This is a genomic window from Lysinibacillus sp. 10T31 (assembly GCF_056394365.1).
The window spans coordinates 1-57671 of record NZ_JBFTHS010000004.1 but is presented as its reverse complement, the minus strand read 5'-3'; the positions used below and the strand labels follow the sequence as shown (position 1 = coordinate 57671).

48 protein-coding genes and 1 pseudogene (1 of these 49 running past the window's edge) are annotated in these 57671 nt (G+C 36.8%); 8 read left to right on the top strand and 41 right to left on the bottom strand.

All coding sequences use genetic code 11. From position 1 onward, the window contains the following. The 4 genes from rpoD to ccpN all read right to left on the bottom strand — a co-directional run. Positions 1-1097, bottom strand: partial view of an RNA polymerase sigma factor RpoD gene (rpoD, locus tag AC1DCY_RS03600; RefSeq protein WP_049663796.1) — the 5' portion only. The gene continues 31 nt to the left of window position 1, outside the view; the window shows 1097 of its 1128 coding nt (coding positions 1-1097); its start codon is at positions 1095-1097; the stop codon falls past the left edge of the window. Positions 1098-1129: 32 nt separating this feature from the next. After that, positions 1130-2962, bottom strand: a complete 1833-nt coding sequence (gene dnaG / locus AC1DCY_RS03595; RefSeq protein WP_477347688.1) for a DNA primase — start codon at positions 2960-2962, stop codon at positions 1130-1132. 208 nt (positions 2963-3170) lie between these two features. After that, positions 3171-3983: a pyruvate, water dikinase regulatory protein gene (locus AC1DCY_RS03590; protein ID WP_477347517.1), complete on the bottom strand. Its 813-nt coding sequence runs from the start codon at positions 3981-3983 to the stop codon at positions 3171-3173. Positions 3984-4002: 19 nt separating this feature from the next. Beyond that, positions 4003-4635 carry a transcriptional regulator CcpN gene (gene ccpN, locus AC1DCY_RS03585; protein ID WP_477347515.1) on the bottom strand — a complete coding sequence of 211 codons (633 nt, stop codon included), beginning with the start codon at positions 4633-4635 and terminating at the stop codon, positions 4003-4005. Between the two features lie 464 nt (positions 4636-5099). Between ccpN and AC1DCY_RS03580 the strand changes: the two genes are divergently transcribed. Beyond that, positions 5100-6485 carry a glycine--tRNA ligase gene (locus tag AC1DCY_RS03580; protein WP_460012383.1) on the top strand — a complete coding sequence of 462 codons (1386 nt, stop codon included), beginning with the start codon at positions 5100-5102 and terminating at the stop codon, positions 6483-6485. Between the two features lie 50 nt (positions 6486-6535). Here AC1DCY_RS03580 and AC1DCY_RS03575 read toward each other — a convergent pair whose 3' ends face one another. From AC1DCY_RS03575 to rpsU, 14 genes are all read right to left on the bottom strand, one after another. Next, a complete protein-coding gene (locus AC1DCY_RS03575; RefSeq protein WP_477347513.1) occupies positions 6536-8281 on the bottom strand; it encodes an HD-GYP domain-containing protein in 1746 nt (581 codons plus the stop codon). 985 nt (positions 8282-9266) lie between these two features. Further along, a complete protein-coding gene (recO, locus tag AC1DCY_RS03570) occupies positions 9267-10061 on the bottom strand; it encodes a DNA repair protein RecO (RefSeq protein ID WP_477347511.1) in 795 nt (264 codons plus the stop codon). A gap of 499 nt (positions 10062-10560) precedes the next feature. Further along, positions 10561-11478 (bottom strand): GTPase Era, encoded by a 918-nt coding sequence (gene era / locus AC1DCY_RS03565; protein ID WP_477347509.1) that lies wholly within the window; start codon positions 11476-11478, stop codon positions 10561-10563. After that, a complete protein-coding gene (locus AC1DCY_RS03560; protein WP_142509859.1) occupies positions 11465-11878 on the bottom strand; it encodes a cytidine deaminase in 414 nt (137 codons plus the stop codon). The genes era and AC1DCY_RS03560 overlap by 14 nt, the downstream gene beginning before the upstream one ends. Before the next feature lie 107 nt (positions 11879-11985). Beyond that, positions 11986-12336, bottom strand: coding sequence for a diacylglycerol kinase family protein (locus AC1DCY_RS03555; protein ID WP_477347507.1), 351 nt, complete (start codon positions 12334-12336; stop codon positions 11986-11988). Further along, on the bottom strand, positions 12337-12810 hold the full coding sequence (ybeY, locus tag AC1DCY_RS03550; RefSeq protein WP_477347505.1) for an rRNA maturation RNase YbeY: 474 nt from the start codon (positions 12808-12810) through the stop codon (positions 12337-12339). It abuts the gene before it with no gap. A gap of 8 nt (positions 12811-12818) precedes the next feature. Continuing rightward, a complete protein-coding gene (locus AC1DCY_RS03545; RefSeq protein WP_477347503.1) occupies positions 12819-14939 on the bottom strand; it encodes an HD family phosphohydrolase in 2121 nt (706 codons plus the stop codon). A gap of 259 nt (positions 14940-15198) precedes the next feature. Further along, complete coding sequence (locus tag AC1DCY_RS03540; RefSeq protein WP_142509863.1) at positions 15199-16155, bottom strand: PhoH family protein; 957 nt, start codon at positions 16153-16155, stop codon at positions 15199-15201. A gap of 2 nt (positions 16156-16157) precedes the next feature. Continuing rightward, positions 16158-17276 carry a sporulation protein YqfD gene (locus AC1DCY_RS03535; RefSeq protein ID WP_477347500.1) on the bottom strand — a complete coding sequence of 373 codons (1119 nt, stop codon included), beginning with the start codon at positions 17274-17276 and terminating at the stop codon, positions 16158-16160. After that, a complete protein-coding gene (locus tag AC1DCY_RS03530) occupies positions 17266-17526 on the bottom strand; it encodes a hypothetical protein (protein ID WP_477347498.1) in 261 nt (86 codons plus the stop codon). The genes AC1DCY_RS03535 and AC1DCY_RS03530 overlap by 11 nt, the downstream gene beginning before the upstream one ends. A 54-nt stretch (positions 17527-17580) precedes the next feature. Next, on the bottom strand, positions 17581-18069 hold the full coding sequence (locus AC1DCY_RS03525) for a hypothetical protein (protein WP_477347496.1): 489 nt from the start codon (positions 18067-18069) through the stop codon (positions 17581-17583). Positions 18070-18095: 26 nt separating this feature from the next. After that, complete coding sequence (gene floA, locus AC1DCY_RS03520; protein ID WP_477347494.1) at positions 18096-19100, bottom strand: flotillin-like protein FloA; 1005 nt, start codon at positions 19098-19100, stop codon at positions 18096-18098. 3 nt (positions 19101-19103) lie between these two features. Beyond that, entirely contained in the window at positions 19104-20432 is a 1329-nt protein-coding gene (locus tag AC1DCY_RS03515; RefSeq protein WP_477347492.1) for an NfeD family protein, read from the bottom strand. Positions 20433-20753: 321 nt separating this feature from the next. Continuing rightward, the gene (gene rpsU, locus AC1DCY_RS03510) at positions 20754-20927 is read right to left on the bottom strand and encodes a 30S ribosomal protein S21 (RefSeq protein WP_004227078.1); all 174 of its coding nucleotides are present in this window, start codon (positions 20925-20927) and stop codon (positions 20754-20756) included. A gap of 347 nt (positions 20928-21274) precedes the next feature. Here rpsU and AC1DCY_RS03505 point away from each other — a divergent pair, with 347 nt between their 5' ends. Both AC1DCY_RS03505 and AC1DCY_RS03500 read left to right on the top strand, forming a co-directional pair. After that, entirely contained in the window at positions 21275-22612 is a 1338-nt protein-coding gene (locus AC1DCY_RS03505; protein ID WP_477347487.1) for a TrkH family potassium uptake protein, read from the top strand. 403 nt (positions 22613-23015) lie between these two features. Next, positions 23016-23672, top strand: a complete 657-nt coding sequence (locus AC1DCY_RS03500; RefSeq protein ID WP_477347485.1) for a potassium channel family protein — start codon at positions 23016-23018, stop codon at positions 23670-23672. A 287-nt stretch (positions 23673-23959) separates the two neighbouring features. On the opposite strand, the gene AC1DCY_RS03495 is transcribed toward AC1DCY_RS03500, so the two are convergent. The 16 genes from AC1DCY_RS03495 to hemW form a co-directional block, all read right to left on the bottom strand. Continuing rightward, positions 23960-24529 carry a manganese catalase family protein gene (locus AC1DCY_RS03495; protein ID WP_053595235.1) on the bottom strand — a complete coding sequence of 190 codons (570 nt, stop codon included), beginning with the start codon at positions 24527-24529 and terminating at the stop codon, positions 23960-23962. A gap of 115 nt (positions 24530-24644) precedes the next feature. After that, on the bottom strand, positions 24645-24908 hold the full coding sequence (locus AC1DCY_RS03490; protein WP_477347484.1) for a spore coat protein CotJB: 264 nt from the start codon (positions 24906-24908) through the stop codon (positions 24645-24647). Beyond that, entirely contained in the window at positions 24901-25128 is a 228-nt protein-coding gene (locus AC1DCY_RS03485) for a spore coat associated protein CotJA (protein ID WP_477347483.1), read from the bottom strand. The genes AC1DCY_RS03490 and AC1DCY_RS03485 overlap by 8 nt, the downstream gene beginning before the upstream one ends. A 183-nt stretch (positions 25129-25311) precedes the next feature. Next, positions 25312-25797 (bottom strand): DedA family protein, encoded by a 486-nt coding sequence (locus AC1DCY_RS03480; RefSeq protein ID WP_477347481.1) that lies wholly within the window; start codon positions 25795-25797, stop codon positions 25312-25314. 625 nt (positions 25798-26422) lie between these two features. Then, the gene (deoC, locus tag AC1DCY_RS03475) at positions 26423-27094 is read right to left on the bottom strand and encodes a deoxyribose-phosphate aldolase (RefSeq protein WP_477347479.1); all 672 of its coding nucleotides are present in this window, start codon (positions 27092-27094) and stop codon (positions 26423-26425) included. A 191-nt stretch (positions 27095-27285) separates the two neighbouring features. Then, positions 27286-28632 (bottom strand): tRNA (N(6)-L-threonylcarbamoyladenosine(37)-C(2))-methylthiotransferase MtaB, encoded by a 1347-nt coding sequence (mtaB, locus tag AC1DCY_RS03470; protein WP_477347477.1) that lies wholly within the window; start codon positions 28630-28632, stop codon positions 27286-27288. A gap of 466 nt (positions 28633-29098) precedes the next feature. Further along, complete coding sequence (locus AC1DCY_RS03465; protein WP_477347475.1) at positions 29099-29878, bottom strand: CsxC family protein; 780 nt, start codon at positions 29876-29878, stop codon at positions 29099-29101. Between the two features lie 137 nt (positions 29879-30015). Beyond that, positions 30016-31821: a BC_2427 family protein gene (locus tag AC1DCY_RS03460; RefSeq protein WP_477347473.1), complete on the bottom strand. Its 1806-nt coding sequence runs from the start codon at positions 31819-31821 to the stop codon at positions 30016-30018. 627 nt (positions 31822-32448) lie between these two features. Next, entirely contained in the window at positions 32449-33258 is an 810-nt protein-coding gene (locus tag AC1DCY_RS03455) for a CsxC family protein (protein ID WP_477347471.1), read from the bottom strand. 383 nt (positions 33259-33641) lie between these two features. Further along, positions 33642-34379 carry a 16S rRNA (uracil(1498)-N(3))-methyltransferase gene (locus tag AC1DCY_RS03450; protein ID WP_477347469.1) on the bottom strand — a complete coding sequence of 246 codons (738 nt, stop codon included), beginning with the start codon at positions 34377-34379 and terminating at the stop codon, positions 33642-33644. An 82-nt stretch (positions 34380-34461) separates the two neighbouring features. Beyond that, positions 34462-35403, bottom strand: a complete 942-nt coding sequence (prmA, locus tag AC1DCY_RS03445; RefSeq protein WP_477347467.1) for a 50S ribosomal protein L11 methyltransferase — start codon at positions 35401-35403, stop codon at positions 34462-34464. Between the two features lie 21 nt (positions 35404-35424). Next, complete coding sequence (dnaJ, locus tag AC1DCY_RS03440) at positions 35425-36543, bottom strand: molecular chaperone DnaJ (RefSeq protein WP_477347466.1); 1119 nt, start codon at positions 36541-36543, stop codon at positions 35425-35427. 314 nt (positions 36544-36857) lie between these two features. Beyond that, positions 36858-38696 carry a molecular chaperone DnaK gene (dnaK, locus tag AC1DCY_RS03435; protein ID WP_477347464.1) on the bottom strand — a complete coding sequence of 613 codons (1839 nt, stop codon included), beginning with the start codon at positions 38694-38696 and terminating at the stop codon, positions 36858-36860. A 75-nt stretch (positions 38697-38771) separates the two neighbouring features. Then, positions 38772-39347 carry a nucleotide exchange factor GrpE gene (gene grpE, locus AC1DCY_RS03430; RefSeq protein WP_477347462.1) on the bottom strand — a complete coding sequence of 192 codons (576 nt, stop codon included), beginning with the start codon at positions 39345-39347 and terminating at the stop codon, positions 38772-38774. A 17-nt stretch (positions 39348-39364) separates the two neighbouring features. After that, positions 39365-40393, bottom strand: coding sequence for a heat-inducible transcriptional repressor HrcA (hrcA, locus tag AC1DCY_RS03425; RefSeq protein ID WP_477347460.1), 1029 nt, complete (start codon positions 40391-40393; stop codon positions 39365-39367). An 89-nt stretch (positions 40394-40482) separates the two neighbouring features. After that, on the bottom strand, positions 40483-41628 hold the full coding sequence (gene hemW, locus AC1DCY_RS03420) for a radical SAM family heme chaperone HemW (RefSeq protein ID WP_477347458.1): 1146 nt from the start codon (positions 41626-41628) through the stop codon (positions 40483-40485). Between the two features lie 445 nt (positions 41629-42073). Between hemW and rpoN the strand changes: the two genes are divergently transcribed. Then, positions 42074-43339 carry an RNA polymerase factor sigma-54 gene (gene rpoN, locus AC1DCY_RS03415; protein WP_477347457.1) on the top strand — a complete coding sequence of 422 codons (1266 nt, stop codon included), beginning with the start codon at positions 42074-42076 and terminating at the stop codon, positions 43337-43339. A gap of 203 nt (positions 43340-43542) precedes the next feature. Here rpoN and AC1DCY_RS03410 read toward each other — a convergent pair whose 3' ends face one another. Continuing rightward, on the bottom strand, positions 43543-44709 hold the full coding sequence (locus tag AC1DCY_RS03410; protein ID WP_477347455.1) for a hypothetical protein: 1167 nt from the start codon (positions 44707-44709) through the stop codon (positions 43543-43545). Positions 44710-44721: 12 nt separating this feature from the next. Further along, entirely contained in the window at positions 44722-45900 is a 1179-nt protein-coding gene (locus tag AC1DCY_RS03405) for an amidohydrolase (RefSeq protein WP_477347453.1), read from the bottom strand. Between the two features lie 288 nt (positions 45901-46188). Here AC1DCY_RS03405 and AC1DCY_RS03400 point away from each other — a divergent pair, with 288 nt between their 5' ends. Beyond that, the gene (locus AC1DCY_RS03400; protein ID WP_477347451.1) at positions 46189-47871 is read left to right on the top strand and encodes a sigma-54 interaction domain-containing protein; all 1683 of its coding nucleotides are present in this window, start codon (positions 46189-46191) and stop codon (positions 47869-47871) included. Positions 47872-47937: 66 nt separating this feature from the next. Here AC1DCY_RS03400 and chrA read toward each other — a convergent pair whose 3' ends face one another. Together chrA and AC1DCY_RS03390 are read right to left on the bottom strand one after the other, a co-directional pair. Further along, entirely contained in the window at positions 47938-49098 is a 1161-nt protein-coding gene (gene chrA / locus AC1DCY_RS03395; protein WP_477347450.1) for a chromate efflux transporter, read from the bottom strand. A 104-nt stretch (positions 49099-49202) separates the two neighbouring features. Continuing rightward, positions 49203-50048: a DUF4179 domain-containing protein gene (locus AC1DCY_RS03390; protein ID WP_477347448.1), complete on the bottom strand. Its 846-nt coding sequence runs from the start codon at positions 50046-50048 to the stop codon at positions 49203-49205. Positions 50049-50470: 422 nt separating this feature from the next. On the opposite strand from AC1DCY_RS03390, the gene AC1DCY_RS03385 reads away from it, so the two are divergent. Continuing rightward, complete coding sequence (locus tag AC1DCY_RS03385; protein WP_477347446.1) at positions 50471-50656, top strand: hypothetical protein; 186 nt, start codon at positions 50471-50473, stop codon at positions 50654-50656. Positions 50657-50895: 239 nt separating this feature from the next. Here AC1DCY_RS03385 and AC1DCY_RS03380 read toward each other — a convergent pair whose 3' ends face one another. Continuing rightward, positions 50896-52086, bottom strand: a complete 1191-nt coding sequence (locus tag AC1DCY_RS03380; protein WP_477347444.1) for a DHH family phosphoesterase — start codon at positions 52084-52086, stop codon at positions 50896-50898. 547 nt (positions 52087-52633) lie between these two features. Here AC1DCY_RS03380 and AC1DCY_RS03375 point away from each other — a divergent pair. After that, a complete protein-coding gene (locus tag AC1DCY_RS03375; protein WP_477347442.1) occupies positions 52634-54283 on the top strand; it encodes a pyridoxal phosphate-dependent decarboxylase family protein in 1650 nt (549 codons plus the stop codon). Beyond that, positions 54261-55958, top strand: coding sequence for a methyl-accepting chemotaxis protein (locus AC1DCY_RS03370; protein WP_477347440.1), 1698 nt, complete (start codon positions 54261-54263; stop codon positions 55956-55958). The genes AC1DCY_RS03375 and AC1DCY_RS03370 overlap by 23 nt, the downstream gene beginning before the upstream one ends. A gap of 311 nt (positions 55959-56269) precedes the next feature. On the opposite strand, the gene AC1DCY_RS03365 is transcribed toward AC1DCY_RS03370, so the two are convergent. Together AC1DCY_RS03365 and AC1DCY_RS03360 are read right to left on the bottom strand one after the other, a co-directional pair. Next, on the bottom strand, positions 56270-57346 hold the full coding sequence (locus AC1DCY_RS03365) for an RNA-guided endonuclease TnpB family protein (RefSeq protein ID WP_477347686.1): 1077 nt from the start codon (positions 57344-57346) through the stop codon (positions 56270-56272). A 140-nt stretch (positions 57347-57486) separates the two neighbouring features. Continuing rightward, a pseudogene (locus tag AC1DCY_RS03360) lies at positions 57487-57671 on the bottom strand (transposase); the annotation flags it as partial.

Sequence of the window (57671 nt, the reverse complement as noted above, 5' to 3'; positions counted from 1 at the left end):
CGAGAAGGGTGACGTAGCTTTCTAAGAGCTTTCGCTTCAATTTGGCGAATACGTTCACGTGTTACACCAAATACCTTCCCTACCTCTTCTAATGTACGTGTGCGACCATCATCTAAACCGAAACGTAAACGAAGGACATTTTCTTCACGGTCAGTTAATGTATCTAACACATCTTCTAATTGCTCTTTTAACAATTCATAAGCTGCATGGTCAGATGGAGATTGAGCTTCAGAATCTTCAATAAAGTCTCCTAAATGTGAATCATCTTCTTCTCCAATTGGTGTTTCAAGAGATACTGGTTCTTGTGCAATTTTTAAAATTTCACGTACTTTTTCAGGTGTTAAATCCATTTCTTCGCCAATTTCTTCTGGAGATGGCTCGCGACCTAAGTCTTGTAATAATTGGCGTTGTACACGAATTAATTTATTAATTGTTTCTACCATATGCACTGGAATACGAATTGTACGTGCTTGGTCCGCAATTGCACGTGTAATCGCTTGGCGAATCCACCATGTTGCATAAGTAGAGAATTTAAAACCTTTACGGTAGTCAAATTTCTCAACAGCCTTGATAAGCCCCATATTCCCCTCTTGAATTAAATCAAGGAATAGCATTCCACGGCCAACATATCGCTTTGCAATCGATACAACAAGACGTAAGTTCGCTTCAGCTAGGCGTTTACGTGCTTCTTCGTCACCTTGTTCAATACGCTCAGCTAATGCGATTTCTTGCTCGGCAGAAAGTAAATCAACTCGACCAATTTCTTTTAAATACATACGTACAGGGTCATTTATTTTAACACCTGGTGGTACACTCAAATCATTTAAATCAAAAGTCTCTTCGTTAGCTTCTTCTTTCATTAAGCTTTCTTCTTCAAACTCTTCTTTTCCAATGATTTGAATGTCTTTAGCCTTTTCAAGATCCTCAGCAAAGTGGAAAATCTCTTCGTTCTCCAATTCATAAGGCGCTAGTTTCTCTGAAATTTCTTTCATTGAAATTTCACCTTCAGTTTTTGCTTTTTCTTGTAGTATTTTTTTTGCTTCATCTAATGTAATTTCTACTTCTACCTCTTTTGAACGTTCTGACTTGTCCGCCATAAACCTTCCTCCTTCTAAACAACCGAATCGGGTTAAATCGCCGATAACGATTTTCTTAAATGAATAATCTGTTGGGCGATTTCAAGTGCACGCGCATACTCATGCATCTTCTCCGCTTCCTTTGACTCATGCATCTTTTGTTGAATTTCTTGCTCAATTCTATATTTTTGCAGCTGACGTATTGAGTCTGTGACCTCTGATTCTGCTTGGTCGGGATCCCGTTCCGCTAAAGCCGCTTCCATTACAATCTTGCGTAATTCAGAGTCATCTAATATCTCAACAAAACGCTGATAATCAGGATGACCATATTCCTCATAAAATCCTACTAAGCGAACAAAAACTGCCATATAGGCATCTCGAACAAATGGATCTTTTTGCTCACTACGTAATACCCTGTCCACTACATCTATATTATGAAGCATATGAGCCAGTAATAAACGTTCGGCACGTTCTGCTGCGTCCATAGGCTTATGTTGCTGAGTGACCGGCATCGAAGGCGTTTGAACAGGCATTTCTACTTTTGCAGAACGAACCTGATTTGCCTCTAGCTTTCGGAATTGAGCATAAATCGCTTCTTCCGAGATGTTTGTTTCATTCGATAGCTGTCTTATATACAAATCTCGTTCAACTGGTGATGATCTGCCTACCAGTTGTTCAAGAACTTCTTGAATATATTGAAGCGTATCATTTTCAAACTGAAAGTTCTTATTTCGTCTAGCATGCATCATCATAAAAGCAATATACGCATGAGGGTTTTCCAAAATTTGTTCTTTAAATGCTTGTCCACCTAAACTACGAATGTATTCATCGGGATCTAGCTTATCTGGTAACACCGCAATATTGACTTTCATACGTTCCGTTTGAAGTAACTGTGCTGCTCTTTTCGCCGCATCAAACCCAGCATTATCACCGTCATAGCAAATCGTAATCTGCTCTACTAAGCGCTTTAGCTTTGTAATATGCTGATTCGTAAGCGAAGTGCCCATTGTTGCTACAGCATTCGTTATACCCACAGAGGTTGCTGCTAAAACATCCATAAATCCTTCCATCAATACTACTTGACGATTTTTTCTAATCGAGGTTCGTGCTTTATCTAGGTTATATAGCACTTCACTCTTTTGAAAAATTGGTGATTCTGGACTATTTAAATATTTTGCCTCTTCACCAGTAGATGCAAGGATTCGTCCTGAGAATGCTATAATCTTACCGTTCTCATCACGAATGGGAAACATAATACGCCCTCTAAAACGATCAAAATAGCGTTCTTCCCCTTCACGCTTGATTACCAAACCACTTTCCGCGATTTCTTGTAAGTTATAACCTTTTCTTTCAAGCAATATCGTTAATGCATCAAAGCTTGGAAGAGACCATCCAATGCTATTAGATTCTATAAGTTCCCTTGTAAATCCTCTTTCTAGCAAATAATTTAAAGGTTCTTCACCATCTTCAGTATTTAACAGTAAATGCTGAAAAAAATCTGCTGCAAAAGCGTGAGCTTCTTTCATCCTTTCTTCCGCTTTAGATACCTTTTTCGTTACTTCAGGTAAACTTGGCCCAATATCTAACTGTATGCCAACACGTTCACCAAGTTTCACGACAGCGTCAGGAAAAGAAATACCTTCTATATCCATGACAAAAGTAATAGCATTACCGCCTGCACCACAACCAAAGCAATGAAAAATTTGTTTGTCTGTTGACACAGAAAAAGATGGCGTTTGTTCTCCATGAAATGGACAGAGCCCAAACCAATTGCGCCCACGCTTTGTAAGCTGCATGTATTCGCTTATGACATCAACAATCTCCGATTGCGAGCGAATCTGTTCAATCACTTCTTCAGGAATCTTCCCTGCCAAATCTATCACCATCTTTAAATTACGTTCTAAAAACACAATTCGCTATCCGATTTAAAAATCCTTTATTTCTCGACAAAAAAATAGGATTTTTCTCTTAATAAATATTTTTACCACAATTTTATTATTATAAAACAAAAATTAGTTTTTATCTATACTATTTTCAAAACCGACTCAAAAAAACCGCCTCTTACAACCGAGGTGGTTTATCATCATTCGTTTCTTATTTACAGTTCGAGATATGCTCAATAATGACATTCGCTGTTTCTTCAACAGCTTTGTTTGTCACATCAATAACCTTACAACCGATTTTAGCGACAATTTTTTCAAAATGTTGGATTTCTTCTAATATTCGATTATGCTGCGCATAGATAGCATCATCATTCAATCCTAGAGTCATTAATCTCTCTTTTCTGATTGAGTTTAATTTATCAGGAGAAATAATTAAACCAAAACATTTCTTCGGATCAATTTTTAATAGTTCTTCAGGTGGCTCCACTTCAGGTACTAAAGGTACGTTAGCCACCTTATAGCGTTTATGTGCTAAATATTGTGATAACGGTGTTTTAGAGGTACGTGAAACACCGACTAACACAATATCAGCCTGTAATAGACCACGTGGATCTCTACCATCATCATATTTTACTGCAAATTCAATAGCCTCTATTTTTTTAAAATAATCATCATCTAGCTGATGAACAATTCCTGGTGCTTCTAATGGAAATTCTTCCACAAATGTTGCCATTGTTTTTAAAGCAGGCCCTAAGATGTCGACAGCATAGACTTTTTCTTTCTCACACAGTTCATGTAATAACGAACGCATCTCCTGACGAACAAGCGTGTACACAATTAATGCATTCTGTTTCGCTGCAAGGCATACAATTTTCCGAATGAGCTCCTCTGATTGTATATGAGGAAAACGACGAATTAGCGTGTTTTCCAAACTAGGTCGAAACTGGCTAATAACCGCTTTCGCTACTTGATCACCAGTTTCACCGACTGAATCAGATACAACAAAAACTCGTAGTCTTTTCATGCTGCTCTCCTTCAAATATTTAGACATTCTGTGCAAGTGATAAGAAAGCTCGTGTAATTGTCGTTTTTGTAAGACGACCAACGATTTTCAATCCACCTTCTTGTGGCTCTACTACTGGTAGTGAATCAACTTCTCGTTCAATTAGTTTATTCGCCGCAACAACTAAAGAATCTGATCTCTCACAGTACGAAATATTTGGCATACGTGTCATAATTATATGTACAGGAATTTTGTTTAAATCCTGCGTGCCAATACTTGTACGTAGTAAATCCTTACGAGAAAGTACCCCTGTCAAAAATTCATTCTTATCTACGACAAAGAGTGTTCCAACATCCTCTGAAAACATGAAGCAAATCGCATCATAAACAGTCATTGTTTCCGGTACAACAACTGGTCCTGAATGAAATTCTTTCACCTTTAAATTGTTAATACTATCCGTCAATGTAACGGATGTTTTTTTACCTGAATAGAAATAGCCAACACGAGGTCTAGCATCTAAAAAGCCCGCCATTGTGAGGATTGCTAAATCTGGTCTTAAAGTTGCTCTTGTCAGATTGAGACGTTCTGCAATATGTTCGCCTGTGATTGGGCCGTTTTCTTTCACAATTTGTAAAATGTCTTCCTGACGTTTATTGAGTTCGATTGGACTCACCGCCTCAAATCTAATAGTGTTATACTTATGCTCAATTATTATATACTATTTTAATAATTATTGCGAAGAAAAGAACTACATGCTACAATATTGACACATACGCTTGCTCTAAATGTATTTTCGAGCGATTTGCGTTATACAGGCGATGATGGGAAAAAAAAGTATCTGTTCCACTTTAAAGCGAGTAGAAGATGGTGAAAGTCTACATAGCAACAGAGAAAAGGCACTCCTTGAGCTAACTTTTTGAAAAGAGGTTTTAAACAACGCGTTTAAAACAATCAGGGTGGAACCGCGGGTTATAGCACTCGTCCCTGGGCATTCATTGTGCCCGGAGACGGGTGCTATTTTTAATTTAGTCCTTACTAAATTAAAAAAAATTCGCTAGCGAAATTTTATCATTTGTATAAATTCGCTTAAGCAAAAATAACGTTCACTCTGTGAAAACTATGAAGGAGGCTATTTTTATGGCTAACAAATCAATGGAAACAATCGTATCTTTAGCGAAGCATCGCGGCTTTGTCTTCCCTGGTTCTGAAATCTACGGAGGCTTAGCAAACACTTGGGATTACGGTCCACTAGGTGTTGAATTAAAAAACAATGTAAAAAAAGCATGGTGGCAAAAATTTGTCCAAGAATCAGAGCACAATGTTGGGATAGATGCAGCAATTTTAATGAACCCAAAAGCTTGGGTAGCTTCTGGTCACGTTGGCAACTTTAATGACCCAATGATCGATTGTAAGGCATGTAAAGCGCGCCATCGTGCTGACAAAATCATCGAGGACGCTGCACTAGCAAAAGGCGATGAAATCATTGTCGATGGTATGACATTTGATCAAATGAAAGAAACGATGATTAAGTATGACGTAGTGTGCCCGGATTGTGGTAAAGCTGATTTTACAGATATTCGTCAATTTAATTTAATGTTTAAAACATTCCAAGGTGTAACAGAATCTTCTACTAATGAAATTTATTTACGCCCAGAAACAGCACAAGGTATTTTCGTGAACTTTAAAAACGTACAACGTTCAATGCGTAAACGTACACCATTCGGTATTGCACAAATCGGTAAATCATTCCGTAACGAAATTACACCAGGTAACTTCACTTTCCGTACACGTGAATTTGAACAAATGGAACTTGAATTTTTCTGTAAGCCTGGCGAGGACCTTGAATGGCACGCATACTGGAAAGAATTTTGTAAAAATTGGTTATTAAATTTAGGCATGAAAGAAGATTCTATGCGTCTTCGTGATCATGAAGACGACGAATTGTCTCACTACTCAAATGCTACAACTGATATTGAATTTAAATTCCCATTCGGTTGGGGCGAGCTATGGGGCGTTGCAGATCGCACAGATTTCGATTTAAAACAACATATGGAGCATTCTGGTGAAGATTTCACTTACATCGACCCAGTATCAAACGAACGTTATGTTCCATATTGTATCGAGCCATCTTTAGGTGCAGACCGTGTAACATTAGCATTCCTTTGCGATGCTTATGACGAGGAAGAACTTGAAGGCGATGATAAGCGTACAGTTTTACGCTTCCACCCTGCTCTAGCGCCATTTAAAGCCGCAGTCCTACCACTTTCTAAAAAGCTTTCGGATGAAGCTACTGATGTTTGGGCAGATCTTCGCAAATCATTCCCAGTTGACTTTGACGAATCACAATCAATTGGTAAACGTTACCGTCGTCAAGATGAAATTGGTACACCATTCTGTATCACATACGACTTTGACTCAAAAGAGGATGGTCAAGTTACAGTGCGTCATCGCGATTCAATGTCGCAAGTTCGTATGCCAATTACAGATGTTAAAGCATACATCGAAAAACATCTTCAATTCTAAAATTTATCAGTATATAAAGAGGGAGTCGCATTTTAAGCGACTCCCTCTTGTTATGTCTTTAATAATGAAAACAAGCGCTCTTGCATCTTCTCCTCAAACGAAAACCTTTTCATACTCATGCCTACTAAGCTAATGAGTAATTCCTCAATATCTACAAGCGAATAAAAAAGGAATGTTCCTTCTCGCATTGGGCGAACTCTCTTATCGACTGTGAGTTCATCCCCAATAAAGTAGGCTACATTTACGTTACAATGTCCCATTAGTTGCGTAATGCGCTGATCATCATCTGGATTTATAAAAAACGGCACAATTTTATCAATATACAAAATACTTTGCACAAGTTTTATGAAGAAATTTTCACGAAGTGAAGTTTCCACAACTAAAATAGTTGTTTTCTCATGCTGATAATCCATATACAAAACATTTAATTGCTCTTCTAAGAGTTTTTTTAATATATTAATAGAATTCCTGTATTTTGTCATATCCGTTTGAATTTCTCTTGTTAATAAACGTAGAATTCGAAAGGCAGGTAAAAATATTTTTAAAATAATTTCTTTAGGATGTAAATGATCTATTAATTTATTAAAGTAGATTCTTAAGCTATTTTCATCGCAGCGAATTAATTGTTCTATAAATAAGTTAAAAATTTCTTCAAAGCTGTTAGCACGGTAATCAATCATTTTCGCAATTCTCACACTATAATTTAAAGGTAAAATCATAGACTTTTGTTCATCCAATAACTTAACTTTAGGTAACGTTGGAAATAAATCATAGACGAGTTCTACTTGTGCACTTCGGTTATCAGATAATTGAACGACCGAGTTGACAGGATAAATCCCTAGGCACTCTACAAATTTGTGCATGAATTTCTCGTTATATAAATGTCGATCACGATATAAAACAGCTAATGCATCTGTTGCAGCATATCCTGAATGATATACACGCTTTGATGTCATAGCTGAATAAACATCAATAATTTGCAGCAATTGAACTCCCTCACACATATCATCCTCACAAAGCTGATTCGGATAACCTTTGCCAGCAAAGCGTTCATGATGATCACGTGCTAAATAGGCAATATCCTCTTCCCCATTTTCTATGAGCAACTCATAACCTTTAGTCGTATGTGTTTTAACAATGTCAAACTCATCTTCTGATAATTTTCGTTTTAAATTTAATATTTCTTGTGGGATAAATACCTTCCCAATATCGTGGAACAAATAGCCCCTTGCTAGCGTTTCAATATCCGTTAAACCTAAATAACGTGCAAATATTGTACCTAAAACGAAAACATCAAATGAATGAACAAAAGAATACTCATCCCATTCTTTTAATCGCATGAGTAATTCATAGCGCTGTTTTTTTTCTAAAATTTTTTCAAAAACACCTCGTACATAAGCAGTTTCTTGGATGCTTTTTAAAATTTGACCGTAGCGCAATTCATGCACAACATTCTCTAATGTAGTCATAAAAAGGTTACTTACTGTATCTTTATACTCATCTACCTCATCCTTCTCATCCATTAGTGGTGCAAATACATCCTCATAATCCCTTGTACGCTGAACGCTTAAATCATGAACAATTCGTACTGAATCAGTTGGTAAATAAATAGATAATTCATCTACATTTCTAAGTTTAAGTAAGGCAATAATTCGTTCCGTTAAAACTAGATCTTTTTTAGCTAGTAAACGATAATCAGAAAAAATATCTTCAGCTAAAACATCATTTGCTTCAACTTCATTAATACTTAACGTCACTTTTCTTAGCATATTTTCTGCCACATACGAAATATTCAAGCATTATGTGACTCCCTCCTTCTTCCATAAGACTACGTTATTCTTTCAATTATGTCTCGGTATAATTAGCGTCCGGAATCAGCTTTGTGCTTGCACAAAGCACTCCTTTCACATTTTATATGCATGTCAAATTTATATAAATCGGCCCAGTTTCAATGGGTACGAAACGTATAAGTAATACAAGAATAGTTTAAATATCAACATCTATAACATTTACAATATCATAGATTAAAATGCCTTTTCAACTAGTTTATGGCACAAGAATGAATAGTTACTACTATGTTTATGTTAAAAACTCTTCTTTTTTTAGTATTTTATACTCATCAATTTAATTAAACAATAGCTATTAATTTGAAGCAAAAAAGCTATAAAGACCTATATCCTAGAACTCAAAAGTGTATATTTATAAGGTAAAGTTAAATTCCTCTCATAAATAATATTTCTGTAAATTATTGAGTTTTAATCAATTTGTCCTAGTGATATTGGCGAAAAATTAAAACTAATGTGGAAATATTAACATTTTATTAAAATAACTGCTCAGTATACCGCCAGAAACACTGGAAATTAATCTTTTTTCTGTATTTCTTCTACCTTTCGTCTCATCCTCAAAGTTGGATAGTGATCTTTGTTAATACGTATTTTGTCGATTGCTATAGAAGATCAGAGATAAAGCTATCTGTCCCTAATCAGCTCATCGTTTGCCCCTGAAAGCACCCCAGTTGGAACAGAAATACTTTCTAAGCCATGTTAATGAACAAGCCTTTTATCCAAACTGCTTACCTAATATTGAATTTCTAAAATTTGTTAATAAATGAGCTGTATATTACGAATTCATGGATGAGCAAGAAGAATATTAACTTCCTTTTTTGTAGCGAGAGCGAAGCGTCAGCTACAAATGTTTTCGGTAGCGAAAGCAAAGCGTCAGCTACAATTATACCGAGGCATAATTGTTTATTGAAAAAAGAAAAATGCCAGAAGATCAATATTAATGATCTTCTGGCATTTTTTCTTGATCAGCACTCGTTCTTAGCTGAAATTCAGGCGTTCTTTCAAGCTGTTCTATAAATTTTTTAGTCTTAAAACGAATTCCTGTTTGTTCTTCATAAATTGTAGTAATTATTTTTTTAATAAAATATTTTGTTTCCTTTTTTAATTCTAATTTCCCAATCTGATCAATCGGTACAGTATAGAACATCCGGATAAGCTTAAGCTGGGTCGGTGTTAATCGAATGATATAAGGATCATGCTGATAACAACGATGACACAAAAAACCTCCTTGCACAAAAGAAAATGCAAATTCACCGTCTACTGCACCACAAGCTGCACAAGCATGTAATATAGGCTGTACGCCAGTATAGGGTAGCATTTTCCATTCAACGAACAATGTAATGGCCTCGGGGTCGTAACCTTCCTCAATTGCTTGTAATGCTTGAAGGAGCACATCAAATGCAAGTGGCTCAGGTTTTCCCTCCTCTACTACACGCTCGACAAGTTCCATTATGTAACTTGCATAGGCCGTTGCCATTATATCCTCGCGAATATGACGCATGGAATTGAGATGCTCACCTTGTTGCAATGTCCCCATACCGGTATGATGCTGTACCATAAACATGCCATAAGTAAATGGCTGTGTCACAGAAGCTAATCTACTGGAAGGCTTCTTCGCTCCTCGAGCCATCGTTGCAACCTTTCCCGCTTCTCTTGTTAGTAACGTTACAATTTTATTTGATTCACCATAGGCACGCACCTTTAGTACAATTCCTTCCCATTTATGAAGCATCTATTCTCCCCCTTTCTACAAGCTTTGCAATCAATTATGCCTCGGCATAATTGTAGCTGTCGCTTTGCTTTCGCTACGGAAAACATTTGCCGCTGTCGCTACGCTTTCGCGCAGATAAACAATGCGTCCGGAATCGGCTTTGTGCTTAGGCCTGCGTGATGCAGGTCAGTTAGCCGTTATCGCATGGATGCGATGATTTTAGGCTAACATCCTTTAAGAACTCCATTCCGATTCCGTGACATCCGCCGGAGGCTTAGGCCAACACGATGTTGGTCACTCAGTCGTTGCCACAGGACGTGGCGTTCTTAGACTGAGTTCCTCTATTTCAGTGGGTGTCCTAACACCTGTAGCTGACGCTTTGCTTTCGCTACAAAAAACACCTGCTGAAAGAAGTGAAAATAGAGCTCTCCAATAATTATTGGACAGCTCCATTTAAAACTACAGCGACAAATAGGAATGTTGGTAGTTGCTTTGTAACTTAACTTATCAGCATTTCCTATTAATATTCATCATCACGGAAACCGAAGTCACGTAAATGTGTTGATTTATTGCGCCAATCCTTTTGTACCTTTACCCAAAGCTCTAAATACACTTTTGAACCAAGAAGCATTTCAATATCTTTTCTTGCACGTATTCCTACTTCTTTTAATAGCGCTCCACGTTTACCAATGACAATTCCTTTTTGAGAATCTCTTTCCACGATAATCGTTGCTGCTACACGAATTTTATCTTCATTTTCTTCATCACGACGAATTTTATCAATCACAACAGCAATGGAATGAGGTATTTCTTCACGCGTTAAATGTAACACTTTTTCACGAATTAACTCTGAAATAATAAAACGCTCAGGATGATCTGTTACTTGATCTGCTGGGTAATATTGTGGACCTTCTGGTAAATATTTCGATAATGTTGCTAATAAATTTTCTACATTATTCCCTTGTAATGCAGAAATCGGCACTATTTCTGCAAAGTCATAACGCTCTTTGTAACTTTCAATAATCCCCATTAATTCATCAGGATGTATTTGATCGATTTTATTAATCACTAGGAAGACAGGCGTTGGATTACCCGCCAGCATTTCAAGGATGAATTCATCACCCTTCCCAAGTTTCTGCTCTGCATTTACCATGAACATAATAACGTCCACTTCACGCAATGTATTTTTAGAAACCTTTAGCATAAAATCCCCTAGCTTATGTTTCGGCTTGTGGATTCCTGGTGTATCTATAAAAATCATTTGGCTATCATCTGTTGTTAGTACACCTTGTACTTTATTTCGTGTTGTTTGTGGTTTATCACTCATAATCGCAATTTTTTGACCAATGACACGGTTTAAAAATGTTGATTTCCCTACATTTGGTCGACCGATTATGGAGATAAAACCCGACTTATAGCCATTGTTATTTTCCAGCATTCTCTAAATCCTCCGTTGTAAATGCAAACGGTAGTAATTCGCCTACAGACGTTACCGTGACATCACCTTTTAAGTTTGTTAAATATACAGGCATAGATGGTTTGCAAAATTCCATCATCACCTGACGACAAGCTCCGCATGGCGCACATGGTCCATCCGTATCAGCTACAATAGCGATCGCCTCAAAATCATAGATACCTTCTGACACGGCTTTGAAAAATGCTGTACGTTCAGCACAATTGGTCATACTATAGCCAGCATTTTCAATATTGCAGCCATGAATAACCTCTCCATTTTTCGTTAAAATCGCCGCGCCAACTTTAAATTTTGAATAGGGTACATAAGCCTTTTCACGCGCTTTTTTTGATTCTTCTAATAATGCATGCATATCAATTGTCATCAATGTCCACCTCTACATCATCAATTTCGCCTTGGCGTAATTGATTAAATCATAATTTTTTAGCACAACTGCTACTACTTCATGACCGATTAATAATTTTAGTAATATCAAAACCATTTCGGTATAAATATGAGTAATCCGATTATAGCACTGAATATCGCAAATACAAGTACTGCGCCTGCTGCAAGATCTTTTGCCTGCTTAGCAAGTGGATGGATATTAGGTGAAGCTAAATCTACTACTCGTTCAATTGCAGTATTAATCATTTCAAGTGCAAACATTAGTGCTATTAATAGCAACACAATATACCATTCTATACGTGATAACTCCGTAAAATAGCCAGCAATCAAAGCTATTACCGCACTTAGCAAGTGGGATATAAAATTTTGCTCAGCACAGGCTGTAAGAATACCTTTAAAGGCATACCCAAAAGAGCGAACAAATTTGCGAACAATCATTTACTCTCGTCCTAAACCGTAAGATTGTAAAATCTCATCCTGCTTACCGAACATCACCTTTTCATCTTCTGGCACCATATGATCATAACCAAGTAGATGTAAGAAACCATGAACCGCTAAAAAGCCTAATTCTCGTTCAAATGTATGTCCATATTCCTCAGCTTGTTCTTTTGTACGATCCGTTGAAATAATAATATCTCCTAATACACGGGGCATCCCTTCAAATGTTACTTCTATTTCTCCCTCACCTAATTCCTCTAGGGCAAACGAGATAACATCTGTCGGTTGATCCTTGTCACGATATTCTCGGTTTATTTCTTGAATCACTTCATTTGTAACAAACGTCACTGACACTTCTGTTTCCGGCTCAATATTCTCAAGTTTCGCAGCATGCTGTAAAAGCTTTTCAACAAGCTCCATATGCGCAGCAGCCACTTCATTTGTTTCATCTGTAAAATCAATTGTTAAAATCATAGATCCTCCTACTTATCTGTCTTTGGATATTCAATTCGTGAGTGGAAAATTCCATTCAACGTTTCACAAAGTACTCGCTCTATACATTTTAACTCTTTTATTGAAATATCGCATTCATCAAATTGATTGTCTTGTACTCGATCATCAATAATTGCTCGTACCAACTTTTGAATTTTCTCTGCATTCGGTTCCTTCATCGATCGAACCGCAGCCTCAACGCTATCTGCAACGCTAATAACTGCCGCTTCCTTCGTTTGTGGCTTCGGACCTGGATATCTGTACTTTGTATCATCTAAACATTTTCCTTCTTCTTTCGCTTTAAAATAGAAGAATTTTAACAGACTAGATCCGTGATGCTGCAAGGCAATATCGATAATTTCCTGTGGCATCTTGTAACGTTTTAGCATTTCAGCCCCGTCAGTTGTATGCGCGATAATAATTTCCGCGCTTTTTTCTGGAGACAATGAATCATGAGGGTTAATACCAGACATTTGATTCTCGATGAAAAAGGCAGGACGCTTCGTTTTGCCAATATCATGATAATAGCATCCTACACGAGCTAGTAATCCATCCGCACCAATTTCCTCACATGCTGCCTCTGCTAAGTTCGCCACCATTACACTATGATGATATGTTCCCGGAGCCTCCATTAGTAATTTTTTCAGCAATGGATGGTTTGGGTTCGATAATTCAATTAAACGCAACGACGACAGTAAACTAAAGGCTGATTCAAAGAATGGTAAAAGCCCCATTGTAAGAGCACCTGATAATAGAGCCGATATCATTGCCGCTATTAAGTAATACAATAACTCTGACAAACCGTAAATAGATTGTGTCATCAGTAAATAAAATGCGATAAACGTTATATTTACTAGCCCTATGACACCTACAGCATGTAGAATATGCGAACGCTTTTCCATACTACCCAAAAAGAATAAGCTCGCAAAGCCACCGAAAATTATATACAGTGTAATTTCCATCTGCATAACAGATGAATATCCCTCTTGAAAAATAACACCCGCAGATGCCGCTGTCATAACCGTAATAAGTACCGCAGCACGTTCATCTACTAATAGCCGCACAAGCATTGTTGCCAATGCTGTTGGGAAAAGGAAGGCAACAGTAACATCGAAGCCACTTGAGACTAGGCTTATAAATTTCATCAGCAGGATGGATAAACTATAAACAATTACTGTAACCAACAAGGCATTATTTTTCTTTTGCTCATCTGTATCCCAACGTGCAAATAAAACAAACATGAACGTCATTTCCAGAAGTATTAAAATAATCAGCCCTGCAATCGGCTTCATCGATGCCTTATTACTCACCATACCTAGAAGCTCTAATTGACGAAATGCCTCATTATCAATAATTTGCCCTTCTTGTACGATGATTTGACCTTGAAGAATTCGAGTTGGTTCAACCGATTCCTTCGCTTGTTCCTTTCGAATTTTCGTTTGTTCTTCGTTTATCGTCTCATTTTCGATAATACTTGTACGTCCAATTAAAACTACCGTATTAAATATTTTATCTGGATAGCCTCGTTGTCCACGAATTTTTGTCTCAAAATCATTTTGACCCGCAAACACATTTTCTGATCGAATGGATTTTTGCAAATATTCCTGCACAGATTTTGATAGTTGCGTACTTGTTCTTTTTAAATCTGCTTCACTTTGTACTAACAAGCCCTCTAGCTGTGAATCAGTAAAGATAATTGGCATTTGCTCTGAATCTATGGATTCAAACTTTTTGCGGAGCTTTGTCACTTGATCGGCAATCGGAATAGGTTCCTTGCTACTCTCAACATCCGCCTTTACTTCAAGAACATAGTCAAATAAAGACGTTACAATCGCAGCTCGCTGTTTAGCAACATCCGCAGAAAATTGATAGACTGGTTCAACCGCATTTGCTGCTTTTTCTCGTTCCTGTTGTGTTTTATAAGTATCTTCTATCGTTTTAGTAGATCGTACAGTTTCAGGCGCTAGTTGTAATGGTTTAAAATCATATGTAACACCTTTAACATTGCCATACATTAAAGCAAATTGTAGGGCTCCTGTTAAGATGAGAACGACAATTAAAAAGTAGCGGAAGCCAATAAGTTCTGTAAATTTTTTTAATTGTTTCTCCATCTGGCACCTCCTCTATCTATCTACTATCATACCAATTCAACAAACTTTTTTCCCGAAAAATGTATAAGAAAGCAAAAAAACAGCTATACAAATTGTATAGCTGTCACAAATTTTTCCATTTTCCAACCATTTTCATGTTTGTTAAATTTTATATTAGTCGCATTATTTTAGGTGCAGACTTTTTTAAACCCGTTGCACCTGCCACTTCGTTTCACTACGCTTTCGGTGCAGACTTTAATATGACCGCATAGCGGTCATATTAAAGTTGCTGCTCTTCGTAGGCTTTGATGATTTTTGCTACGATTGGGTGACGTACTACATCGCCTTGTTCTAAAATTTGGAAATGTATTGATTTTACATACTTTAGTGTACGTTCTGCTACGATTAACCCAGATTCCGTATTTTTCGGTAGGTCAATTTGTGTTTTGTCGCCAGTAATAACCATTTTTGAGCCAAAGCCTAGTCGCGTTAAAAACATCTTCATTTGCTGATGTGTCGTATTTTGGGCTTCATCTAAAATAACAAAGGCGTCGTCTAATGTACGGCCGCGCATATACGCTAAAGGTGCAATTTCAATTGTGCCTCGTTCAATGAGTCTTTGAGTTTGTTCTGTCCCGTAAATATCGTTTAAAGCGTCATAAAGAGGTCGTAAATAAGGATCTACCTTTTCCTTCAAGTCCCCCGGAAGAAAGCCTAGAGACTCTCCTGCCTCTACTGCAGGGCGTGTTAAAATAATACGCTTAACGTGCCCGTTTTTTAGCGCCTGCGTTGCCATGACTACCGCTAAATACGTTTTCCCAGTACCTGCTGGACCGATACCAAAAACAACGTCTTTATGACGGATTGCTTGTATGTATTCTCGTTGACCGATTGTTTTTGCACGAATAGGCTTTCCTTTCGTCGTGCGTGCTATTTCTTCATCATAAAGTTCTGCAAAATATTCAATCGTTCCTTTTTGTGTCATTTCAATCGCAGTTGCAACATCACGCTGATCAATATTAATTCCTTTACGAATGACCTTTAGAAGAGCATGTAAAAGGAATGTCGCTTGCTCCTTTGCATCCTCTTCACCAGCAAGCTGAATTTGTTCACCACGTGTAATAATGTGAACTTGTAGAGCCTCTTCGATTAACTTCATATTTGCATCGGAAATTCCGAGTAGCATAACCGCTTCGTTTGGATTATCCACTTGTAATACAGTTAAATGTTCTGACATAATCATTCTCCTTGTAGGCCTTGTATTGGACTGGCAATGTTTTCATTGACTAAAAATAGAACTTTCCCTTCAACTGTACCATTCCCCCACTTTACCTGTAAAAGGTTTTCTTTTTTTATAACCGTTTTCGCAGGTAATGAACGAATTACCTTTTCATGAAGTAATGGTATGAGCAATGAATCTATTTTGGATTCATCAAGCTCTACTTGCATTTTTTTAGTGTACTGCTCCTCAACAATTGAAACATATGGATCGAGCCAGCTAGGTAAATCTTTCTTTTGCACATAGTCAACTTTTTCTTTTTCTTGATGAATGCCTTTCACTAATACACGCCACTGCTTCTGTTGTAGCGTTTCCATCGTTAGCTTTTTTGGAATTTTAAATGAACATTCGAGCCAATAATCAGCGTAGACCTCTCCCTTTGCCCCAACGAAGACTTGATCTTCACCACTTTCAATTACGCCACTTACGAGAACATCACCTTCGTAAGCAGTATCGTTAACTGAAATTTTACGTTCACCATTTTGAATATTAAAGTGGGTAATAACACCACTTTTTGTTGCCACTAAGTGTGTCGCTAGTTTCTCATTCGTTTGTTTAGTTTGTTTTGGGGACTCCTGAGGCCGTAAAGTTACACGTCCACCATGCTTTTCTATATGCACCCACGATAGATCTCGATGCCCTTCTAATAGCTTCTGTCGAATGACAGCATCTGAGGGTAAGTCTTTTTTAGAAATGGGTGTTTCTAGTTGAAATGTATCTTGAAAGGTCTTTCCCAGACGTTCCTCTAACTCCGGCGTTGCTGCTTCAATATCAATACGCCAAATAATCTGTGCACATAGCAATGGTATTAATATCATCAACGCTAGACCAAGCATAGTCCAAAGCTGCGCTCGAAAAACTTGAAGCTCATCTGCATAATAGACAGCCATTTTAAGTCGGTAACGTCTACGTACACGGCGAATCTTTGGTAAATAATGCATAGTTGTTTCAAAAGCAACTTCTTGCTCACGAAAGACAATCCGCTTTAATGGCACATGTTGTGCATGCAATGCTTGAATAAAAGGATGAACATTTTCATGGCGCTTTATACGTATGATAATTGGCCGATTATTCCACATTATCGCTCACACCCATATCCTTTGTCATTTTCATATGAAGCTCCTGTAAATCCTCTACAGAAAGATGAAGCAAATCTTCTTTAAGAGCATTAATTTCCACTGATTTCCCACGCACAGTAATATGATAGTCTGCATAAATAAAAGAGCATGATGAAGCATCAGCATGTAGAAAACGATATGGGCCAATGATTTTTAATGTTTCATATTGTAATAATTCAAGTAGTGGCGTTAATTGAAATAGTTTTCTCATAAAAAATGCCTCCTTCTTCGGCAATATATGCATCGAAAAAGGAGGACATGCTAGTTATTTTCTTTTTGCTTTTGGAGGACCTAAAACTTCTGCCATTACAACAGCCTGCATTAATGATTTTTTTGATTTTGGTAATTGAAATGCAGATTGTGATTCAGCTACTCCCACAACTTTTTTCTCGGCTGCTAAACGACCGATACTTCCTCTATTCGAAGTACGACTCATTTTCTCAGTTGGGGTTAACGGTGGAGCTGCATAGCTTGGAACGTCCTTATTCACTGTTTCTTCGACAAATTTTTTCGGCTCTTCCACTTTAGGCTGCTCATTTTTCCATTCACCTAAAAACTCACGTGCAAAATCCTCAAAGCTCTGTGATTTAGAAGCAGGACGTTGCTCTGAAGTCATCTCTGCTTTTTTTATAACAGGAGGATCAACATGTGAATCCTTATTAAAAGGAGGCATTGGTTTTTGTTCTTTCTTTTTTGCTTTACCGAAAATAGAGCTGACTATGGCAATTATCACGACTATAATTAATTGTTCCATGTATTAGTACCGCTCCTTTCAGTTTTTTATTCGTTATGTTCATTTGTTTCTGATTTATCTGAGCTTACTTTAGAAATGGAGTCTCTCATAGCTGTATCTGCTTGAATGTTGCGGTAGTTCATATAGTCCATAATACCAAGATTACCCGAACGTAGCGCTTCTGCCATCGCCTGTGGTACTTCAGCTTCTGCTTCTACTACTTTCGCCTTCATCTCTTGTACGCGTGCAATCATTTCTTGCTCGTTCGCTACAGCCATTGCACGTCGTTCTTCAGCTTTCGCTTGGGCAATGTTTTTATCTGCCTGCGCTTGTTCAATTTGTAATTCAGCACCGATGTTTTTGCCGATATCAACGTCTGCAATATCAATCGATAAGATTTCAAATGCTGTCCCAGAATCTAAGCCTTTTGCTAATACAGTTTGAGAAATCATATCAGGATTTTCAAGAACTGTCGTATGACTAGAGGCGCTACCAATTGTAGAAACGATCCCTTCACCTACACGGGCAATAACTGTTTCTTCACCTGCACCACCGACTAAACGTTCAATGTTAGCGCGCACTGTAATACGTGCTTTTGCTTTTACTTCAATCCCGTTCATAGCAACACCTGCAATAAATGGTGTTTCAATAACTTTCGGGTTAACAGACATTTGTACAGCTTCTAATACATCACGACCCGCTAAATCAATTGCCGCACAACGTTCAAATGTTAACTCGATATTTGCACGATGAGCTGCGATTAACGCATTGACAACTCGGTCAACATTACCACCTGCTAAATAGTGGCTTTCTAGTTGATTAATCGTCACAGGTAAACCTGCTTTATGCGCTTTAATTAATGGGTTTACAATTCGTGATGGGATTACACGACGTAAACGCATACCGATTAATGTGAAAATACTAACGCGGACACCCGCAGCAAGTGCAGAGATCCACAGCGCCACTGGTACAAAGGTAAAGAATACCGCGACAACAATGAATAATAAGACTAGCCCTACAATCGGACCTACTAAAGCTAAATCAAATCCCATTTGTTATTCCTCCATCTCTTTTTCTGTTTGTCTCACAACAATACGTGAGCCCTCTACTTTAATAACTTCTACATGTTTCTCCGCATCAACATAGCCACCTTCCGATACTACGTCAATGCGTTCACTACCAAATAGCATTGTGCCTGCTGGACGAAGTGGTGTAATCGTTGTCCCCACTTTTCCGAGCAGCTCTGTGCGATTCACGTTAGATACATAGCCCTCTTCCGTCGAAGTCGCATCCATCAAGACAAGCTTGTTTAAAACATGCAATTTTTTACCAAAAAATTTCATCAGGATCACCATTCCTATTATCGCTACAACAAGCGCAATGAAAATCGCTATAATCATTTGCATCATGTTCGCACCTGCCAGTATTAGACTTAGTAAGATTAACACACCACCTAAAATACCAACAATACCTCCGGGGACAAAAAATTCCGCAATAACAAGCGCCAAGCCTACAATAAATAAAAGTAATGTTTCATAACCTGCCAAGCCCGCTACCATATGACCGAAGAAAAATAATCCAAGTGCTGACAATCCCATTATACCTGGAACACCAAAACCTGGCGAATATAGCTCAACTACAAGTCCCAAACTTGCAATCGACAATAAAATCGGAACTATAATCGGATTCGTAATAAAACGAGCAAGTTTTTCAGCAAAAGTAGGTTCAATTGGAACGATATCACTACCATTTAATTGCGTTACTTTTAAAAGATCTTGGAAATTCGAAACCGTTCCATTAGAATACTTAACCTTTTCTGCCTCCGAAGCAGATAAAGTTAATAATTTTCCTTCTCCCGCTCGAAATTCTTGTAAATCAACAGATGCATCAGCCATTGCTCGTGCATATATCGGTTTGCGTTCTTTCGATTCTGCAGCTGCTTCCATTTGAGCAACCCACGCACTATGAGCCTTTAAGTCTGCTGCATTTCCTGCTGAGTCAATAACTGCAGCCGCCCCAATCGTTCCACTTGGCACCATATAGATTTCATCCGCATGTAAGGCTAAAAAAGCACCAGCAGAATGCGCATCTTTGTTAATATACGCAATCGTACGTATATCCGTTGCATCCATGAGCTTAGCAATATCACCTGCTGCATTCACGAAACCGCCAGGCGTATGAATGTCTAAAATAATTGCCTCTGCATAGTTTTCTTCCGCCTCTTTAAAAGCTCGTTCTAAAAATGCGTGAAGTCCTCGTTCTACTTCATTATGAATAGGTATATGGTAGACCTTACTACTTGCAAAAGCAGATGTTAATGGAAACGCTAACAAAAATGTCACCCAAATAACTAATAAATAGCTGAGGATTCTTCGTCTCCGCATCTTCTTCCCTCCCTTCTAATCATGCTTCTCTCCTGTATATACGACTGACTATGCAAAAAGTTTCATAAATCCTAATAATTTTATTATACAGTGAATTTTTAATTTGCGGGGCTTTAATAACTTGTTTCAGTAAATAACATAAAAGCCGAATGAATCTCAGGGATCACATTCGGCTTCTTCAATATGTACGTAAATTTGAGAGCTTAAAGTAAAATACCTGAAATTAATCGATATGCGATTAATTTCAGGTATATCTTTGTCTGCTCAGTTAATCATACAATTGCGTGTTATGAACGTAGGGATTTTTAATGGGAAATTAAATTACCACTTACGTTTACGTGCAGCTTCTGATTTCTTTTTACGTTTTACGCTAGGTTTTTCGTAGAACTCGCGCTTTCTAACTTCTTGAATTGTACCACTTTTTGATACAGTACGTTTGAAGCGGCGAAGAGCATCTTCAAGCGATTCGTTTTTGCGAACGACAGTTTTTGACATCTCTCTTTCCCTCCCTCCGAACACACGTCAATACACAAGTAGGCAAATAACCAACTGTTGTGTACTAAAGAATTATAACGTATTGTCTAAAAATGGTCAATAGAAAGTATACGAATTAATCCAATGAATTTTTGGTTTTATTAACTTAAGAATTTTCAGCTTGCTTTTGGACACCATAAACATACAAAGTAATCAATTATGCCTCGGCATAATTGTAGCTGTCGTTTCGCTTTCACACAGATAAATTGCCACAGGACGTGGCGTTCTTAGACTGAGTTCCTTTATTTCAGCGGATGTTTTGTACACCCGTTGAAAGAAGTAAATTAAAGGTTCATTGAGGAGAAAAAATGAAAACATTTAAAAATAAATTAAATCCTCCAAAAATACTTGTGCTAGGCTTTGCCGTCATTATTTTAATCGGAACATTTTTGTTAATGCTCCCCATTGCATCGGTCGATGATAAAGGTCTTTCATTTTTAGATGCTTTATTTACCGCTACCTCTGCTACCTGTGTAACAGGACTGGTTGTTGTTGATACCGGTGATACATTTTCGATATTTGGAGAATTAGTTATTCTTTTTCTTATCCAAATTGGCGGATTGGGCTTTATGACGTTCGCGACGTTTTTATTTTTGCTATTAGGAAAAAAGATTTCTTTAAAAGAAAGGCTTTTGTTAAAGGAAGCATTTAATAACGTTACAATTGCTGGTCTGGTCAAATTGGTTAAAAGGATACTGTTATTTACAGCACTGATTGAATTTACAGGTGGCTTAATTTTATCTATTCGTTTTTCGTTCGATATGCCAGTAGGTAAAGCCTTTTATTTCGGATTTTTCCATGCTATATCGAATTTTAATAATGCAGGATTTGATTTAATGGGTGGCTTTAAGAGCTTAACAGAGTACGTAGACGACCCTTTCGTCGTAATAACTATTTGTGCCCTTATTACGATTGGAGGCTTAGGGTTTATTGTTATAAATGAACTATATGAATACCGTGAAACGAAACGACTTTCAATGCACACAAAAATTGTATTAACTACAACGCTCATTTTAACAGTCGGCTCGACACTTTTAATTTTCTTATTTGAATACGGAAATAGTAAAACCATTGGGCAACTATCTGGATGGGGCAAAATTCTTGGTTCATTATACCAAGCAGTTACACCAAGAACTGCTGGCTCTAATACCCTCCCTATTAGTGATTTAACACATTCAACATTATTTTTAATAATTTGGCTAATGTTCATCGGAGGCGGTTCAGGATCAACTGCTGGTGGTATTAAAATAACGACTTTTGCTGTTTTAGTTGCTACGATGTGGTCTCAAATAAAAGGGCAAGAAGATGTTGTGCTTTTTAAACGTAGAATTGTTCATGAAACGATTTTAAAAGCTCTAACAGTCGCAATGTGCGGGATGATGATAGTCGTAATTGTTACCATTGTCTTAAGTATTATTGAACAACGTCATAGTTTTATGATGTATTTATTTGAGGCCACTTCTGCATTCGGTACAGCTGGACTTTCGATGGGGCTAACTCCCGAACTATCAACTGGTGGCCGTCTTCTTATCATATTAACTATGTTCGCAGGAAGATTAGGCCCTTTAACAATTGCTTTTGCCATCACAAGTCGTCGAAAAACAGGGGCTTTCCGTCATCCAAAAGGAAAGATTATGATTGGTTGAGACTCCCTCCTAAAGGGACAAGCTGACTATTGAACAGCTCTCAGGTTGGGGTATCCCAATACCCCTCCCTATCCAGTGCATWTAGCAGATAGGGCTCRCTACTGTTACCATAGCGTATAGTTGGTGTTTTARCGTCTTTTTCKTGACGACACATATTGTTTTACCGATAGCATGAATTAGGCTAKMSAACCTTATACAATATCCAATTTTCCATGAACGAGCGTGTGTTAAAGACTTTTACTTGTCTATACATGGAGGATAACACCCTTTCAGACAAGTAAAATAACAAAAGCTACCTCTTGTCTGACCTCACTTTCATCCCATGTCTAAAGACGGACTACACCCAGCATGGGCTTTCTCGTTCAGAAAATCGGTAACCATGATAAAGGAGCAAAGAGTACAAATGACAATCAAACAATATGCTGTCATAGGTCTAGGTAGGTTTGGTGTAAGCGTTGCCCGTAGATTGTATGAAGCTGGGCATGAAGTTTTAGGAATCGATATTAATGAGGAAAGAGTCGAAGATGCCGAACCTTATGTTACACATGCAGTAGTTGCTGATACGACAGAAGAAAAAGCACTAAACTCTATAGGGATAAGAAATTTCGATTGTGCCATTGTCGCCATTGGTATAGATATGCAATCAAGTATTTTAACGGTCTCCTTATTAAAGGAGTTAGGAATCAAAAAAATAATTGCAAAGGCTCTTGGAAAAAGACATGGACAAGTTTTAGATAAGGTTGGCGCTGAATGGGTTATTTACCCTGAGCGAGATATGGGGGAACGTGTAGCCAATCAGCTACTTTCACCAAATATGCTAAACTACATTGAATTGTCAAAAGAATACAGTATAGAGGAAATTATGATTCCTTCTAAAATGGCTGGCCAAAATCTACGGGATTTAGACATTCGAGCTAAATATAATGTCAGCGTTATTGCCATAGTTCGAGATGGCAATATTACCATTTTACCTTCCCCTGATGAGATTATTGAGCAAAAGGATATATTAGTTATGATTGGTCATAGAACGGATCTCACTGTATTTTCAAATATTGAATAGAAAAAAGCAAAAATAAATTAGGCTGCATCAAAAGATAATTTCCCTTTGAAACAGCCTGTGATATTTGTTAATTACACCTCGGCATAATTGCGTCTGGAATCGACATTGTGCTTAGGCCTGCAAGTTTTTTTGCGCGAGAGCGTAGCGTCAGCAGCATGATGTTGGTCACTCAGTCGTGTGTTGTTGTTGTTGCTGCTGTTGTTGTTGTTCGCTTCGCTTTCGCACAGATAAATTGCCACAAAGACGTTCATTGATTGAGTTCCTCTATTTCAGCGGTTTGAAAGAAGTTAAAAGACTTTCTTGCTATCCCTATCGTCTTTTAGAATCTCTACAGCCTCTCTGAAACGTAGAGAATGGACGATTTCACGTTCGCGTAAAAATTTCAAGCTATCATTCAAATCAGTGTCATCTGATAAATCAATAATCCACTGATATGTCGCTCGTGCCTTTTCTTCAGCTGCAATATCCTCATACAAATCAGCAATTGGATCCCCTTTAGCCTGAATATAAGTTGCCGTAAACGGTGATCCTGCTGCATTCTGATAAAATAATGCCCTGTCATGATTGGCATAATGTTCTCCAAGACCTGCCTCTTTAAGCATCTCTGGAGTGGCATCCTTCGTAAGTTTATAAATCATCGTGGCAATCATTTCTAAGTGAGAAAATTCCTCTGTAGCTATATCTGTTAACAAACCAACCACTTTATCAGGAATAGTATAGCGCTGATTCATATATCGAAGTGCTGCTGCTAATTCTCCATCTGCACCACCATATTGCTCAATTAAATACTTAGCTAGCATAGGGTTACATGTACTCACCCTTACTGGATACTGGAGCTTCTTTTCGTAATACCACAAAAATAATTCCTCCTAGTTACTCATAATCAATTATGCCGATGCATAATTGCATCCGGAACGCTACCTAAAACATTTGTAGCTGCCGCTTCGCTTTCGCTACCAAAAACGACAGAAGTTAAACTTGCCATGGCCAAGGTGTATCTACCCAATTAAAAGGATAATTTGAATAACTTCTCCCAAAATTCATAAGCGGACCAAATTGCTGTTCAAATTCAACCTTAAGTCGCATACTTATTTCGGTGTTTTCATTAAATTGCTGAATAGCATCATAATCGTGAGGATGAGTATCTAAATAAAGATTTAATTCCACTATTACAAAATCAATGGCTTGTATTTCTTCAAGTAGCATATAAAATTCTTGTGGCATCTCTTTACTCATTTTTCATCCCTCCTTCTTGGGGATTTGGGTAAGGGCTAAATAATTGAGGCCATAATGTGCCGGATCTGAGAGCTTCTTTAGGGGTTTGATATTGTGGTAGCCCAGGCGGTTGAAAACTCATATACAATTGGGGCGGTGTAGAAAAACTTTTAACCTTTATAGGTGGACATGGATCGAATGGGCTAATAAAAGGCTTCCAATATTTATATTGAGTAAACATTGTATCCTCCCTTCTGTATTCAATTACATCAGTGGAGTATATGAGGTAGGTGAAATTTTTATTCAGATTATTGTATTTAGAGGTTGTCGCATGACTAGAAAGGTAGTCACTAGCGTGCCAAGACCACATAAAGAAACTCGCATTTTGAAAATGCGAGCTGAATTTTGTAGCTATTGTGCACTTTTATATAGTTACACCAAGAAAATATCCTATAGATATAAAAATAATTACCCATGTTAACGCTCCAAAACAAGCGAAAGCAAGATAAGTCCTAAATTTCATCTGGGTTATTCCAGACATGTAACTTGTTACATGTCTAATACCTGGAACATAATACCCTATAATTATTGTCCATGGTCCGAAACGATGAAACCATCGTTCAACTTTAATAAACCGTTTATTATTGAGACCAATCCATTTTCCATATTTTAATATTATAGGTTTCCCCAATTTATTACCAATTAAATAGCTAATTATCATACCAGTAGATGAGCCAAGAAAGCTTAAGAAAATACTCAATATATAGTTTAAATGCCCCTCATGACACATAAATCCCACAAACGTCATCAAGATCTCATCGGGAATGGGTAAGCCTATTATTCCTAAAGATAAGAGTAGAAATATAGCAAGATATCCATATTGACTTATAAAACTGCTTATGAATTCCACGGATAGTTTCTCCTTTTTTTAATACAATTCGTTACCTATATCATCAAATATCATATATTCCCCTACTTACTACTTACATAAAACATCTGTAACTGTCTCTGCGCTTTCGGTACAGGAAATAACTGCTGAAAGAAGTTAAAAATAGAGAGGAAATTCAGATTAAAAAATAGTAATCGACGAATGATTGACCCGTTAATTTTACGCATTCAAACTTACGCGAAATTCTATGTTATCGATGTTACTAAGTTATGTAAGAATTTGGATCTAATCTAAACAAAGTTCTTATAAAGAAAAAATTTATCAGTTCACTATTCAAGATTTTTTTATCTATAAAAAATTTGATTTTCAACCATAAAAATTATCATATTCCTCCCATTACATTTTTGCAATTACTCTCCATAATACATCATCTGCTATAAGTTAAAAAGAGGGGTTTTGTGGATGAAACAATGACAATAGATCAATTGGTTAAATATTTGTTATAAATGTTTATCAATTTGCTTAAATTTTAATGTTGAGGGACTTCAATTGTGGGGGTTAAAGGGTTGTAAAAATCTAAATACAAATGGGGCTAGTCCATAAAGAACAGCCCCGTAACATTACCTATAAGTATTTTTCATTACTATTAATAATTAGAATCTGCAATTAATCCGTTCATAATAGCAACACCAGAGCTTGCTCCAATACGAGTTGCTCCAGCCTCAATCATTTTTTTCATATCCTCTAAGCTTCGTACACCACCAGATGCTTTTACACCTAAATCTGGGCCTACTGTTTTACGCATTAACGCTATATCTTCTGCAGTTGCGCCTCCAGTAGAAAAACCTGTTGATGTTTTCACATAATCCGTACCTGCTGCAACTGCTAGCTCACATGCTTTTACTTTTTCTTCGTCAGTTAGAAGACAAGATTCAATAATTACTTTTACAAGTGCATTGCCTTTTGCCGCTTCAACAACTGCAGCGATATCCGCTTGCACAAGGTCATAGTTTTTATCCTTTAAAGCACCGATATTTATAACCATGTCTACCTCTTTAGCACCGTTAGCAATCGCATCTTTCGCCTCGAATGCTTTAACAGCTGGCGTATTAGCGCCTAAAGGGAAGCCAATTACAGTGCAAACTAAAACATCTGAGCCTTGTAAAAGCTCACTGCTATATTTTACCCAAGTTGGATTTACACAAACAGAAGCAAAGTTAAATTGTTTTGCCTCTGCACACAGTTTTTCGATTTGCTCTTTTGTTGCTTCAGCCTTTAATAATGTGTGATCAATCATACGCGCGAAATTTTGTTCCATTTTTATTAAACTCTCCTCTATCAACAAGTTGTACGTACCTCTTGGAATCATAACATTTTTTAACGTTGCCGTCTAATTTCTTTCTAGTTAGATGAATTCAATAAAAGTACTTAGAAGATATCTTTTTAAAAATATAGTAAAACACCGTCCAAAGCTTGTTCGAACGGTGTTTCTCTTCATAGTGACCTATTTTATTTTACAGTTTCTAAAACACGAACAAATTGTCCTTTAGAATGAGGATATCCAGCTTGAGTAATTTTCACCTTCACAAGCTGACCGATTAGGCTTTCAGGACCTTCAAAGACTACTTTTAAGTAATTATCTGTATAACCAGTTAAAAGCCCTTCTTCATCGCTTCCATCCACGAATTCTTCAGGAATTACCTCTAGTACTTGATCTTCAAAGCGAGAAGCATATTCCTTTGCCAATTGGTCATTTAATGCGATTAATCGGTGAACACGCTCGTTTTTAATGTCCTCGTCAATTTGGTCCTCCATGCGAGCTGCTGGTGTACCTGTACGTGGAGAAAACGGGAATACGTGTAATTCAGAAAACTTATGATCACGTATAAAGTTATATGTTTCCATGAACTCTTCCTCAGTTTCTCCTGGGAAACCTACGATTACGTCAGAAGTAACAGCTAAGTCTGGTAAAGCTTCATGTAGTTTAGTTAAGCGTTCACCGAAGAACTCCATTGTATACTTACGACGCATACGTTTTAAAACTGTATCAGAGCCAGATTGGATTGGAATGTGTAAGTGATTAACAACGATTTTTGATTCACGTAAAACTTCAATCACTTCATCTGTTAATTGACTTGCCTCAATCGAAGAAATACGAAGACGTTTTAAGCCTTTCACATTTGCCTCTAAGTCACGTAGTAGCTGAGCTAAATTGTAATCTTTTAAGTCTTGTCCATAACCGCCTGTATGAATACCAGTTAGAACAATTTCAAGATACCCCGCATCCACAAGTTGTTGTGCTTGGTTCAATACTTCTTGAGGATCTCGAGAGCGCATCAACCCACGTGCCCACGGAATAATACAAAACGTACAGAAGTTATTACAGCCTTCTTGTATTTTTAAAGATGCGCGTGTACGGTCTGTAAATGCAGGCACATCTAGTTCCTCATAAACACGATTTTTCATAATGTTGCGTACAGCATTAATTGGTTGGCGTTCAGTAAGATATTGGTCTATGTAGCCAAGTAATTTTGTACGATCCTGCGTTCCTACAACAATGTCCACACCAGGAATCGCCATAATTTCAGCTGGAGATGTTTGAGCGTAACATCCTGTTACACAAATGACAGCGTCTGGGTTTTGACGAATAGCTCGACGGATAACTTGACGTGATTTTTTATCCCCTGTATTCGTTACAGTACATGTATTAATGACATAAATGTCTGCTTGACGATCAAACTCCGTACGTTCATAGCCTTCTTCTTTAAATAGCTGCCAAATCGCTTCTGTTTCATAATGATTCACTTTACAACCTAGAGTATGGAAACTCACGATTTTCGGTCGCTCGTTACTCATAATATATATCATCCTTTCAAGAGTACACTACAATAAATTAAATTATCAACGTGTCTTATAATAGCACAAATAAATATAATGAGCCTAGCTTTTTGGCTAAGCTTATTTTTTTGAATAAAAAAACAGGCATCATAGTATTGAGTACCTGCTTGTTCATAGGCTGTTCCACCAAAACCAAAAACAGCTATTTTATCCTTCTTGATCCATTTATTTTAATTAAGACACATGCTATTCCCCACATCATTTTACAACCCTCTCGCTCCTCCCAATACACCCTTGTAAGAACTCAATTCCTTTGGTTATTAAATTGCAAAAAGGCAGTTGAAAATTAGATTCACCCTAACATTCAACTGCCTACTCATGTATTGGATTTTATTAGTGCATTATATATTCTATGGTTGTTTTTCTAAATACATTTTTTATAGAGAACTACCTTTACTTGTTCTGCTCCTCTAAAAACTAGAGTTTAGCTAGGAGGAGTAAGTCCGAAAAGATTAGGAGTTATTACATTAGTGCCAGCTCCAAGGCGGACTTGTTGAACTTGCAGTACTTTTACAGTAAGCTCTAGCACGATTTTTTCACGTAACGTGCTGAAAGTCCCTTCTGGTGCTGCCATTTTTGGTGAGAAATCAAGTTCAAAGAAGTTTGCAGCTACTAACTCGCCAAATGGTTGTTCATTGTATTTAACGAGATTTTGGAAGAAAGCCTTATCCAATCGAGCATCCATTTGCGTTTTTTCATTAAGGAAGTTCGCTTCGGCAAACTCGGAAATCCCTAAGATCGGAGTAGAGCCTCCAGGTATTTGAGGGAAAGTAAGGTCTGTAAAACCAGAAAACGGGACATCGGCAATCCTATCACGAAGTGCCCCATTACATGCTGATGATGCATATTCTATATTTTTGCGAATATGTCCCGCTACAAACAATTTAGCTCTTGTTACCGCAAAAAAGTCAGTGTTGTCAATACGTGTAAAAGCAACCGGTACTAATTTAACTTGATTTAAGAATACATTTTTTTTCACTCTTTTGATTTCAGTTGCTGCAGGAGTGAGCGTAATATCCGACTCCACAACGATTTGAAGTGTTGGTTCTGAAAGTACCACCGGAACTTTAATAGTTGGAGCCGTAACCGGTGTAGCGACTACTGGAGTAGTAGCACTAGTTAAAGGCATTTGTTCAGTTGATGCCACTGGGCAAGGTTCGCCTTTACAAACTTGATTAACTTGACTATCTAATTGTTCACTCAAAATGTTCCCTCTTTTCATTTTTTTTATGAGGTTACTCATATCGCTAGAATATGTAGGGAATTAATCCATACATGGACATTTACACTAGTTTTTTTAAAAAAGAGTTTTTTGAGCAGAGATAAAAGTTCAAGCATCCTTTAGATCTTTGGCACTCGAATTTTCTGTGCCTGTAGCAAATGAATGATTATTTCTAATACTATGTTTTGACACATTTGATTTGAATGAATTAATGACTCATTTTGTGCAGGTACTGCATTCCCAATGTGAGATGCTGAATATTCAATACTCTGATGAATATAACCTTCAATAAATAAATTCCCCCTCAATGCTGAACATGTCCCATTACCTAATGATTGAGAAATCTGAGTTGGAACGAATTTACAATTGGTTAATATTACCTCGTTCGAGATATCTTTAACTCCCACAATTCCTTTTTCAAATACGATATTCTCTTCAAGGCATATTTCTATTTTATATTCACCTACTACAACTGGAGCTCTAATATGCATAAAGTCATCGGAACCGTAAGAGTGATGATTGGTTTCTCCTTTTTTAATTGATTGTGTGTTATGTAAGGGAACTACAACCGATTTAGACGGATTACTCTTCTGATTATTTTTATCATAAGTATCAGTTTTCATTAAAAATATAATTTCATTAATTTTTGAGTGAACCAACTGACAATCAGGTTGTTCAGGATAATCCGTTGTAGTACTAAATAGTTTGGTTTCAAATTGCGGAGTAAGATGATTGTCTGGATCAAGAAAATCAAATGTATTTTTAACAACCTCACCACAGATAGGAGCATGAAGAAAATCATCAATTTCTACGTGAGTAGAGAATGGGCTCTTTTTAGTTTTAGAATATACTTTCCCTTGTACTGACTCAGGAAATGCATTAACACGATCTGTAAAATTGTTATTCTCCATCTCTTCTGTATCAATAAGACATATTATTTTCTCCCCAACATCAAATTCAGAAGGACTGCAAATTTCACGTTTAGAGTCTAGTTGGGCTGCAAAATCCTGTTCTTTAGGCTTAGTTTCTTCTGCATCGTCTGAATCCAGGGGATCATTCATTTCATCCCCTATATTAGTTTCAGAAGGAAGGGGTAGTTCACAATCGGAATCTAGATAAGATGCAAAATCCAGTTCTTCCACAGGCTTGGTTTCTTCTGCATCTTCTATATTAAGGAGATCATTCATTTCATCCTCTATATTAGTTTCAGAAAGAATGAGTAGTTCACGATCAGAATCTAGACAAGCTACAAAATTCTGCTCTTCCACAGGCTTGGCTTCATCTGTATCTTCTGAATCAAGGAGATCATTCATTTCATCCCCTACATTAGTTTCAAAAGGAATAAGTAGTTCACAATTGGAATCTAGATGGGTTACAAACTTCTGTTCTYCCACAGGCATGGTTTCATCTGCTTCTTCTGTATCAAGAGGTTCATTCATTTCATCCCCTACATTAGTTTCAAAAGGAATRAGTAGTTCACAATTGGAATCTAGATGAGATGCATAATTCTGTTCTTCCACAGGCTTGGTTTCATCTACATCATCTGTATCAAGAGGATCATTCATTTCATCCCCTACATTAGTTTCAAAAGGAATGAGTAGTTCACAATTGGAATCTAGATGAGATGCATAATTTTGTTCTTCCACAGGCTTGGTTTCATCTACATCGTCTGTATCAAGAGGTTCATTCATTTCATCCCCTATATTTGTTTCAGAAGGAATGAGTAGTTCACAATCGGAATCTAAATGTGATGCAAGGCTAGTTTCATTTTCTTTTTCTATATCAAGGAGATCATTTATAAAATCGGAATAAGGAGAATTTTGTTGCGATGCTTGATCCATTTCGATGGGTTCAATTTGACAATTATTTTTTTGTTTGGAACTTATCTCTTTCATCACTTTATAGTTAATCCATGGAGTTTGCATTAGTTCACTCCCAAATAATGTTTTTGATAAATATTGTGCAACATTTGATCCGTAAAATCCTACGATAAGAGAAACATGTTCAAAATCGTTTTCTTCAGGAAAAACTCACGAGGTAACCCGTTTTCATTTACTTACGTTGCCATGATGAATAGGGATTGGTAAAAAAACTGCCATTTTCATTATTTCTAATGTTTGATAACAGCTAAACACTTTTTCTTCTATTTTTGTTCGAATATATGATAGATGTGTATAGCTTTTAATGAATGCCAATGCCCCTTTTTTCGAATATTGTCAAACGACATCATTATGAGCTACTTTTATTTTGATCTAAGATGTTGCACTTATAATTACAATCCATTTTATGCTTAATTTTCACTTTTGTCACAGAGTACTTTCCAAATCTCAGGTAGCAATTAAAATACCTATGTGTTTGAGAGACAATAGCACCCAAAATTTTATCTATCCACTATTTTGTTTTCAACTCAATTATTTGATAGCATCTTTTAATACAAAAAGCAGTTGAAAGTTTGATTTAACCGAACTTTCAACTGCCAACTCAAATTTCAGATTTTTTCAGTGCCCTCGAAATGCCCTTTCTTATCTGTTTTGCTCCTCTAAAAACTGAGATTAACAACTAGGATTAGAAGAAGGAGGAGTAATAGACGGACTAGGTGGAGGAGTAAGCCCTGTAAGAACAGGAGTTATAACATTAGTGCCAACTCCAAGGCGAATTTGTTGAACTTGTAGTACTTTTACAGTAAGCTCTAGCACGATTTTTTCACGTAATGTGTCGAAAGTGCCTTCTGGATCTGCCATAACCGGTGAAAAATCAAGTTCAAAGAAGTTTGCAGCTACTAACTCGCCAAATGGTTGTTCATTGTATTTAACTAGATTTTGGAAGAAAGCTTTATCCAATCGAGCATCCATTTGCGTAGTTTCATTAAGGAAGTTCGCTTCGGCAAACTCGGAAATTCCTATAATCGGAGAAGGGCCTCCTGTTGTTTGTGGGAAAGTAAGGTCTGTAAAACCAGAAAACGGAACATCGGCAATTCTATCTTGGAGTGGAGCGTTACATGCTGCAGTAGCATATTCTATATTTTTGCGAATATTTCCCGCTACAAATAATTTAGCTCTCGTTACCCTAAAAAAGTCAGTGCTGCCAATACGTGCAAAAGCAACAGGTACTAGTTTCACTTGATTTAAGAATACATTTTTTTTCACTCTTTTGATTTCAGTTGCTGCAGGACTAAGCGTAATATCCGCTTCCACAGCAATTTGAAGTGTTGGTTCTGCAAGTACAACTGGAACTTTAATAGTTGGAGTCACTAACGGTGTAGCGACTACTGGAGTAGTAGCAGTAGTTAATGGTATTTGTTCTGTTGATGTTACTGGACAAGGTTCTACTTGATTAACTTGAACATCTAATGGATCACTCAAAAAATCCCCTCTTTTCATTTTTTTAATATTTGAGAGCGCTCAATATTAGAATATGAAGCACTTAAAACTATACATGGACTTGTATACTAGTTTTTTACTTATAATAGAAATGAAATTTTTGAGTTGAGCATTGTTTTAATGGGGATTTTACTAAAAAATCAAACCTATTCTAACGAGTTTATTGACTACAATGTAAAAGAGCCGATTCAATTTTTTTGAATCGGCTCTGTTTGTTAGGTTTATTAATAAAAAAAGTCATTGATTGTGGTTATTGCCTATTCTTTCAAACCTTGCCACAACTGCACTTACACGTAATTTATTGCAGTTTACCCATGCACAGCCATTGTTTGAAAAGCATCGTTTGACAAGGCTAAATGCCTATTTCATTCAAATTCATAAGATATTGCAGACAGTGCATAGAGTGGCGCTGTTTCTGCTCGTAAAATTCGGGGTCCTAATGACATCGTTTGGGCACCAGCTTGAAGCAGTGCATCGGCTTCTTTTCTAGCAATGCCGCCTTCTGGACCAAAGATAATAAGTATTGATTTCGACTTCTTGTTATACACGTTTTTTAGTTTCTCCGCAAATCTTGTGCGTTTTTCTGCTTTTGCATCTTCTTCATCCGCTATAAAAACGGCGTCGAAATTGTCCACTTGTTCTACTAGCTGTTTAAAAGAGATTGGTTCATAAATATTCGGGATATGTGTACGATGGGATTGCTCAGCTGCTTCTTTTGCAATTTTTTGTAGACGCTCTTGCTTTTTGGCACCCTTCTTTTTATCCCATTTAACGATGGAACGCTCTGCTTCAAAAGGCAATAATGCAAACATTCCAAGCTCTGTTGCCTTTTGTGTAATAAGTTCTAGTTTATCGCCCTTCGGCAAACCACATGCCACTGTTACATGAACAGGTAACTCTGGAGAAGGAATAATTTCACCCGTAGTTTGAATGTGTACCTCATCTGCTTCAAAGGTTACAATTTCACAAATATGGGCGGTATTTTGCGCAACTACAACAATTTTGTCGCCCTCTTTCATACGCATTACTCGTTCAATATGTCGCGCATCCTCTCCACTAATACGTGCTTCCTCAATGGTCGTCTCAATAAAATAACGTTGCATGTTACCATACTCCTTTATAGCAAGAAGAGAAAACGCCAAATCGCCAGCACTCGGCTCACGATTTGGCGCTTCCTCAATCAATTTATTGTGGTCGACGGGCAATGATCGCTACCCAATCTTCCATTAGTAATACTTCTTCGATTACAAACCCTGAAGCTTCTAGCGCTACTTTTACATCATCACGTTTCGCGCCAATGATGCCTGAAGTGACATATAATCCACCTGGTTTAACAACTGAAAATGCATCGTCAGTAAAGGACATAATAATTTCTGCTAAAATATTAGCCACAACGACATCAGCTGGTTCCTTAACTGTATCCAATAGATTTCCATGGAATACAGATACTTTATCATCTACTTTGTTTAACGCAGCATTTTCTTGTGCTGAACGTACCGCTACTTCGTCTAAATCTAGTGCATGTACGCTCTTAGCTCCTAGTAAGGCTGCACCAATTGATAGAACGCCTGAACCTGTACCGATATCGATAACCGTATCTCCCTCTTTTACAACCTTTTCAAGCCCTTGTAAGCACATAACAGTTGTAGGGTGTGTTCCTGTACCGAAAGCCATACCAGGATCTAATTCAATAATTAATTCATCTGTTGATACTGGTACATATTCTTCCCATGTTGGTACAATTGTAAAGCGTTCAGAAATTTTTACAGGATGATAGTATTGCTTCCATGCTGTTGCCCAATCTTCCTCGTTAACCTCCACAATCGATACAATATTTTCACCAATATCGATATTGAAGTTCGTTAGATTTGTTATAGCCGCCTTAATTTCTTCGACTGTTTCATTTAAAAAACTAGACTCCGATAAGTAAGCCTTAACAATAACACCATCTTTCGGAAAATCCGCTTCATTTAGCGCATAAATTTCACCATACTGATCCTCTCGTGGCTTAGCAAATTCAGCAGAATCCTCAATAACCACACCACTTGCTCCTGCTTCATGCAAAATATTCGAAATTGCTTCTACCGCTTCATTTTTTGTATGAATGGATAATTCTGACCACTTCACGTAGTTTTTCAGCTCCTCTAATTATTCACCTTGGAATTTTTTCTTAATTTTATCGAATAGTGAGCTTCCTTGCTCTTCTGGAATATCTCCACTGATTTCCGCAAATTCACGTAGTAATTGCTTTTGTCTTTCAGTTAATTTTTCTGGTGTTACAACTTTTACTGTTACATATTGATTTCCTGTGCCATAGCCATGTACATTTTTGACACCTTTGTCTTTTAGGCGGAATTGCGCACCTGACTGTGTTCCCCCAGGAATACGTAGTTTTACTTTTCCATGAACTGTTGGAACTTCGATTTCATCACCAAGAGCCGCTTGTGGGAATGTCAGTTTTAGTTCGAAATAAATATCATCGCCATCACGTTCAAAATCTTTATGTCCTTGAACGCGGAACATAATATATAAATCCCCTGCTGGTCCTCCATTTATACCTGGCTCACCTTGACCAGACACACGAATTTGTTGACCATCATCCACACCTGCTGGAATGTTTACTTTGATCTTCTTACGCTTTTGAACGTTTCCTTCGCCACGACAAGTTGAACATTTTTCTTTAATGATTTTACCTGTACCATGACATGTAGAACAAGCACGACGATTCATCATACGGCCAAAAGGTGTATCTACAGCTTGATTTACTTGACCCGCACCTTGACATGTTGAACATGTTTCAGGGTTAGTACCTGGTTTTGCACCCGAACCGTGGCAAGTTTCACATACTTCATCTTTAGGAATTTCGATTTCTGTTTCTTTCCCGAAAATCGCTTCCTCAAATGTAATATTCATACGATATTGAAGGTCATCACCTTTGCGTGGTGCATTCGGGTCCTGACGGCGACCGCCACCACCAAAGAATGAGCTGAAAATATCCTCGAAGCCGCCAAAGCCGCCGCCTCCGAAGCCACCACCAAAGCCTGCATTTGGATCCTCGTGGCCAAATTGATCATAGCGTGCTTTTTTCTGATCGTCACTTAATACTTCATAAGCTTCAGCGATTTCTTTGAATTTTTCATCCGCACCTGGCTCTTTATTTAGGTCAGGATGGTATTGCTTTGATAATTTACGGTATGCTTTTTTAATTTCATCTTTAGAAGCCGATTTCGTTAAACCAAGCACCTCGTAGTAATCGCGTTTATCCATGATTCACACTCCGCTCTTTTTGCATAAAATCTATTGTATCACGCAGTTAAAAAAACTGCCTCTATTTTTATTATTAAATATTCATTAAAAATGTTACACACATGTTTTTTCACTTTTATCGCAGTTAACCTATGCAATTAGACTGAGTTCCTCTATTTCATCGGATGTTTGGACACCCGGTGAAAAGTAACTTTAACCCACATTCAGCATTTGCTGAAAGAAGTTAAATGTGAGTAGGTTATAGCTAAAAATAAAGAGAAAAGCCAAAGCCGCGAGCGGTCTTTGGCTTCTTCACTTAACTGTGTTACTTACTATTATTTATCGTCTTTTACTTCTTCGAAGTCAGCGTCTACGATATCATCTTTTTTACCAGCGTCAGCATCTGCACCTGCATCGCCACCTTGAGCTGCTTGTGCAGCTGCTGCAGCTTGTTCATATACTTTCATAACTAATGGCTGTAATACGCCTTCTAGTTTTTCTTTAGCAGATTTAATGCCTTCTAATTCGCCAGCTTCAAGCGCTTTTTTCAGTTCATCACGAGCATCTTCTACAGATTTTTTCTCGTCTTCTGTAATTTGTTCGCCTAAGTCAGCAATTGTTTTATCAACTTGGAACACTAATTGGTCAGCTTCGTTGCGAAGATCTGCTTCTTCTTTACGTTTAGTATCCGCTTCAGCATTTGCCTCTGCATCTTTTACCATACGTTCGATTTCTTCCTCAGACAGACCAGAATCAGATTGGATAACAATTGTTTGTTCTTTGTTTGTACCAAGGTCTTTCGCTTTAACAGATACGATACCATTTTTATCAATATCGAATGTTACTTCGATTTGTGGTACACCACGTGGTGCTGGTGGAATATCCGATAATTGGAAGCGACCTAATGTTTTGTTGTCTGCTGCCATTGAGCGTTCACCTTGTAGCACGTGAATATCTACTGCTGGTTGGTTGTCAGCTGCAGTTGAGAATACTTGTGATTTCGATGTTGGGATCGTAGTGTTACGGTCGATTAATTTTGTGAATACGCCACCCATAGTTTCGATACCTAATGAAAGTGGAGTTACGTCAAGTAAAACTACGTCTTTTACATCACCAGTTAATACGCCACCTTGAACAGCAGCACCCATTGCTACAACTTCGTCAGGGTTTACACCACGGTGTGGTTCTTTATTAGTTTCTTTACGTACAGCTTCTTGTACAGCTGGAATACGAGTAGAACCACCAACTAAGATTACTTGGTCAATTTCAGATGTTGAAAGACCTGCATCAGATAATGCTTGACGTACTGGACCTACTGTACGGTTTACTAATGGTAATGTAATTTCGTCAAATTTTGCACGAGTTAAAGAAATTTCTAAGTGTAATGGACCCGCTTCACCAGCAGTGATGAATGGTAAAGAAATTTGAGTAGATGTTACACCTGATAAGTCTTTTTTCGCTTTTTCAGCTGCATCTTTTAGACGTTGCATAGCCATTTTATCTTTCGAAAGGTCAATGCCGTTTTCTTTTTTGAATTCTGCTACAAGATACTCGATAATAGCGTCGTCGAAATCGTCTCCACCTAGTTTGTTATCACCAGCTGTTGCTAATACTTCAAATACACCGTCACCTAATTCAAGAATAGATACGTCAAATGTACCGCCACCAAGGTCAAATACTAATACTTTTTGATCTGTATCTTGTTTGTCTAAACCATAAGCAAGTGCAGCAGCTGTTGGTTCGTTGATAATACGTTCTACTTCTAAACCTGCGATTTTACCAGCATCTTTAGTAGCTTGGCGTTGAGCATCGTTGAAGTAAGCAGGTACAGTAATAACTGCTTTTGTTACTTTTTCACCTAAGTAGTCTTCAGCATAGCCTTTTAAGTATTGAAGAATCATTGCAGAAACTTCTTGTGGCGTATATTCTTTATCTTCCACTTTAACTTTTTCAGATGTACCCATTTTAGATTTAATAGAAATAATAGTGTTAGGGTTTGTTACTGATTGACGTTTTGCTACTTCACCAACTTGACGTTCGCCATTTTTAAATGCTACAACAGATGGTGTTGTACGGTTTCCTTCTGGATTTGGAATTACTTTTGGTTCTCCGCCTTCAAGTACAGAAACACAAGAGTTTGTTGTTCCTAAGTCAATACCGATAATTTTGCTCATAAAAATTTCCTCCTATTATTTAAACGCAAATGCTGCGTTTTCTAAATAAATGTAATTAACTAAATAGTACTAAGTCTATTCGTTCACAGATACCATTGTTGGGCGTAATACGCGATCCTTTAACATATAGCCTTTTTGAAGCTCGCGTAAGACAACACCCGTCTCTTTTTCACTATCTTGCTCCTGCATGACAGCTTGGTGAACATTCGGATCAAATTGCTCACCTTCAGCTTTAATAATCTGTAGGCCTTCCTTCTCAGTAGCTTCAATCAGAGAACGGTACACCATTTCAATACCTTTCACGATGGAAGCAGTTTCTTCAGAAGTCGCTTCAACTTGTAAGGCACGCTCAAAATTATCGATTACAGGCAGTAAATCAGACAGTAAGCTCTGTGCGCGATACTTTTCAGCAGCCTCACGATCAAGTTGATTGCGGCGGCGAATATTATCGAAGTCAGCACGTAAGCGTAGATGACGATTTGCCTCGTCGTCTAGCTTTGCTTGTAACTCAGCTAGCTTTGCTTCGTACTGTTCTTCGATTGTTAATTCAGCTTTTTGTTCTTCTACTACTTCTGTTTCTTCTACTACATTTTCAGCTTGTACATCCTTTTCTTCTTGTACAAGGTCTTTGTTTTCAGTTGTTTCCGTCACTTGAATCCTCCTCATTATCAATCACTACGATTCTTCGTAAAAGCTTGTGTTAAATCCATGCGAATTACGTCTAGTAAAGCAACAACACGCTTATAATCCATTCGTGTTGGACCAATAATTGCTATAGCTCCTTGCTGATCTTCACCAATAGAATAAGTGGTCGTAATGACACTACAGTTTTCCATTTCGAGTTGTTTATTTTCCGAGCCAATACGAATTTGAATGCCCGATTCATTAGGGTGGAAGAGCGACTGCACTTGGCTAGTCGTTTCCATTAAGTCCAAAATCATACGGACTTTATTTAAATCATGGAATTCCGGTTGGTTGAACATATTTGTTTTACCACCATAGAAAATTTTACTTTCCGAATTATGCATCGTCGCTGTCACGAGAGCGTGAATAAAATCATCCGCTGATCGAACATGCTGTTGTAATACTGTTAGCACTTCAGCTTCGAGTTTTTTATGAATATCCTCTAATGAAACACCAACGAGACGTTCATTTAAGATATTAACCATTTTCTCTAAATCAGAAGCGGTAAAATTAGGCGGTAAACTAAACATGCGATTTTCAACATGCCCGTTATTCGTTACGATAATCGCTACTGCTGAATCGCTAGAGAGTGGCACAATTGAAAATCGTTTTACTCGGTGTCTTTGAACATCTGGTCCTAAAAGAATCGATGTATACGATGTCAGCTCTGATAAAATATTGGCTGATTTTCTGATAATATGCTCTACTTCTACCAAGCGATCATTAAAAATTGATTGGATTTGCTGAATATCCCTCGAATTAATGCCTTGTGGGTTCAACAAATGATCTACATAAAATCTATAACCCTTTTCCGAAGGCACTCGACCAGAGGAAGTGTGTGTTTTTTCTAAGAAGCCTAATTCCTCTAAATCCGCCATTTCATTTCGAATTGTGGCTGGACTAAATGTAATCTCTTGCTTTTTGGAGATTTGGCGAGAACCTACCGGCTGTGCAAACATAATAAAGTCGTCTACGATAGCTTGCAATATTTGTAATTGCCGATTTGTTAGCATGATCATCACCTCTGTTAGCACTCAACTAAGAGGAGTGCTAATACTATTATTAAGTTATCAAATCCTACATTTTATGTCAACGATATCGCTCAATCTTCTAGTAAAAATTGTTGAAATACTTCATTACCTACAAAGCGACCTTTTCGCGTAAGACGAATTCCTATATGATCATGTACCAAAAGACCTTCTGAAACTAACTTTTCAATGACATGTGAGTAATCCCTCTGCATGGATTCTTTAAATTTTTCTTCATATATAGAGTGTGGAATTCCTTCCGTTTTACGCAAACCTAAAAACATTTGCTCTTCGCGTTTCTCATTCTCTGTTACAACATGTTCATATACAATAGGTAGTTCCCCTGCATTTACTGCATCCATATACTTTTTCAATGGTCCATGATTTGAATAACGCACACCAGCTAAATACCCATGAGCACCAGCACCAAATCCTGCATATTCATCGTTTTCCCAGTATATTTTATTATGTTTAGAACTGAAATCAGACTGAGCAAAGTTGCTAATTTCGTATTGTTGAAGTCCATGCGCCTCCATCTGGTTCATTAGCACATCGTACATATCCCCTTCAAGATCTTCTGTTGGTAAATGGAGCTTACCTTTTGTATATTGATTATAAAAAATCGTTTTTGGCTCCACTATTAGTGAATATGCAGAATAATGTGGTATATCAAGAGCGAACGCTTTTTCTAAGGTGTCCTTCCATTGCGCCATCGTCTGACCCGGCAAACCGTACATTAAATCCAAACTAATATTTCTGAAGCCTACCTTTTTCGCCAAGGCAATTGTTTCATAAACATGATTGTTGCTATGAGTACGACCAATTTTCTTTAACAACTCTTGATCAAAGGATTGTACACCCATACTTAAGCGATTTACACCACCATCAAACAATGCCTGCATTTTTGCTTCTGATAGCTCGTCCGGATTGGCCTCTGATGTAAATTCTGTCACATTGTCCATCGGAATATACGTACGAATAAGCTCAAGAAGTCTCTCTATTTGTTGAGGTGATAATGCTGTTGGTGTACCACCACCAAGAAATATCGTTTCGATTTGTTTAAAACTCTCAGGATATTTTTTTGTCGCAAGCTCCATCTCCTTGCCAAGCATTTCTATATATTCATCTACTGGTTGATTTTTAAAATAAAATTTATTGAAATCGCAATAGTTGCAAATTTGATGACAAAAAGGAATATGAATGTAAACACCTCGTGCCATAGCTATCCCTTCTTTCTCGTTAGTCTTTTTCCATTTCCTCATTATAAACAATCGAGGCAGGGAACGCCATGAATCCAACTAGTAAAATAACTAAATCAAAACAATATTGTATTAGCACTTTTTCATAAAATATGAACTTGACTGCACATTCCTCTCTGAAGGATGCTTTCCATGTGTGTGACCTGAGACTCCTCGTTGCTCATACTTTACCCCTGTGTAGTCACAGTTCTCACGCCATTTCTGCAGGAATCTTTACTCTTAGGACGAAAACAAAACTACAAGGGCACTAGCCTCCCTCTGCTCCATTTGCTTTCATACCAACCAACTTTTTTAATAAGAATAGAGTTTAGTTTTAACCCTTAACACTATTTATTCATATTAATAGTCTGAAAATTCCATCATTTTTATGATATGCTAATAAAAAGCATAAATTGGAGGAATCATGATGGACATGTTTTTAAAACAACAACAGCAACAAAAAATGATGATGACACCTCAATTACAGCAATCTATTGAATTACTACAATATACAACACTTGAACTCGAGCAATTTCTGTATGAACAGCAATTAGAGAATCCGTTAATAGAACTTCAAACACCATCATTTCAAGAACGTATTTTTGGAAATTCACATTCTCACTTTCGACCAACTGAGAATGATTTATATACAAAAATTGCAGAACCAAACTACCGGGAGGAATTATTACAACTAGCTACACTCACTTTTTCAGGTGATGATTTACAAATTGTACAGTTTCTTATTGAACAGTTAGATAACAAAGGTTATTCTCCAGCACACCTTTCTAATGTTGCAGATGAACAACATTATTATGCTATTCAGCTTTTACAACAAATCGGACCGCCCGGAATTGGTGCACGTAATCTGCAAGAATGCCTTTTGCTGCAAATCGAAGAGAATGATTATGATTTACAGCAACTTATTCAAAAAGGGCTGTTCCTACTAGCTGAACGTAAATTCCCTGAATTGATGAAATCTCTTAAATTTTCTAAAGAACAGTTATTAGCACTAATTAATCAGCTACAGCAACTAACACCAATACCTTGCGCTTTGAACTCAGTAGATAATATCGAATATGTCACACCAGATATTGTTGTTATGATCGAAGATGGTACATTACAATTCAGCTTAAATGATCGCTCATTGCCATCTATTCAGCTTCACGATAGCTATAAAAATGTCGCATCTTTACTCCCCATAGTCGAACAAGCATATGTAAAACAGCATTATAAGCATTATGAATGGCTCATCCATAGTTTACAGCGGCGCCGTCAAACAATTATTCGTATCATGTCAGTTGTCCTACAGCATCAACAACAATTTTTCTATCATGGGCTATCTTATTTAAAACCTTTATCTCTAAAAGATGTCGCAACACAAATCGATATGCACGAGTCAACAGTAAGTCGAGCAATTCGGAATAAAATAATACTAACACCTGTTGGAACATATTTATGGAAGGATCTATTTTCTTCTAAAATTGAAAGTACTCAAACAGAGCATTCTCAAACGTCAATCTTAGAAATGATTAAAAAAATAATCACCTTTGAAAATAAACAAAAGCCTTTATCCGATCAAAAGATTGCCGAAAGCCTGGCTAGCTCTTTTCAAATCTATTTGGCTAGACGTACTATTAGCAAGTATCGAGAAGATTTAGGAATACCAGCAGCAAGCAAACGTAAGGAATTATAAATTTTACAATCCATCCTATTGTTCTTATATGAATACGATTTTCCTATACTAATGTGGTTTTAGCTATACGCCCTTTCGAGAGTAGAAATAGGCTTCGTAAACTTCTTAATAGCAAAAATAGTATGCTAGAAGGCATCTTCAAGCATACTATTTTCTCTTCTGGATAGCCCATATATCCAATACTTATAATATCGTTACTCTTTTTATATTGTTTTGATTAAAATACTCGCAATAACAACACTTCCAATAGTTACAGTCGTGAATCCACCTACTAACATTGGTGTTAAAATTTCACTGAAGATTTTTTTCTGTTCATCATCCGTTTTGCCAATACTTCTACTTACCTCCTCACATACTATGTAGTCTCCTGGAAAACCAAATGTAGCTGTTAACGCTACTGGAATACCTAGAAAATAATCCAATTTAAATAATTTCGCCCCTATAAAACCGCCTAAAAGAATACCTAGTACCCCTACAAGAAGAATAGTGGCAACTGCAGGTAGCTGTTCGATAAACATATCAAATGTAATATCGTTCATCATCCCTATAACCATGAAAATAACCCCTGCCATCCCAATATTAAAACCATTTGCTTTTTCCATTACCCGTTCAGGATAGAAATTCACTAAGCGACCAATCATACCTACTGCCAAGGCCCATAAGCTGTAAGGAATACCAGTTACTTTAGATAAAGCAACTGCAATTGCACCTCCAATAAACAGCATAAACAATAAAACTAATTGCGTTCGGTATTTTTTAGGAACGATTAATTTCTCTTCTCCCTCTTCAAAGCTGTCATTATTGGAAGCAATAAAAGAGCCATTTTGGATTTTTTCTTGAATTTTCACAGCATGTTTTCGTAACAAAAGACTTGCAATAGGAATGCCTATTAGTGATTGTAGCGCCATGATAAGAGCTGGAATTGTAAGTAAACTGACAAACCCCAATTCTTTCAATCCTTCTGAAGTAATTAAAACAGCAATAATTCCACCATTTAAAGGCCCTGTTCCAGCAACAGCTGTTTTAAAGTCAAAAAGGAAAGTAACAATCGTTAAAATAAAGAGTGACGCAAAGAACATACCTAACAATGATATAATGACTGCTCTCCATTGCGAGCGAACCATTTTTAACGGAATTAACGTTCCCATATGAACTAACATTGGTGCTGTCCCTAGCACTGCTCCTACTGTTAAAAATGTCGAGTTAGCTAATAAATCTTGCGGAAAAATTCCTAGCCATAATAAGACTAAATAACCTACCATTGCCACAAAAAGCATTGGTACTCTAGCATTACTAATAACTGAAATAATTTCTCCTAGTGCAATTAACCCTAGTATGATCATTGTTGCAATTACTGGTTCTTGAAGCATTGTATCTCCTCCTTAAGAGTTTAGTGTTAACGCTGTATAAACTAATAGTTTCAATCCAACTTCTAACGAGTCTTCTTGGATTCTGAATTTAGGGTGATGATGTGGATAATTTAATGTTTCATCCTCAAAGCCTGCACCAATCCCTATAAATACGCCAGGAACTTTCGTTAAAAACGCCGAAAAATCTTCTCCAGCCATAATTGGATCAATGTGTAAAACATTTACTGAATCTAAATTTTCTCTAATAATATTTTCAATTAAAGAAGTCAAATGTTCATCGTTTACGACAGAAGAATAGCCATAGTGATAGTCAAATTTATAATCAGCACCAAGTCCTGCAGTAAAGTGCTTTACTTGAGTTTCAATTTCTTTCGCAATCAACTCACGTACTTCTTGCGAAAAGGTTCTTACACTTCCTCCTAAAAGCGAACGATCTGGAATAATATTTTTAGCACTCCCCGCATTAAATTCTGTTACAGCTATGACAGCACGTTCTTTTGAGTCAATTTTCTGTGGTACAATTTGATGTAATAAATTAGTAATTTGTGCACCTATTAAAATAGGATTAATGGAATTATGCGGTTCAGAAGAGTGCCCACCCTTGCCAATGATTTCAAGATCGAATGTATCAGAATTTGATGTAAAGGGACCTGAGCAAATACCTATTTTCCCTGTAGGAACCATAGAGAATAAATGCAACCCTATGATTTGATCAGCTCCTTCTAAAACTCCGGCTGCCACCATTTCTTTTGCTCCACCAGGAAATACTTCCTCTGCATGTTGAAAAATAAAGCGAATTTCTCCTTTAATAGATTGCTTGAGAGAAGATAAAATTTTTGCCGCACCTAGTAGCATTGAAGTATGTCCATCATGGCCACAAGCGTGCATCACATTAGGCACTTTAGATGCGAATGGCAAATTTGTTTCTTCCTGTATAGGTAAGGCATCCATATCTGCTCGTAAAGCTAAGGACTTTCCAGGAAAATCGCCTTTTAAAACGGCTAATACACTCGTCTTCGTCGGTCTAGTAACCTCTAAATTCCCAAAAGATAGTAACTGGTTATAGACATAATCAGAAGTTGAGTATTCTTTAAACGACAGTTCAGGATTTTCATGTAAATACCTTCTCCACTGAATTACTTGCGGAACCATTTTCTCTAATTCTTTCGTAATGTTTAATGTAGTTGACATTTCTATTCCTCCTCTTTGTATCTACATTTTAATAATGCAAATAGCATGCCAACTTTTAAAAATCCTTTAAATATTCTTTTGAAAAGTGATGAGGAATCGTATTTACATAATAAATTGCGAAAATTTTCGCTAGCCGCTAATTTTATAACACCTTAAAATAGTGTGCAGATAAATTTTGCACTTATCTAATTTTCTGTATATTGATTTTATTCAGTGAATTAATGTGATACGATTTAGAACAAAGCAGAAATTTTTTGCATGCAAAATAACGAGGAAGAGGGTTTTTTTGTGAACGAGGAGTTACGACGCTTTGCAACAAAATTGGGAGCTAATATCATTGCATTAGATAGTTCTTTTCAAGTGAAATGGTGGCATCTCAACGATAGTATCTCGTTAGATTTAGAAAATAATATGCCTATAGATGCAATCGCTGACATTGACGTCATGTTATTTCATCAGCCACAACAGCTACTAACTCATGAGCAGCATTTATCTTTTACTATTGAACCATTCTATTTTACGGAGCAATATTATTTTGTTTTAGTAGAAAATTCAGCAGATTTCCAGTACTCATTAGAAAATAAAGTTTTTGTACTGGAGGAAATTATAGAACATTTAGATGAAGGAATTATTGTCAGTAACGCAGATGGAGATATCGTCTATTACAACGAGGCACTTACTAAAATGGAGGCGTATAACAAGGAAGACATGATTGGAAAGAAGCTTTGGCATGCTTACAATTATCAAGATCGTCGTTTATCGGAGCATTCTCATATTTTAAAAACAGAGAAGCCCATCTATACGAAATATCGAGCCCTTGTCCATTCGGAAAATGAACCGAAATGTGTTGGCTATAGTTCATTCCCAATACGAAAAGATAATAAAACAATTGGTGTATTTTCCATTACTCATACTGAGACAAGCCTGCGTAATCAATTACGTCAAACAATTAATTCAAAACGTGAATCTATGGAAGTACCAGAAGTTGTGAAAAGAAATAATGGCACTATTTATACATTTCAAGATTTAAAAGGGAATAGTCAAGAGCTCCTGCAAATTATTAATGAAGCCACTAATATTGCGAGTTATAATACTGATACACTTATTATTGGTGAAACAGGTACCGGTAAAGAAATATTTGCACAGAGCATGCATAATTTAAGCCCTCGAATGGCAAAGCCCTTTGTAGCTATAAACTGTGCTGCTATCCCATCCACACTATTAGAAAGCACACTTTTTGGCTCTGTAAAAGGTGCATTCACAGGGGCTACAAATCAAGAAGGGCTTTTTGAATATGCGAAAGATGGCACACTTTTCCTTGATGAAATCAACTCTTTACCAATGGAACTTCAACCTAAATTAATGCGTGTTTTACAAGAACGAGCGGTTAGACGTGTAGGGAGTAATACACTCATTCCTATCGAATGTACAGTCATAAGTGCCTCCAACGAAGATCCTGAGCTACTAACAACTGGCGGCAAAATGCGTCTTGATTTATTTTACCGTATCGCTCATTCGAGTATATACATTCCGCCTTTACGCGAAAGACCAAATGACATACTTTTCTTTATCCAACATTTTTTACATAAAAATGTTATTAAGTACATGAAAGCAGATATTACAATAAAACCTGAGCTTCATCAGCTACTAATAGATTATGAATGGCCAGGCAATGTACGTGAGCTAGAGCATTTGATTGAAAATTTTGTGATACAAGCAAACTCAGAAAATTGGATTACAGAGGATATGCTACCTCGCTATTTAAAAAATAAACTATTAATGAAAGCCGCCCCATCTAATAAACGTCCACTCAAAGCACTTATGCATACAAATGAGGAGCAATATATCCGCAAAGCTTTAAAGCAGTGTGGAGGAAATATTTCAGCCGCTGCTAAACAATTAAATATTTCTCGCCAATCTCTGCAGTATCATATGAAGAAACTAGCCATTCGAAAAGAAGAGTTTATCTAAGTATTCAATTCATATCATAAAAAAATCAAAACCAAAGCAAGAATGGTTTTGATTTTTTATGTGTCCTTAATAACATACAATTCCTATACAAATGCCAATTAGTACGAGCAAATAAGGTTGAATTTTCCAACGTATCAAGCACCATAAAAAAACAGCTGCAATTACTATGTCTAGACCATTTTGAATTGTCTCTGTAACAATCGGATGAATAAAAGCTGCAGCTAATATTCCAACAACCGCTGCATTTGCACCAGCCATCGCCGCTCTTAATCCAGTGAAACGATTAAGAGCTAGCCAAAAAGGCATTGCCCCTACTATTAGCAAGAATGCCGGCAAAAAAATGGCTATCGTAGCGATAATGGCCCCAGGTACTCCAGCAATGACCATACCTATGTAGGAAGCAAACGTAAATAATGGGCCAGGGACTGCCTGCGTCATTCCATATCCCGCCAAAAAATCTGAAGAACTCATTAATCCACTTTGGACAAACTGTGACTCTAGTAAAGGCAATACGACATGGCCTCCACCAAACACTAATGCACCTGATAGATAAAACTTTTCAATGATCGTAAACCACTCATATTGAATAAGTGGGCTAACAATTGGTAAACCAACAAGAAGTATAACAAACAACGCTAAAAAACATATACCCGTCTTTTTTGAAATAGGTACAACCATTTCTTTTGGTTCATCTCTTTGATTAATCTGCTTTAAAAAATGATAGCCTATAAAAGAAGCAACAATAATAGTAGTTACTTGCGCAAGTGGATGAACCCATAAAAGCACTACTACAAGTGTCAACAATGCGATTATAAAATGGCGAATACTAAGGATTAATTTTTTCGACATTTCAAAAATTGCTTGCGCAACAATCGCAACAGCTACTAATTTCAAGCCATGAATCCAACCCATATCCATCCCTGTATGTGCTGAGAAATACGCAAATGCCATTAGCAGCAAAACTGACGGTAAAGTAAAACCAAGAAATGACACAATACTCCCGAATAGACCACCTCTTAATAAGCCAATACCCATCCCTACCTGGCTCGATGCTGGACCAGGTAAAAATTGACTGAGTGCAACAAGCTGACTGTAGTCATGATCAGATAACCATTTACGCTTCTGAACATATTCATTTTGAAAATACCCTAAATGTGCAGTAGGGCCCCCAAAGGATGTACAACCTAATTTGAGCGAAACTAAAAAAATTCCCCATAACCTTCGCAATATCTTCAACTACTTTCCATGTCATCTATATTCATATTACACGGGGTAATCGTCCTTTTGGTTTAAGATATTGTAAAGTTTTTTCATGGTAACAGGTTTCGTTCTTAATCTCCAATTTTGACAGCAGAACCAAGCTCACTTCCATTTGCAGCAATCGGAATTAGCTCATAGCTCTTCCCCGTTAAATATAATGCATCGAGGCGGACACCCCACTTCGTATACTCTTCATTTAATGGATATGCTGAGTTAAAGGGCCAAGATTCCCCTGTTGCTGATTGGATTTTAAAATGTAATGCTTCATTTAATAAGCTATTCTCAGAATGAAAGTATATCGTTGTTGATATTGGTGTAGAAACAACCTCTTCTATTGTTATTTCCTGCCCATCTAACAACTTTACTTTTTTCTTAACAGGGAAGACCTTTCTATCTTCTTGTAAGTGCTCTTGTGAAGCTTCCACTTGAAATTCCCACGGCTCGTCAATCTTTTTTTCCCCGTTCCAGTCGTTATAACGAATATCTAAGTTTACTATTTTATCCTCTGGTAGTTCACTTAATTTCACACTACTGTAGATTGTATAGGTTTTATCAGATTGTTGAATTGTTTGTCCTCCATTTCTAACCGTGAACTCTTTTCCATTCACAAAAACCTGTGGAAAGAAAAAAATTTGGTAGTCGAAATTTAAGTCTTTTACTGGCTTAAAGGTAGCATTTAATAGTATTTGGTTATCGTCAATTATTATTTCATTTAACGTTAAACGTCCGAGACTATTTTCAGTAGTTTTATGAACAATTGTTTTGTAGGCTTCAAAATTTAAATCCTTCTTAAACAAAAAATAATAAACAATTACACAAGTAACTACCAATAAAAGCAATACTACAATAAACCATATTTTCTGCCATCGATTTTCCTTAGGCTGACTCTCGACAAGAAGCATATCATTGGACACCATGTACACCTCATTTTAAGAAAGTATGTCTTCATCAATTTCGCCTTGGCGTAATTGTAGCTGACGCTTTGCTTTCGCTACAGATAAACAATCCGTCTGGATTTTGAATTGTGCCAGCACAATTCATTCCTTTCAAAATCCGTGACATCCGCCGGAGGCTTTATCTTCATTCAGTAGGTGTTTGGACACCCATTGAAAAGGGACCACATTTCCGCATTTATCTCACCACCTTCAGAGGTGGGAATCTTCTGTAACTGTTGCTTCGCTTTCGCACAGAAAAAATTTGCTGAATGAAGATAAATGCTTTTTATTTATTGTAGTTTTCAGTTGAACATTATATTACTTCTAACGATGTCAAGGTTTGGCTGATTTCACTATGTATCTAAAGGAATAATTTATATGCCTTTCATGGTTGTATTGTATGAATGAGTATAACTCTTCAACAAAGCGAAGCGGCAGGCAACAGATGTTTTTTGTGCGAAAGCGTAGCGACAGCAACACGATGTCACGAAGGCGTTATCACAGGATTTGATGGTTTTAACCTTCGCTTCTCTATTGCTGATCCCCAAGGAGTCGCCCAGTCGGAACGGAAATCAACTTATTTACCATGACATACGTTTTAACAAAATGTCATCCAACTTTTTAGTTTTATCGGAACACTTTCAGGAATTATCGCCAAACTTTTGAATTTTATCTACTAACTTTCACGTTTTATCAACCAACTTTTGAATTTTATCGACATCCACCTTCCCAAGAGTAAAAAAAGGATTCACACACAAAACTGTGCGTAAATCCTTTTTCTTTATTATGTCGCCCAATCACCCTTATTTAAAAACACCACAAAATCCCCTTACTCTTGATAACGACCCTTTTTGGCTTCTTCCATTAAATAATCTACAAATAACTCATCTTTAACTAACCAAGCTTGGTAATTTCTTTTTAAAAACCATTCTGCTTCATAAAAACTTGTAAAGATTTGATCTAATGGAAGTTTATTTTTTTCAATTACCCAATCAAAATCACTTATTGAATATAGGAGGAAAAATTCTTCCTTAAGGTTTTTATACATTGTCCCGAAAGAAGAAAACCTTAAATTATAGCGATTTCGTTTCGCATCCTCTGGTATTGGTGCTATATGAAATATTTGCACCACATACTGCTCATAAGCTTCATCAGTTAAAGAACAACCAGCTGCTTTTTGATGCCCTCCCCCTCCGAATTCTGCTGCAATAGCTGAAACATCTATGTGATCATGAATCGTACGAAATGAAATTCTTTTGGCACCCATATTTAATATTGCTATAAAATCAAGGTGTACATTTTCTTTTCCTAATTCATTACCAAGTTCTGAATGATAAGATTCTGCATAAACCACACCTGTAAAATATTCTCCTATCGAGGTTTGCACTAGCTCCCTTTTTTTCCGTCGGATGTAACGTTCTATTTTCTCTTCTTCCATTTTCAAAATTTTCTTTTCAAATTCATCAAAGTCAAAATGTTCGCTTGTCTTTAAACGCTCAAGCATTTTTTCTTCAAATTCTTCGATTGATACTAAAAAAAAGAGTGCATTTAGCCGTCTTGCTTTTTGATAATCATTCCTTTCCCATTCCCATGTATCGTACTGTCTCACTAACTCTACAAATTCTGTAGTGGATTTTGTTTGTTCTAAAAACCCATGTGTAACAAGATACTGATAATATAAAGACGTTGCTGATGTTAAATAGCCATTTTCATCTTCAATTATTACTTTTCCCCATTCATAATCGTTCAAATGATAAGCCGTTTTATGATGATCAAGCAATTGGACATTGCCCGTTGCGGTATAATAATCATTTAATCTCTTTTCATTTTCCTCGTTTGGAGATAAGTCGGTAATAAATAAAAATGTATCTTGTTCGTTATTGTCTAAAAAATACTCAATTTCGCGATCCAGCGATGAAATTGAATTGTACCTTACCTTCACCTGATCTTGAAAAGCTAGCTTGGCTAAAATCCCGCAACCTACACCATCTAAATCATTATGCGATAGCAATTTATACATTTTTTCACCTCGATACTAGTATGGTTTATCATTGAAAAAATTATCGGTATTGGAGTGATTATGTTGATAAAGAAAATTACTTTTAAGTCTTGCTCTATTATTCATTGTTGCTTTAGGTTTTGATACATATAAGTTAATGAACTCTTCTTTGACTATACGTAGATTAATATATATTTCACCCTTAATAGTCATAAAGCATTAAAATATTCACCATTCTTAAATAAATTAAAATTATTTTTAACATAGTATTTATTATAAAAAGTTTTACCTCCTTATAGATCTTCCCCATCATTAGCTTTGCAACAATTCATTAAAAAAAGTCATAAAAATCCTTTAAATTCAACATTTACGTACATAATCTATTATAATATTTCTTCTATATAATTCGCTTCAAATCAAATCAGATTATTTAGAAATGACTGAAATTAATTATCCTATAAAATATAAATTCATTTTCTGTTATAATATGTTATTATTATTTTAGTAAAACGACCTATTTTTGCTAATTATAAAATAGAGGAAAAATGAACTAAAAAGGATGATGACTATGAAAAAAATCCAGCAATTATTCCAAAGTGAAGATGGAAATATCGAACAAAGAGAGAATCTTTTATCTTTATTAGAGAAAATTGTTACATCATTAGATGAATTAAAAGACCCAAAAACAACAACTCTTGGACCAATGAAAGAGCGCTCTGACAATTTCTATAAAGAGTTAATGCAAGAAAATCAAGTACCAACTTCAGGTGTCGGACTTGATCAGGTTGTGAATGAATTAACACAATTGATGCAAGGACATCCTTACCATACACGTAATTTCGTAACAAACGTTTTACCAATGGCTAGCATTCCTGGCATTTTAGGTCAATTTACGAATGCTCTGCTTAATGGTAACAATCTATGGGATGTATACGGACCTGCTGCCGCAGAATGTGAGGTAAAGGTAGTAGCAATGATGTCGAAGTTAGTTGGCTACGACTATACACAAAGTTTTGGTTACACAACTTGGGGAGGACAAGGGGCTGTTTTCAGTGGACTTCGTCTTGCGATCGCTAAACAATTCCCTAACGCAAAGGAAGATGGCGTACCAAATAATTTATATTGCTTTGCTTCAGAAAATGCTCATTACAGCTTATTAAAATCTATTGAAGCAGTCGGTATTGGTAGCAAGCATTTAATTCGTATTAAAGCTGGAAAAGACCATTCAATGGATATCGAAGACTTACGTATGCGTATGACTGAGGTTATCGAAAAAGGTGGCATTCCAGTGTATGTAGTTGCTACAACAGGCGCTACAGATCAATTTGCCATTGATGATGTACAAGCAATCAAAAAAGTTACAACTGACCTTGAACAAAAACATTCCTTAAAACCTATACATATTCATGCTGATTCAGCTTTAGGTGGTTTTTATGCATTTTTCAACGATTATGATTTTAAAGCAAATCCACTTCAATTAGAGACTGATGTTTTACAAGGACTAGAGCAAATTAAAGAACGCATGCAATATCTACCTATCGCAGACAGCCTTTGCTTCGACTTCCAAAAGCTTGGCCAAACACCGTATTTAACAAGCTTATTCTTAATAAAAGAAGGAAAACATCTACAGTTGTTAGATATTGAGGACTTCGACACACCTTATGTTGGCAATCGAGGCTATGGTTCTTATCATACAGGCTATACATTAGAGTGCTCTCGTATGGGTAGTTCTATTGCTATTTATGCTGCATTACAAGCGTTTGGTAAAGAAGGCTACCAACAAATATTAGCTAATTATGTGCGTGTAAACTTAGCGTTCCGTGCGCAATTAGCTGAGAAGACTCCTATGTTACAAGTAGTCAATGAGTCTAATATTGGACCAGTCACAGCTTTCCGTTTGTATCCTGAAGGCTTTAATTGGAAATCTGAACAGTCAGGTAGCTATACACAAGATCAGATTGAATATATTAATGGCATTAACGCTTCTTTATTTGAAATTATAGGAGAAGGTCGCGACGAAGTATTTTTCGGTGATACAACACGTGTTTGCACTGTCAACACTAGCGATACAAAACAACAAATTCCAGTCGCTGCTGCAAAATTCTTTTCAATTTCTCCTTATACAGAAACAGAACACATTAGTGATATGATTCATTTCTTACAACAAAAGGTGAAAGTATTGGAGGATGTTAAAGTTGAGTATAGTCAAAAAATTTAAAAGCTCTTTACTCTATAAATATATTGCAAGTTTTACTATTCCAATTGCGATTATTTCAGTAATATTTAGTATCGTATTATTTATTACATCTTTTCAGATTATCAATAATTTTGTTATTACACAATTTGAGTCATCTTTAAACGTTATATCTAAAACAATTTTTGAAGATATAGACAAAGATGACGTCAAAGCTGCAGATAACGGCGATAAGGATAAATATGAAGAATTATTGAATAAATTAAATAAAACACTTGAAGAGTACGATATTCAAAACGCCTACTTTCTTTCACGTGCAAATGGCAAAGAACATATTATAGCATTAAGTCATGAAAATGATTATCAAGCGGACTATGTTTTTAGTACAGACATGAATGAAGCGCTAAGTACTGGAACCGTTCAATCTAGTGATATTTATAAAGATGAATACGGTATTCATAAATCGATTTTTATACCATTTAAAGATACTGATATTCTTTTTGGTTTAGATATGGATGCTTCCTTCATCTCTAAACTTCAAACTAAGACTATTTGGACTTGTATCATCATGACCGTGATGTTCTTGATATTCGGTATTATTGTGGCTTATTTCATTAGTAAAGGCATAATAAAACCAATTAAAAATATGACGAATTATGTTGGTAAAGTGGCACAAGGAGACTTAGCTGTTGAATCACTTCAAATAAAAGGCTCTAATGAAATTGCACAGCTTTCTGAAGGCATTGAAAACATGACAGAAGACTTACGCTCACTTATTCAGCAAATTGCTGAAAATGCTGAGCAAGTAGCTGCTATGTCTGAAGAGTTATCGGCAGGTTCTGAGCAAACAAGTGCATCTATTCAACAAATTACATCTTCAATGCAAGAAGTAGCTTCAGGTTCTGAAAAACAAACTTCCTCTATTGAAGAAGTAGAAAGTCATATTACATCAATCTCTACAAAGATGTCAGAAGTTGTATCGAGCGTGAATGACGTCACTACTAAAGCATTTAGTGCATCTTCTATTTCAGAAAAAGGGAATACGACGATTCAAAGTGCTACAGAAAAGATGGTTGTCACATCTAATGCTATTCAAGAGACTTCAGAGATTGTGAAACGTTTAAGCACATACTCAAATGAGATTGGCGACATTGTAACCTTAATAAATGAGATTACGGATCAAACTAATTTACTCGCTTTAAATGCATCTATTGAAGCAGCACGAGCTGGTGAGCATGGTAAAGGCTTCGCGGTTGTAGCCGAAGAAGTACGTAAACTTGCCGACCAATCATTAGCAGCGACGAATAGTATTCGAACACGTATTGAAACAATTAAGGAAGAGTCTACGCAAGCTGTAAAATCTATGGAGATTAGTAGTAGTAACCTTGCAGAAAGCTCAACTACCTTTAATGCTTCAGGTGAAGCCTTTGGAGAAATCTATTCGCATATTACTGCGTTAACTCAAGAAATGGATCATGTCAATAATATCATTACAAATATTAATGAAGGTGTTGGCAACATTGCAATTTCCGTAGAGGAAGTTGGTGTAGTAGCCGTTCAATCATCTGGAAACATTCAAAATGTGGCTGCTGCTTCTGAGGAGCAATCAGCTAGTATTGAGGAGATTACGGCATCTTCAAATAATTTAGCTGACATGGCACAACAACTTCGTAATATCATACAAAAATTTCAGCTATAAGAAAAACTAATAACAAAAATCCGCTATACTTTCTGTAGGTAAGTTCTACCTATAGAAGTTTATGCGGATTTTTCATTGACTCTTAAAAGTTTTTTAGTGCTCTCTTGTTCATCCATGCAATCGTTTCTTCTAGCCCTACTCTATATGAAGTACGTGTTGAGACTCCCACGACTAAAGTCGCAAGCCCTATACCTTACTGTATGACGGGTGGGATTCTTGAATGACTACGCGTTCGCAGTCCATTTCTGTTTTGAACAGCCTTCAAGATGAGGGGATCTCATTACCCTTCCTAAGACAGTGCATATAGCATCYTAGGCTGATTGACTGTTACCATCAATCACAGGTGCATATCGAATATTCATTGCACCGACTAAATCACGATGTTTTTCGAATCCACATTTACAYTTATATATTCTATCTTGTGCCTTATTCTTTTCGGAACATTTCGGGCATGTTTGACTTGTGTACGCAGGATTCACAAATTCAATTTTAATACCCACTAGGTTCGCTTTGTACGCAATGAATTGAGCAAGACGATAGAATGACCAGTTGTGCAGATTCTTTTCGTTTTTACGGCTTGTTCTTGCCGTCTGCCTGATGTTCGTTAGTTGTTCTAAGCGAATGACAGAAATATTATTTTCTTTAGCAAAATTAACAATCGCACGACTAACCTTATGGTCTTGGTTTTTCATGTATCGCTGTTCTTTATCATCAAGATTGCGAATAGCATTTAATTTCTTTAATTTGCCTAACTTCTTACGTTTGGATTTAAACTTACGTCTGACAGATTTATTTTGTCTACCCTTTCCAAAGAAACGAGCGCTTCCATCTTCTGTCACTGCAACAGCAGGGACTTTCAAACCCAAATCTACCCCCATTATCTGTGTTCCTGTTTTTTCACTTGTAGGAATGGTGACAGCTATTTGTGCCATCCATTTATTCGCTTTTTTCGTGATACGAAGAGTACCTAATTTGTGTTTCAACAAATCAAAATTGCGGTTTTCTTTATCGACCAACAAAGCACGAATAGGTGTTTTAATTGCCTTACCATCCATCATGATAGGYATTGAAATGTGCGTGAAATCAAAAGAATAGTTTTGGTTATTCCAAATACACACTGGCTTCTTTAACACAGGAACAACCTTGAATTTATTTTTCTTCACTTTCTTAAACACACTTTTAGCGTCTTTAATCGCTTGGTTTTTAACAGCACTTGGCAGGTCGGTAGAAATATCCTTGCTTGATTTCTTTGTACTTTTCTTTTCTGCAACCATTTCAGAAACAAGGGAATTGATTGTGTACACAAACGATTGACTCATATTCTGCAAAATAGAAGCCTGTTCTTTTGTTGGAAGCAGTTTGACTTTAACAGTTATTGTTTGCGACATTGTTCTTCACCTCATTCTCTAATTAATCTAGCTTTTTACTCTTCTATAATTGCTTCTCTAATTATTGACCATGAACTGAGTTGYRTAATTTACMGAATTTTCAGTCTTTTAAAAATTGCGCAAAACYACAATTGCTACATTTAACTTGCATAGTATTTCCCCCTTGTTTTTTGTTGTTCCACATAATGCTTGATGATTTCACTCGATACGTTTCCTGCGGTAGATACAAAATAGGAATGTGTTCATTGGCTTGGCAAATGTTGAAGATGAGGAAATTCCTCTCTCAACTTAAATGTATCAGCTTTATTTATAAATGCAACATACA

Excerpts from the sequence above, each read along its gene's own strand:
- dnaG (WP_477347688.1), bottom strand. The coding sequence starts at position 2,962 with ATGGTGATAGATTTGGCAGGGAAGATTCCTGAAGAAGTGATTGAACAG.
- AC1DCY_RS03590 (WP_477347517.1), bottom strand. The coding sequence starts at position 3,983 with ATGAAAAGACTACGAGTTTTTGTTGTATCTGATTCAGTCGGTGAAACT.
- AC1DCY_RS03580 (WP_460012383.1), top strand. The coding sequence starts at position 5,100 with ATGGCTAACAAATCAATGGAAACAATCGTATCTTTAGCGAAGCATCGC.
- recO (WP_477347511.1), bottom strand. The coding sequence starts at position 10,061 with ATGCTTCATAAATGGGAAGGAATTGTACTAAAGGTGCGTGCCTATGGT.
- era (WP_477347509.1), bottom strand. The coding sequence starts at position 11,478 with ATGCTGGAAAATAACAATGGCTATAAGTCGGGTTTTATCTCCATAATC.
- AC1DCY_RS03560 (WP_142509859.1), bottom strand. The coding sequence starts at position 11,878 with ATGACAATTGATATGCATGCATTATTAGAAGAATCAAAAAAAGCGCGT.
- AC1DCY_RS03555 (WP_477347507.1), bottom strand. The coding sequence starts at position 12,336 with ATGATTGTTCGCAAATTTGTTCGCTCTTTTGGGTATGCCTTTAAAGGT.
- ybeY (WP_477347505.1), bottom strand. The coding sequence starts at position 12,810 with ATGATTTTAACAATTGATTTTACAGATGAAACAAATGAAGTGGCTGCT.
- AC1DCY_RS03545 (WP_477347503.1), bottom strand. The coding sequence starts at position 14,939 with ATGGAGAAACAATTAAAAAAATTTACAGAACTTATTGGCTTCCGCTAC.
- AC1DCY_RS03540 (WP_142509863.1), bottom strand. The coding sequence starts at position 16,155 with ATGTCAGAACATTTAACTGTATTACAAGTGGATAATCCAAACGAAGCG.
- AC1DCY_RS03535 (WP_477347500.1), bottom strand. The coding sequence starts at position 17,276 with ATGTGGAATAATCGGCCAATTATCATACGTATAAAGCGCCATGAAAAT.
- AC1DCY_RS03530 (WP_477347498.1), bottom strand. The coding sequence starts at position 17,526 with ATGAGAAAACTATTTCAATTAACGCCACTACTTGAATTATTACAATAT.
- AC1DCY_RS03525 (WP_477347496.1), bottom strand. The coding sequence starts at position 18,069 with ATGGAACAATTAATTATAGTCGTGATAATTGCCATAGTCAGCTCTATT.
- floA (WP_477347494.1), bottom strand. The coding sequence starts at position 19,100 with ATGGGATTTGATTTAGCTTTAGTAGGTCCGATTGTAGGGCTAGTCTTA.
- AC1DCY_RS03515 (WP_477347492.1), bottom strand. The coding sequence starts at position 20,432 with ATGCGGAGACGAAGAATCCTCAGCTATTTATTAGTTATTTGGGTGACA.
- rpsU (WP_004227078.1), bottom strand. The coding sequence starts at position 20,927 with ATGTCAAAAACTGTCGTTCGCAAAAACGAATCGCTTGAAGATGCTCTT.
- AC1DCY_RS03505 (WP_477347487.1), top strand. The coding sequence starts at position 21,275 with ATGAAAACATTTAAAAATAAATTAAATCCTCCAAAAATACTTGTGCTA.
- AC1DCY_RS03500 (WP_477347485.1), top strand. The coding sequence starts at position 23,016 with ATGACAATCAAACAATATGCTGTCATAGGTCTAGGTAGGTTTGGTGTA.
- AC1DCY_RS03490 (WP_477347484.1), bottom strand. The coding sequence starts at position 24,908 with ATGAGTAAAGAGATGCCACAAGAATTTTATATGCTACTTGAAGAAATA.
- AC1DCY_RS03485 (WP_477347483.1), bottom strand. The coding sequence starts at position 25,128 with ATGTTTACTCAATATAAATATTGGAAGCCTTTTATTAGCCCATTCGAT.
- deoC (WP_477347479.1), bottom strand. The coding sequence starts at position 27,094 with ATGGAACAAAATTTCGCGCGTATGATTGATCACACATTATTAAAGGCT.
- mtaB (WP_477347477.1), bottom strand. The coding sequence starts at position 28,632 with ATGAGTAACGAGCGACCGAAAATCGTGAGTTTCCATACTCTAGGTTGT.
- AC1DCY_RS03450 (WP_477347469.1), bottom strand. The coding sequence starts at position 34,379 with ATGCAACGTTATTTTATTGAGACGACCATTGAGGAAGCACGTATTAGT.
- dnaJ (WP_477347466.1), bottom strand. The coding sequence starts at position 36,543 with ATGGATAAACGCGATTACTACGAGGTGCTTGGTTTAACGAAATCGGCT.
- dnaK (WP_477347464.1), bottom strand. The coding sequence starts at position 38,696 with ATGAGCAAAATTATCGGTATTGACTTAGGAACAACAAACTCTTGTGTT.
- hrcA (WP_477347460.1), bottom strand. The coding sequence starts at position 40,393 with ATGCTAACAAATCGGCAATTACAAATATTGCAAGCTATCGTAGACGAC.
- hemW (WP_477347458.1), bottom strand. The coding sequence starts at position 41,628 with ATGGCACGAGGTGTTTACATTCATATTCCTTTTTGTCATCAAATTTGC.
- rpoN (WP_477347457.1), top strand. The coding sequence starts at position 42,074 with ATGGACATGTTTTTAAAACAACAACAGCAACAAAAAATGATGATGACA.
- AC1DCY_RS03410 (WP_477347455.1), bottom strand. The coding sequence starts at position 44,709 with ATGCTTCAAGAACCAGTAATTGCAACAATGATCATACTAGGGTTAATT.
- AC1DCY_RS03405 (WP_477347453.1), bottom strand. The coding sequence starts at position 45,900 with ATGTCAACTACATTAAACATTACGAAAGAATTAGAGAAAATGGTTCCG.
- AC1DCY_RS03390 (WP_477347448.1), bottom strand. The coding sequence starts at position 50,048 with ATGGTGTCCAATGATATGCTTCTTGTCGAGAGTCAGCCTAAGGAAAAT.
- AC1DCY_RS03385 (WP_477347446.1), top strand. The coding sequence starts at position 50,471 with ATGAGTATAACTCTTCAACAAAGCGAAGCGGCAGGCAACAGATGTTTT.
- AC1DCY_RS03380 (WP_477347444.1), bottom strand. The coding sequence starts at position 52,086 with ATGTATAAATTGCTATCGCATAATGATTTAGATGGTGTAGGTTGCGGG.
- AC1DCY_RS03375 (WP_477347442.1), top strand. The coding sequence starts at position 52,634 with ATGAAAAAAATCCAGCAATTATTCCAAAGTGAAGATGGAAATATCGAA.